Here is a 54,920-nt window from a genome sequence, read left to right on the forward strand (position 1 = left end):
ATTGCACAGGGTTGTGGGTTGGCATGGATAGGGAAAGACAGCGTCAGAGTTTAAAGATCGCTGTCAAACACGCTGTGGCGTTTGCGGGCGGCAGGCGCTGGGTTCGCATCGCCAGCCGCCTTGGCGGTTTTAGCTTTTTTGACCGAATGGGCCTGCTTGGCCGATGGGGCGGTGGGGGCTGCCTTGGGTTTTTTCTTCGGCGTCGCCTTGGCCCGTGGGTTAAATGCCAGCGCGGCATCGATCCAGTGCTGCCAGGCTTGCCGCGTCGCATAGGCCGCGGGCCCCACCAGAAAATAACCGACCATCAAGCCCTTGGATGACAGCGGCCGCACTCCCGGCAGTTCTGCCACCTGGGTATGGGTTTCTGGCGCCAGGCGCACCAGCAGCTCGTCGTTCTCCACGCCCAGGCACATCTTGCCGTCGACCATGAACACATGGCAGCCGAACATGGTTTTCTCTTCGACCGATACGCCCACGGCTTGCTCGGCCAGCGCCAGGCGCACGGCGTCGATGAGGCGCAGGGTTTCGGGGTCCAAAGGGCGGCGTGGCATGGTGGGATGGTGTTTGGGCAGGAGGGGAGGGGCAGTGCCTGCTTAGCGGATGGCCTCAGGCGCATCCCCATCGAGCATGCGCCGGGCGATGATGACCCGCATGATCTCGTTGGTGCCTTCCAGAATCTGGTGCACCCGGGTGTCGCGCACCAGGCGCTCGAGCGGGTACTCACGAATATAGCCGTAGCCGCCGTGCAGTTGCAGCGCATCGTTGCAGACATTGAAGCCCGCGTCCGTTGCAAAGCGCTTGGCCATCGCGCAGTAGGTGGAGGCGTCGCGCGCGCCGGCATCGAGCTTGCTGGCGGCCAGGCGCACCATCTGGCGCGCGGCGACCAGCTCGGTGGCCATGTCGGCCAGCTTGAACTGCAGCGCCTGAAAGCTCGCAATTGCCTTGCCGAACTGCTTGCGCTCCTGCATATAGCGTTGCGCCTGGGTCAGGGCGCCCTGGGCCGCGCCCACGGAGCAGGTGGCGATATTGATGCGACCGCCGTCGAGCCCCTTCATCGCAATCTTGAAGCCTTCGCCCTCGCGGCCCAGCAGGTGGTGGGCGGGAATGCGCACATTGTCAAAGCTGATCGTGCGCGTGGGCTGGCTGTTCCAGCCCATTTTTTCTTCCTTCTTGCCGTAGCTGATGCCTTCCAGGTGCGCGGGCACCGCAAAGGCGCTGATACCCGAGGCACCCGATTGCGCATCGCCCGTGCGGGCCATCAGCACCAGCATGTCGGTGGCGCCGGCCCCGCTGATAAAGGCCTTGCTGCCATTGATGACGTAGTCATGGCCGACCAGATCGGCCCGGGTCTTGAGCGAGGCGGCATCCGACCCGGCGCCGGGCTCGGTCAGGCAGTAGCTGGCGAGCTTTTGGCCGCTGGCGAGCAGGGGCCCCCACTCGTCGCGAACCGCGTCGCTCGCCCAGGTGCCCAGCATCCAGGTGGCCATGTTGTGGATCGTGATGAAGGCGGTGGTGGACGGATCCACCGCGGCAAGCTCTTCGAACATCAAGGTGGCATCGAGCCGGGGCAGCGCCAGGCCGCCGGCGTTTTCGGGCGCATACAGGCCGCAAAAGCCCAGCTCACCTGCCTTGGCAATCGCCTCACGGGGAAAGACGGCTTCGGCATCCCAGTGCGCGGCATGCGGGGCGAGCTCCGCCTGGGCAAAGGCGCGCGCGGTGTCGGCAAAGGCGCGTTGGTCTTCTGATAGCTCGAAATCCATGGGCTGGTCTCCTGTCTCTTATCGTGCTGCGCCGGGCATGGGAAGCCCGGGCAGCAGCGTTTTGTTGTGAACGCGGTTGGCTATGGTTTTTGCAGCGGCTCGGGCGGCGGGCCTTCGTGCAGCCAGACCATTAACTCCTTCTTGCGCTTGCCGATTTCGGCCACCAGGCATTCGTGGTAGCGGCGTGGCCAGTCGAGCTGGGCCTCGTGCGCGGCCTGCTGCTTTTTGCAGGTGGCAGCGCGCTGGCGTATCCACTCGTTCTGGTCGCGGCGCAAGGCAGGGCGCTCGTGCGCCGACAGTATGCGCATCACATCGGCATACAGGATGTTGTTGTCGGTATCGGCTTGCTGAAAGGCCTGCACCGCGCAGGCATTGGTTTGCTCGGTGCTGCCGCCGCTCACGCAGGCCGCACCGGCCTGGGCCAGCACGGTCTGCGGGGCGAGGGCCGCCGAGGCTGCAAAAAACAGAGCCAGCAGCGCTGGGCGGGATGCGGGGGGAATAGGCATACCTGCAATCATCGCCGCAAAACAGCAGCGGCCCAGCAAAGGGCCGCAGCTGTGCTGGGCTTACTTCAGGCTGATGGTGGTGTTCACCCCATGGGCAATGGTGCTGTCGTCAAACCAGCGGGCGGTCACGGTCTTGGTCTGCGTGTAGAACATGACGACCTGCTTGCCGTAGGGGCCCAGGTCGCCGAGCTTGGAGGCGCGGCTGCCGGTGAACGAGAACAGCGGCACGGGCACAGGGATCGGCACATTGATGCCGATCTGGCCGACATCGATCTCTTCCTGGAACTTGCGCGCAGCGGCGCCACTTTGCGTGAAGATGGCGGTGCCGTTGCCATTGGGGTTGGCATTGATGAAGGCAATGGCTTCGTCGATATCGGCGGCCTCGGCAATGCAGAGCACGGGGCCAAAGATTTCCTGGTCATAGATGGCCATGCCGGGCTTGACGCCAGAGAAGACCGTTGGGCCGACAAAGTTGCCCTTTTCAAAGCCGGCGACGGCAGGCTTGCGGCCATCGAGCTCCAGCTTGGCGCCATCGGCAATGCCGCGCTCGATCAGGCTCTCCACCCGCGACAGCGCCTGGCAGGAGACGACCGGGCCCACATCGGTGCCCGCTTCGGTACCTGCAGACACCTTCAGGGTCTTGGCCTTTTCGACCAGCTCGGGGATCCACTTCTGCGCCTCGCCCACCAGCACCACCACCGACAAGGCCATGCAGCGCTGGCCAGCGGCGCCAAATGCGGCACCCGCCAGGGCGTTGAGCGACTGCTCCTTGTTGCAGTCAGGCAGCACGATGGCGTGGTTCTTCGCGCCCATCATGCATTGCACGCGCTTGCCGTTGAGCGATGCGCGGTTGTAGACATGGGTGCCGACCTTGGTCGAGCCAACAAAGCTGATCGCCTTGATATCGGGGTGGTCGCAGATGGCGTTGACCGCGTCTTCGCCGCCGTGGATGACGTTGAGCACGCCCGGGGGCACGCCGGCTTCCAGGGCCAGCTCGCACAGGCGCATGGTCACCATCGGGTCTTGCTCGGAGGGCTTGAGCACAAAGGTGTTGCCCGTGGCAATCGCCATCGGGAACATCCACAGTGGGATCATCGCCGGGAAGTTGAAGGGGGTGATGCCCGCGCACACGCCCAGAGGCTGGTTCAGGGTATAGGTGTCGACGCCATTGGCCACATTGTTGGCCAATTCCCCCAGCTGCAGCGAGCCGATGTTGGCGGCATGCTCGACCACCTCCAGGCCCCGGAAGACATCGCCTTCGGCATCGGGCAAGGTCTTGCCTTGCTCGGCCGTCAGGATGGCGGCGAGCTCCTTCATGTTCTCGCGGATCAGCTGCTGGAGCTTGAGGAAGATGCGGGCGCGCACGCCAATGGGCGTCTTCTTCCAGGTCTTGAACGCTTCCTTGGCATTGGCCACCGCGGCGTTGATTTCTTCGGGCGTGGCAAAAGGCACGCGGGCCAGCACCTGCTGGGTGGCGGGGTTGACCACATCACGCCATTGCGTGGTCTTGGATTCGACCAGCTGGCCGTTGATCAGCAGCTTGACGGTCGGCGCCAAGGTGCTGGTGGATTGCGGTGCGTTCATGGTTTGTCTCCTGGGAATCTGGGATAGAGAGAGGCGGCAGGCTGCCCGCAGGCGGCGCACCGTTATGCACATGGTAGATGTGCGCATTCGCCCAAACAAGAGGTTGGCTGCACAGGGCTGTGCGGCGCTGCACAGTCTGCGGCTTGCAGGTGGCTTGGTGCATACTGCTTCGATCGCATGCAGCAGGGAGATTTCCATGGGTTGGTTGAACAAAATCGGTCAGCTGTTGGGCGCCAAGGCGCCTGTGCAGGGCGAACGCGCCGCCTCTGCGCTTGCGCCGGACCCCGCACCCGAGCCCACGATGGACGATTGGCAGGCCTTGTGCATGGCCCTCGGCCAAGCGCTGGCCTTGGACGATAGGGATGAACTGTGGGGCGAGGTGCGGCAGGCGATCGAGCAGCCCGCGCAGTACCTCGATCGCTTTGCCGATGAATTGGTCAACCGAGGCATGGACGAGCCCGCGCATGTGACGCCCTGGCTGGCGCTGGTCGAGGGCCTGCAACGCCGCAGCCAGAACGTCGAACTGGACTGGAAGCTGAACATGGATGACACCATCTGGGCGCTGCAGCAGCTCCGGACCGTGCAGCAGCGGGGGCTGGACCTGCAGGCGCTGGCGGGCAGCCGAGCGCTGAACCACGAGGCCTTGCAGGAGGCGGGCGACTACCTGCGTCGCCAGGGTTTGGCGCTGGTCAGTATCGACATCGATAGCGACAGCTATCCGCTGTCGGTGCTGGAGGCCAGCGCGGTTGCGCCTTTGCAGGCCTTGGCCGCGCAGGTGGGCGGTAAATTGCTGCCTTTGCACAATTAGTTGCGCAGCAGAATAACCTTTTGCCCCTGGCTGGGCTGACGCTGTTTTATCCTTGCGCACCTTCGCGGTGCGTCCGGGCCTAGGCTCGCAGGCCGCACCACCTTTCTCGCTAACGCACTGCGCTTTTTTCTCATGAGCAAACAGGCCCCAGCGGAGCAATCGGGGGCTTCGCCCGGCACCGATGACCTCCAACGCAACCTCAGCAACCGCCATATCCAGTTGATCGCCATCGGTGGCGCCATCGGCACCGGGCTTTTCATGGGCTCGGGCAAGACCATCAGCCTGGCGGGGCCCTCCATCGTGCTGGTCTACGCCATCATCGGCATCATGCTGTTCTTTGTGATGCGGGCCATGGGTGAGCTGCTGCTGTCCAACCTGCACTACAAGTCCTTCATCGATTTCTCGGACGACCTGCTGGGCCCTTGGGCCGGCTTCTTCACCGGTTGGACCTACTGGTTCTGCTGGATCATCACCGGTATTGCCGATGTGATTGCCATTTCGGCCTATGCGCAGTTCTGGTGGCCTGATTTGCCGCAGTGGGCACCGGCCATTGCCTGCGTGGCCGTGCTGCTGTCGCTCAACCTGCTGACCGTCAAGCTCTTTGGCGAGGTCGAGTTCTGGTTTGCGATGATCAAGATCGTGGCCATCGTCGCGCTGGTGGGCACGGGCCTGTACATGGTCAGCACCGGCTTTAGCTCGCCGGCCGGGCGCCAGGCGAACATTGCCAACCTCTGGAACGATGGCGGGCTCTTCCCCCATGGCGCCATGGGTTTTTTTGCCGGCTTTCAGATTGCGGTGTTTGCCTTTGTCGGTATCGAGCTGGTCGGCACCACGGCCGCCGAGGCCAAGGATCCGCACCGCACCCTGCCGCGCGCTATCAACTCGATCCCTGTGCGCATCATCATCTTCTACGTCTGCGCGCTGATCGCCATCATGGCAGTCACCCCCTGGCGCGATGTGGTGCCCAGCAAGAGCCCGTTTGTCGAGCTGTTTGTGCTCGCCGGCCTGCCGGCTGCGGCCAGCGTGATCAATTTTGTCGTGCTGACCTCGGCCGCCTCGTCGGCCAACAGCGGCGTGTTCTCCACCAGCCGGATGCTTTACGGCCTGGCGCTCAAGGGCGATGCCCCGCGCTCCTTTGGCCAGCTCTCGGTCAGCAGCGTGCCCTCGCGCGGCCTGCTGTTCTCCTGCGTCTGCCTGCTGGGCGGTGCCTTTTTGATGTGGGTGGTACCCAACCTGGTGGAAGCCTTCACGCTGGTGACCACCGTCTCGGCCATCCTCTTCATGTTTGTCTGGTCGCTGATTCTGCTGTCCTACATCAGCTACCGCAAGCAGCGCCCCGCGCTGCACCAAGCCTCCCACTACCGCATGCCCGGTGGCGTGTTCATGTGCTGGGTCTGCCTTGCGTTTTTTGCCGCCGTGCTGGTGCTGCTCAGCCTGGAGCTGGACACGCGCCAGGCGCTGATCGCGACGCCGGCCTGGTTTGTGCTGCTGGGCCTGGCCTACGCCTGGCAGCGCAAGCGCGCCAAAGCCGCCTGATCGGAGCCAGGCACGGTCCCCATCTGCTGCCCCTGTTGCAAATTTGCACAATAATGCTGTGCAACATCGACAAGGGGCTGGCATGGATTGGGATCATTTGCGCTTTTTCTGGGCCTTGGTGCAGGCCGGCACCCTGGTGGGTGCGGCCAAGGCGCTGGGCGTGGAGCACACCACAGTCTCGCGCCGCATCCAGGCGTTGGAAAAGCAGCTGGGTGCGACCTTGTTCACCCGCGAGGGCAGTGGCTACAAGCTGACCGATGCCGGCCGCCAGCTGCAGCCGCGCGCCGAAGCCATGGACCAGATTGCGCGCGGCATCGCTCCCATTGCCGCGAGCCAAAGCGCCGAGACGCCCAGCGGCGTGGTGCGCATTGGCGTGACCGAAGGCTTTGGCACCCAGGTGCTGGCCAAGCACCTGGCCTTGCTGGCCCAGCGCTACCCCTTGCTGACGATCGACCTGCTGGCCGTGCCGCGCATGCTGCAGCTCTCGCGCCGCGAAGCCGATATCGTCATCTCGCTCGAGCGTCCAGTGCGCGATACCGTCGTCACCAGCCGCCTGACCGAGTACCGGCTGTACCTCTATGGCCAGCGTGAATACCTGGCGCGCCACCCGCTGATCACCTCGACCGAGGGCCTGGCCAGCCACCGCTTTGTGCACTATGTCGATGACCAGCTGTTCACCAAGGAGCTGCAGTTCCTCGACAGCCTGAGCGCGCCTCAGCGCTTTAGCTTTCGCAGCACCAGCATCCTGGCGCAGTACACCGCCGTGCGCACGGGCGCGGGCTTGGGCGTGCTGCCGGGCTTTCTGGCCGACAAGGATCCCTTGCTGCAGCGCGTGCTGCCCGAGCAGGCGCAGTTCACCCGCACCTTCTGGATGTCGATGCCGCCCGAGCTGCGCTCGGTGCCGGGTATCCAGGTGGTGTGGCGCTTTTTGCAGGCCACGGTGCAGGAGCAGCAGGACCTGCTGCTGTGCTGATCGCTGGCGCATAAAAAAAACCGGCTGCCAAGGCAGCCGGTTCGTCGCGGACCAAGGCGAGGTTTACATGTTGTTGGGCAGCACGGTGACGATCTGGGGGAAGAACCAGAGAATCACCAGGGCCAGCACCATCAGCGCAAAGTAGGGTGCGCAGACGCGTGCCAGGTAGGTGATCTGCTTGCCTGTCATGCCTTGCAGCACAAAGAGGTTGAAGCCCACCGGCGGCGTGATCTGCGCGGTCTCCACGGTGATCACCAGGAAGATGCCGAACCACAGCGGATCGATGCCCGCGGCCTGGATGATCGGCAGCACCACACCCATGGTCAGCACGATGGTGGAGATGCCATCGAGGAAGCAGCCGATCAGGATGTAGAAGATGCCCAGCACGATGATCAGCATCGCAGGCGACAGGTTGAGGCTGCCGACATACTCGGCCAGCTGGCGTGGCAGGCCGATATAGCCCATCGACAAGGTCATGAAGGCGGCACCGGCCAGGATCAGCGCGATCATGCAATACAGGCGCGTGGCACCAAACAGCGAGTCCTTGAAGTTCTTCCAGGTGAGCGCCCCTTGCGCCGCAGACAGTACGAGCGAGCCCACCACGCCAATGGCAGCCGCTTCGGTCGCCGTGGCAATACCGGTGTAGATGCTGGCAATGACCGAGGCGATCAGCAGCACCACAGGAATCAGGTGGCGCGACTCGTGGAGCTTTTGCTTGAAGCTCATCGTGCTGTCGGCCTTGGGAATCTTGTTCGGGTTGAGCAGCGCCCAGAACACGATCCAGCCGCTGAACATCAAAGCCAGCATGATGCCGGGCAACACGCCGGCCATGAAGAGCTTGGAGATCGACATCTCGGCAGCGACGCCGTAGACGATCAGGATGATCGAGGGCGGAATCAGCAGACCCAGCGTGGCAGGGCCGCCCAGCGAGCCGATGACCATGTTCTCGGGGTAGCCGCGCTTCATCAGCTCGGGCACATTCATCTTGCCCACCGTGGCGCAGGTCGCGGCCGACGAGCCCGACACCGCCGCAAAAATCGTGCAACCGATCACATTGGTGTGCAGCAGGCGGCCAGGCAGCAGGTTGACCCAGGGAGCCAGGCCCCGGAACATGCTCTCCGATAAATTCGTGCGGTAGAGAATCTCACCCATCCAGACAAACAGCGGCAGCGCCGTTAGGGTCCAACTGCTGGCCGAGCCCCAGATGGTGATCGCCATCGCATCCCCGGCGGCGCGGGCGGTAAAGAACTCCATGCCGAACCAGGCGACCCCGGCCAGGGTCAGGCCCACCCAGACGCCGCCGCCCAGCAGGATCAGCAGCACCACGATCAGCGCAATGCTGGCGGTAATTTCATTCATGGTGGGCGTCCTCCTTGGCCACAGGTTTGCGTTTGCCCATCAGCTCCAGCACCAGCTCGTCGCAAAAGGCGATAAAAAACACCAGGGTGCCCAGTGCCATGAAAATTTGGGGAATCCACAGCGGCGTCGCATCGATGCCCACGGAGATATCGTCGATCTCCCAGGATTGCCAGACCAGGCGTGCGGCGTAGAACGCCAAAAAGCCCGAGAGGATGGTCGCGATGCCCAGGGCAATCACTTCCATGGTTTTCAGGGCGCCACCTTTGAGCGCGCCCAGCAGCAGGGTCACGCGGATGTGCTCACCTTTTTTGAGGGTGCTGGCCAGGGCCATGAAGCCCGCTCCCGCCATGGCGTAACCGGCGTAGGAATCGGTGCCGGGTGCACTGAAGCCGATCAGGCGGCTGACCACGGTGAGCAGCACCATCACGAGGATGCCGATCATCGACAGCCCCGCCAGCCAGGCAGAGGCGTCATACAGTCCATTGAGTAGCTTGCGCATGCTTGTCATTCAAAGCAGTAAGGGTTGCTGACTGTGCAGCCCGCCAGGACCAGGCCGGTGGGCTGCAAAGACAAGGAGCCGTGGCTTACTTGGAGGCCTGGTAGGCGTCCAAAATGGCCTTGCCTTCGGCGCCGGCCTTGTCGGTCCATTCCTTGATCACGGTCTCACCGACCTTGGCCAGGTCTGCCTTGAGCTGGGCCGATGGCTGCTCGATGCTCATGCCGCCTTGCTTCAAGGTCGCCAGCGACTTGGCATCGACTTCCTTCGATTCCTTCCAGCCGCGCTCTTCAGCGGCAGCGGCAGCCTTGAGCACCGCGTCTTGCTCTGCCTTGCCCAGCGCGTTGAAGGCCTTCTTGCTCACGGTCACGGCGTTCTTGGGAATCCAGGCCTGCACGTTGTAGTAGTACTTGAGGTTTTCAAACAGCTTGTTGTCGGCGCCGGTGGCCGACGAGGTGATCAGGCCATCGACCACGCCAGTGGCCAGCGCCTGGGACAGCTCGGCCTCTTGCACGGTGGCCGGTTGCGCGCCAATCAGCTCGCCAATGCGGGCGGTGGTGGGCGAGTACACGCGCCACTTCATGCCCTTGAGGTCCGCTGCCGAGCTGATGGGCTTTTTGGTGTAGATGCCCTGCGGTGGCCAGGCCACCGAATACAGCAGCACCTGGCCTTGCTTGTCCAGCAGCTTTTGCAGCGCCGGCTTTTGGGCCTGATAAAGCTTGAACGCTTCGTCGTAGTTGTTCACCAGGAAGGGCAGGCCGTCAACACCGAAGATCTGCGATTCGTTCTGGAAGCTCACCAGAAAGAATTCACCCATCTGGGCATTACCGGTTTGCACGGCGCGCTTGATTTCGGGCATTTTGAATAGCGATGCACCAAAATGGGGCGTGATCTTGAGTTTGCCGCTGGTCGCTGCGTCCACGTCCTTGACGAACTGCTCGTTGTTTTTGGAGTGGAAGTTAAATGGCGCATACGCGGTGGCGAAATCCCATTTGGTTTGGGCAGCGGCTGCGGTGGCAAATCCGATGCTGGCAACCAGGGTGGCGGTGGCACAAAAAACTCGACGCTTCATGACGGCTCCTTCTAGAGACAAATAGGGCGCAGCGGATGCTGCCCGGGATGAATACGATCAACAGCCACAGCAGAGCCTGCAGCAACTGCTATGCTGGTGAATTGTTTGCCAAAATTAACAGTTATTGCAAAGTCGCGCTATACGGGGTTTCAACAATAATTAAATTTTGTAGGTTTCAAATTTTCTTTTGTGGGATGTGTTATTAAAAATTGTTCAACGATTTTTGATTTTGAGCGAACACGCCCATGCATTTTGCTGTCATTGTTTCCTAGGGTTTATACTAGGTTTGTCTGAAACTGGGGCCGATGCGCAGTTCCGGCAGCAGGGTATGCAACTGGTATCCAGAGCGGCAAAAGCCTGGCCGATACAGGCGAAAAAAACCACCGTCGCGGCTTGCGCGCGGTGGTGGCTGGAGGGTATCAGTTAGGGCGCTCGCTGGGTCATCAGCCTTTGCTGGCGCTGTCCGTTGCGGGCTTGTCCGCAGCGCGATCGCTAGTGCTTGCCACCGCTGCAGCGCTGGTGCTGCCTGGCTTGGGCGCTTGCCAGCCGACGAATTGGGGGTAGATGGCGGCCACGCCCGCGCCATTGAAATCCCAGCCCTTGCACTGCCCCAGATGGCGCGGTGGCTGGTCCGATTGGGGGCGGGCAAAGGCCTGGTTCACGCTCTGGAAAGCGGCGGTCGCCATGTTGAACAACAGCTCGCGCATATGGGTGCAGCCCTCGATATGGCCGAGGTTGGCCTCGATGGCCTTGCGCCAACCCCGGGCCATGCAGCAGCCGACCATTTTCTGCATGGCAGGCAGGGCCAGCGGGCACTCGCCCAGTGGGTGCGCATCCATCGCGACTTCGATGGCAACCACTGTAAGTGTTGTATCAATGGTACAGCGAATCCACATATGGTGAATGGGCTCTCCGGCTTTGCGTTTGCGCTCGCCGGACAGCACCAGGTCATAGGCTTTCGTATCCACCAGCTCGCCTTCGACATCCCACAGGCCATCTTCGCGCGCAAAGCTGCGGTAGCGCACATCACGCAAATGTTTGGGGACTCGGTTGGGGGCGGGAGACAAAGGCATGGAAAGAGGGTGTCGCGGTGGGATTGTTGTTGTGGATGACCCAGCTTGGTGCAGACCAGCGCTTGGTGGACGGCGCTGCGATGCCCACCGTGCTGATCACTATGGGGCTGTTGCTGCGGGCTGTCTGTGCAGCAGGTGACAGGCCGGCTGTGTGCTGCGCGCAGCCCCCCATTGTAAAAACAATCACGCCGCCGCTGCAGAGCAGGGGCGGCGCTGGGGGGGAGGGCGGGTGGATCGCCCCCAGGTCCGTATCAGCCGTGGCGGATGGCGACGGTCTTCAGCGTGGTGAATCCATACAGCGCCTCAAAGCCCTTCTCGCGGCCATGGCCGCTGGCCTTGGTGCCGCCAAAGGGCAGCTCCACGCCGCCGCCGGCGCCGTAGTTGTTGATGAAGACCTGGCCGCTGCGCAGGCGCTTGGCCACGCGGAACTGGCGGCCGCCATCGCGCGTCCAGACGCCGGCCACCAGGCCGAACTGGGTGGCGTTCGCCATCTTGATGGCTTCTTCTTCGCTGTCGAAGGCCATGGCGCTCAGCACAGGCCCAAAGATCTCTTCCTGGGCCAGGCGGTGGTCCACCGGCACATCGCGCAGCAAGGTGGGGGCCTGGTAGTAGCCGCCTTCGGGCGCCTCGTCGATGATCTGGCCTTGGGCGACGACGGAGATGCCGTCGTTGTGCGCATCGCTCAGAAAGTCCCAGACGCGTTGCTGCTGGGTCTGGCGGATCAGCGGGCCCAGGTCCAGGTCCAGGCTGGCGGGGCCAACGCGCAGCGCTTCGAAGGCGCTGCCCAGGCGAGCGAGCAGGGTTTCGTAGATGCTGCGCTCGACCAGCAGGCGCGAGCCGGCCGAGCAGGTCTGGCCGGAGTTCTGGATGATGGCGTTGATGATGGTGGGGATGGCGGCATCCAGATCGGCATCGGCGAACACGATCTGCGGGCTCTTGCCGCCCAGCTCCAAGGTGCAGGGGCAGTGGCGCTCCGCAGCCGCTTGCTCGATCAAGGTGCCGATGCGGGGACTGCCGGTAAAGCTGATGTGGTCCACATCGGGGTTGCGCGCCAGCGCATCGCCCACCTCATGGCCAAAGCCGGTGACGATGTTGATCGCCCCGGCAGGAAAGCCCACGTCAGCGGCCAGCTGCGCCACGCGGATGAGGCTCAGGCACGCATCTTCCGAGGGCTTGACCACGCAGACATTGCCCGCTGCCAGCGCCGCGCCCACGCAGCGGCCAAAAATCTGCATCGGGTAGTTCCAGGGCACGATGTGGCCGGTCACGCCATGGGGCTCGCGCCAGGTCAGCACGCTGAAATCGTTGGGGTAGGGAATGGTCTCGCCATGCAGCTTGTCGGCCGCGCCCGCATAGAATTCGAAATAGCGGCCCAGGGCCAGCGCATCGGCCTTGGCCTGCTTGGTCGGCTTGCCGCAGTCGCGCTGCTCGATGGCGGCGAGTTCGTCGGCGTGCTCGAGCACCTTGGCCGACAGGCGCATCATCAGGCGGCTGCGCTCGGCCGGGCTGGTCTTGCGCCACACGTTGTCGTAGCACAGGCGCGCGGCTTGCACCGCGTGGTCCACGTCCTCCGCATTGCCGCGCTGGATTTCATCAAAAGGTTGGCCGTCCGAGGGGTCAATGACAGGGATGGTCTTGCCCGACAGCGAGGGCACAGAGGCGTTGGCGATGTAATGCAATTGCATGGCGTGGTTCCGTTATGGGTGCAATAGGCGGCAGAGTCTGCCAGGCGGCAGGCTCGAAACGGCCCCCACGATAGCGCAGGAATGGCGCTGCGCCTACCGGGATGAGCCCGCGGTTGTCACGGGTTTGACCGCCCCATTTGCCCAGGCGCTAGGCATTTTTTGGCCAATGGCTGGCCAATGCACCTAAAATCACGGGGTTTTGCCGCTGGCGGGCCGCTCGCGTGCTGTCGGCCCTCCATTCAATTGACCTCATAGGAATCGCATGTCCTTCGAAAAACTGACCCCTGGCTCCAAGGCCCCTGATGTCTTCAATGTTGTGATCGAAATCTCGGCCAACTCCGCTCCTGTGAAGTACGAAGTGGACAAGGATTCGGGCTGCGTGTTCGTGGACCGCTTCCTGGGTACCGCCATGCACTACCCGGTGAACTACGGCTATGTGCCCCAGACCCTGTCGGGTGACGGCGACCCCGTGGACGTGCTGGTGATGACGCCTTTCCCCCTGCCTACCGGCGTGGTCGTGCCTTGCCGCGCGATCGGCATCCTGCACATGGAAGACGAGTCCGGCGTGGACGGCAAGGTGCTGGCCGTGCCCACCCAAAAGCTGCTGCCTGCCTACGACAAGATCAACCACCTGAGCGACATCCATGACCTGGTGCTCCAGCAGATCTCGCACTTCTTCGAACACTACAAGGACCTGGAAAAGGGCAAGTGGGTGAAGGTGCTGGGCTGGAAGGGTGTGGACGAAGCCCACAAGGAAATCGTGGACGGCATCGCCAACTACAACAAGTAAGCAGACGCCGCCTGCTGGGGCCCTGCGGCCCTGGCCGGGCAACGCTGACGAAAGCCGGTTTTTAACCGGCTTTTTGTTTTGGGGCGACGCGCCAGGCGCTAAGCTGGCGGGCATATAAAAGCGAAGGAGCGAGCAAGTGGCCGATATTGTCGATTGCGTGGTGATTGGTGCGGGTGTGGTGGGGCTGGCTGTCGCCCGCGAGCTGGCCTTGGCCGGGCGTGAGGTGCTGGTGCTGGAGGCGCAGGATGCCATTGGCACGGGCACCAGCTCGCGTAACAGCGAGGTGATCCACGCGGGCATCTACTATGCCCAGGGCTCGCGCAAGGCGCGCTGGTGCGTGGAGGGCAAGGCCTTGCTGTATGCCTACTGCCAGGAGCGCGGTATTGACCACCAGCGCTGCGGCAAGCTGATCGTGGCCACGTCGGAAGCGCAACGCGCCAAGCTGCAGGACATTGCCCGCCATGCCGCTGCCAACGGGGTGGATGACCTGGTGCCGCTCAGCCGCGACGAGGCCAGGGCCATGGAGCCCGCGCTGGAATGCGTGGCCGCGCTGCATTCGCCCAGCACCGGCATTGTCGACAGCCACGGGCTGATGCTGAGCCTGCAAGGCGATCTGGAAAACGCCGGTGGCATGGTGGTGTTCAACAGCCCGCTGGCCACTGCCCGTTGCGAGGAGGGCGGCATCGTTCTGCGCACCGAAGACGGCACCGAGCTGCAGGCCAGGACCGTGGTCAATGCCGCAGGTCTGTGGGCGCCTGACTTGGCGCGCAAGTTTGCAGGCGCTGATCTGTCGCAGCTGCCAGTCGCCCACTACGCCAAAGGCAATTACTTCACGTTGGGTGGCCGCGCGCCATTCAAGCAGCTGATCTACCCCGTCCCTGAGGTGGGCGGCCTGGGTGTGCACCTGACCCTGGACCTGGGCGGCCAGGCCAAGTTTGGCCCGGATGTGCAATGGGTGGACAGCGCCGATGACCTGGTGGTCGACCCGGCACGGGGTGAGGCCTTTTATGCTGCCGTGCGCCGCTACTGGCCTGGGCTGCAAGATCGCGCGTTGGCCGCAGGTTACGCCGGTATCCGGCCCAAGATCAGTGGCCCGGGCGCGCCCGATGCCGATTTTGTGCTGCAGGGCCCTGAGGTGCATGGCGCGCCGGGCCTGTTCCACTTGCTGGGCATCGAATCGCCCGGGCTGACCAGCTGCCTGGCCATTGCCAAGGCGGTCAATGAGGCGGTGGCCCAGGAAGCGGCTTGACCGCCGTCAAGGGGCAGACGCGCAGGACCTTCGATGCGCACATAAATGCGACAAAAGCCACAGTTTGACGGCGATAGTCGGAATCTTCTGACAGGCAGGGGTGCATATCGGAACCCGGGGCCGCAGCTTTCTCCGTTAACATGTAACGGAGCGAATGCCATGCAGCAGCCAGCCTTGGCTGCTCAGGGCGGATGCGGAACTTTCCTGTAGCCTGACCAAGAAAAGGATGATGAACATGCGTAAATCCAATTTGCTGAGCGATACCGTTGAGAATGCCCAGGCTGATCTGGAAAAACTGGTGAGCGATCTGCGCGGCGTGCTGTCGAGCAAGGACCTGGACGGCGTGCCCGACATCAAGCAACTGCGCCAACGCCTGGAAGACAGCGCCGGTGATGCCCGTGAGGGCGCCGTGCGCGCGGCCCAAGAAGCCGCCCGCCAGGCCAAGGAAGCTGCGCTGGCTGCTGACCGCTATGCCCATGACGAGCCATGGCGTGTTGCCGGTGCAGCGCTGGCCGTCGGCGCGTTGATCGGTTTTATCTTCTCGCGCCGCTAAGCTGAGCCCGAAGCCAGCGTGGGCCCCATGGCCGCGCTGGCAAGGCCCGCCGGGCCGACACCAAGAACAAGGGGCACGCAGGTGCCCCATATGCACGAGGAGAGTCCATGAACTGGTTGTCTGTGCTGGGCGTCGATGACATGCTGGCGCGTTTTCGCGCCTTGCTGTCGGAAAGCGCCATAGCGGCTGAAGACCGAATGGATCTGCTGGCCATTGAATGGCAGGAGCAGAAAAAGAACCTGATCTGGCTGGTCCTGATGGGTTTGGTGGTCGCGGGTCTGACCATTGTGGCCCTGACGGTGCTCTCGGGCGCCATCATCATTTCGTTCTGGGATACGCCCAACCGCATGCTGGCCACTTGGCTGGTCGCCGGTGTCTGGCTGGTGCTGTGGCTGGGTGTGCTGGCCTTTTTGTACCTGACCACGAAGAAGGCCGCCAACCCCTTCCAACTGACCAAGACCGTGCTGCGCCAGGACTGGCAAGCGGTCAAGGGCCGTCTCAAGTAATGCAGGGGACCCAAGCGATGATCAACCCAAGCAAAGACGCGGAGCTGCAACTGCTGCAGGCCACAGACCCTGAGGCCCGGGAAGTGCTGCTGCGCATCCAGAACCAGCGCGAGCGCCTGGATGGCCGCCGCCTGGCGCGTGAACAAGCCTTGGCGCTGCGCCGCGATGCCACCGGCGGCCAGCACCACCCCATGGCCTATGGCACGCTGGCCGAGCGCCTGATCAGCTTTGGCCGCGAGCATCCGCTGGTCTGCGCTGGCCTGGTCGGCGCTGGCCTGCTGCTGGGGCCGCGCAAGCTCATTCGCATGGCCACCATTGCGATGCCGATTGTGATGAAGCTGCGCCGCAACCACTGAGTGGCGTCTTGCGCGGTGCCTCCGCGCTGCGATCGCGCTGCTCGGTATCTACCAACCCCCTGAGACCGCCATGCCGCGATGCATGGCGGTTTTTTTGTGCCACATCGGCCTACGCATATTCCCGAAGATAGGGACTGCCCGCTTGCTGCCGGCGATCGCGTGGCGAAAAATGGCTTTCAAGCGCCGCTGATGTGGGTAGAATGCGCGGCGCGCTGTGTATATACGCATTGCGTGTTGCGCTTGTTTTGTGTGTGTGTTCTGCTGCTGCAAGCGCTGTTGCTTGTCGGCCAGCTGCACTTTGCTGCTCTTAATGCAGTAGCGGCCACAAGCGAGTGCAGCACGTTGGCACAAGACACGGTACAGAACTTGCTTCTCTCGCCCGCCCACTTGGATGGCAAGTGGATCTCACCCCTAAGGAGTTTCTTGATGACTACACGGCGTCGTATTGTTCAAACCTGCCTGGCTGCACTGCCCCTCGCGCTGGCTGGCCTGTCGGCTGCACCGGCCTGGGCGCAGACCAAGGTGAAGGTCGCGGCGGTCTACACCGTGCCGTACGAGCAGCAATGGGTCAGCCGCATCCATGAGGCACTGAAGGCCGCCGAGGCGCGGGGTGAGATCGAGTACAAGTCCAGCGAAAACGTGGCCAATGCCGACTACGAGCGCGTGATGCGCGAGTACGCCACCGGCGGCGCGCAGCTGATGTTTGGTGAGGTGTTTGGCGTGGAAGCGGCCGCGCGCAAGGTTGCCAAGGACTTTCCCAAGACCGCCTTTGTGATGGGCTCGTCGGGCAAGATCCAGGCGCCCAACTTCAGCGTGTTCGACAACTACATCCAGGAGCCTGCCTACCTGTCGGGCATGGTCGCTGGCGGCATGAGCAAGACCAACAAGATCGGCATGGTCGGCGGCTTCCCCATCCCCGAAGTCAACCGCCTGATGCACGCCTTCATGGCGGGCGCCAAGGAAACCAATCCCAAGGTGGAGTTCACCGTCAGCTTCATCAACAGCTGGTTTGATCCACCCAAGGCCAAGGAAGCGACCTTTGCGATGATCGACAAGGGCGCCGATGTGCTCTACGCCGAGCGTTTTGGCGTGAGCGATGCAGCCAAGGAAAAGGGCAAGCTGGCCATTGGCAATGTGATCAACACCCAGGCGCAGTACCCCGACACCGTGGTGGCCTCGGCCCTGTGGCACATGGAGCCGAGCGTCGAGCGCGCGATCAAGGCGGTCAGGGACGGCAGCTACAAGGCCGAGGACTACGGCCCGTACTCGATGATGAAGTACAAGGGCTCCTCGCTGGCACCGTTTGGCACCTTCGAGAAAAAGCTGCCGGCGGACCTGATCGCCAAGGTGCAGGCCAAGCAGGCCGATATCCTGTCGGGTAAGTTCGTCGTGAAGGTCGACGACTCGCAGCCCAAGTCCACGGCCAAGTAAGCCGGGCCTGGATTGCCTAGGCGCAGCGCTATAGCAGCTCGGCGCCACCAACTTCCAGCTCCGGCGCATGCCGGGGCTGTTTTTGTGCCAGCTGCCAGGCCCCGTCGCCTGCCCAGCGAACCCAGCGGCCTGTTGCCCATGTCTCCTCCAAGTTCCTCTCCTGTTGTGCTCCAGCTGCACGGCATCACCAAACGCTTTGGCCCGCTGGTAGCCAATGACGCCATTTCGCTGACCCTGCATCGGGGCGAGATCGTGGCCTTGCTGGGCGAGAACGGCGCGGGCAAATCCACCTTGATGTCGATCCTGTTTGGCCACTATGTGGCCGATGAGGGGCGCATTGAGGTGATGGGCCAGCCGCTGCCGCCGGGCCAGCCGCGCGCCTCGCTGGCTGCGGGCATCGGCATGGTGCACCAGCACTTTGCGCTGGCCGACAACCTGAGTGTGCTGGACAACATCATGGTGGGCAGCGAATCGCTGCTGCGCCTCAAGTCAGCCAAGCGCCAGGCCCGCGCCAAACTGGTCGAGGTCGCACGCCAGTTTGGCCTGGTGGTGGACCCCGATGCACGGGTGGGCAACCTGTCGGTGGGCGAGCGCCAACGGGTGGAAATCCTCAAGGCGCTGTACCGGGGCGCCAGGATCTTGATTCTGGACGAGCCCACGGCCGTGCTGACCCCGCAGGAGAGCGAGGCGCTGTTTGCGACCTTGTCCCAGATGGTGGCCCAAGGCCTGTCGATCATCTTTATCAGCCACAAGCTGGGCGAAGTGCTGCGCGTGGCCGACCGCGTGGCCGTGCTGCGCCACGGCAAGTTGGTGGCCGAGGCGCCGACCGCAGGCACCACGCAGGCGCAGCTGGCGCAGTGGATGGTGGGCGAGGCGGTGAGCCTGCCCGAGCGCCAACCTGCCGCCAAGGTGGGCGACGAAGTCTGCAGCCTGCGCAATGTGCACACCACGGCCTCGGCCAAATCCACCGCGCGCGATCGCCTGGTCGATGTGTCGCTGGTGCTCAAGGCCGGGGAGATGGTGGCGATTGCCGGTGTTTCGGGTAACGGCCAGGTGGCCTTGGCCGATATGCTCTGCGGCATGCGCCGACCGGGCCAGGGCACGGTGCAGTACCTGGGCGCGCCGATGCCGGCATCGGCCGTGGCCCTGGTCGCCCAGGGCGTGGCGCGCATCCCGGAAGACCGCCATGGCACCGGCGTGGTCGGTGACTTGCCGGTGTGGGAAAACGCCGTGTCCGAGCGGCTGCGCAGCCCCTGGTTTTCGCGCTGGGGCTGGGTGCGCCGTGCACAGGCGCGCAGCCAGGCCCAGCATGTGTCGAAGCAGTTCGATGTGCGCGGCGGCGGTCTCGATGCACCGGCCCGTTCGCTGTCGGGCGGCAATATGCAAAAGCTGATTCTGGGCCGGGCGCTGTTGGCACCCCAGGGCGCCGAGGGCATGGCGCCGCGCCTGATCGTGGCGCACCAGCCCACCTGGGGCCTCGATATTGGCGCGGTGCGCTTTGTGCACCAGCAACTGCTGGCCGCGCGCGATGCCGGCGCCGCGGTGCTGCTGATCTCGGACGACCTGGACGAGGTGCTGGCCCTCGGAGACCGCATCGGCGTGATGCACGAGGGGCATCTGTCACCCGTGCTGCCTTTTGCGGACTGGAGCCGCGAGACCATCGGTCTGGCCATGGCCGGATCTCCTATGACAGCGCCTGCGCGCCAGGGCTGAGAGACTGCAATGCGTATAGAAAAAAGAGCAACCCCCTCGACGCTGGCCATGGTGGCTGCGCCCCTGGGTGCGGTGGTGTTTACCTTGGCCATCAGCGGCTTGCTGGTGCTGTGGGCGGGCGCGCCCGTCGGTGCGACCTATGTGGCGCTGTTCAAAGGGGCCTTTGGCTCGCTGTTTGCGCTGTCTGAGACCTTGACGCGCGCCGTGCCGCTGATCCTGACCGGTCTGGCTGCAGCGGTGGCTTTCCGGGCGCGGCTGTTCAATATCGGTGCCGAAGGCCAGCTCTATGCCGGCGCAGTGGCTGCCGTGGCCGTAGGCGGCATGCATGGCGGCACGGGCTTTGAGCTGCCCATTTATCTGCTGTTTCCGCTGATGCTGCTGGCTGCCGCACTGGCTGGCGCGGCCTTGCTGCTGGGCCCGGCCTTGATGAAGACCAAGCTGGGTGTTGACGAGGTGGTGACCACCTTGCTGCTGAACTTTGTCATGCTGCTGGCCGTGTCCTACCTGCTCGATGGCCCGATGAAAGACCCGATGGCGATGGGCTGGCCGCAGAGCGTCGCGCTGCAGGGCGACCTGGAGCTGGGCAAGCTGATTGTGCAGACCCGTTTGCATAACGGCTTGCTGATGGCGGTGGGCCTGGCGGTCGCGCTGTGGCTGCTGCTGCAGCGGGCGGTGCCGGGTTTTGACATCCGCGCAGCCGGCGCCAACCCCCGCGCGGCAGCCTTTGCCGGCGTGCCGGTGACCCGCACGGTCGTACTGGTCGCGCTGCTGTCGGGCGGGCTCGCGGGCCTGGCTGGCGCCATCGAGGTGGCGGGCCGCACCAGCTACCTGACACTGGACATGTCACCCGGCTATGGCTACAGCGGCATCGTTATTGCGATGCTGGCCGGCCTGCACCCGCTGGGTGTGGTGGCCTCGGCCGTATTTGTCGCCGGCATGCTCGTGGGCGCCGACAGCATGAGCCGCGCCGTCGGCGTGCCCAATGCGATTGCCGATGTGATCGTGGCCGCCTCGCTCTTGTCGGTACTGGTGGCCAGCCTGATGACCCAATACCGCCTGCGCAGAAAGTGAGCGCTGTGATGTTGAAACCCCTAAAACAAACGCCAGTGCGAGGTGCATCATGAGCGATGTGATGGATATTTTGGCCAATGCGTCTTTTTGGGTGGCCGTGCTGCGCACCGCTACGCCGCTGCTGCTGGGCACGCTGGGGGTGCTGCTGTGCGAGCGCGCTGGCGTGCTGAACCTGGGCATCGAGGGCATCATGGTGGCCGGTGCCTTTACTGGTTGGCTGACCGTGTATGCCGGCCACGGCCTGTGGACGGGCGTGCTGGTCGCGGCACTCACCGGCGCGGTGCTGGGCAGCCTGCATGCCTGGCTGACGGTGGGCCTGGCGCTGTCGCAGCATGTCTCGGGCCTGGGCATCACGATGCTGGCGACGGCCTTGTCGTACTACGGCTACCGCGTGAGCTTTCCCAAGGTGAACACGCCGCCCACGATCACGCCGTTTGAGGCGATGGACTGGCTGCCGATTCCGATTCTGGGCGACCAGACGGCCTTGACCTTGCTGGCGCTGCTGCTGGTGCCGCTCTTGGCCTGGGTGCTGTTTCGCACGCCTTTGGGTTTGGCGGTGCGCATGGTGGGCGAGAACCCGCAGGCCGCAGAAGGCCAGGGCGTGGCCGTGATGGCGGTGCGCAGCGGTGCGATCATTGCAGGCTCGGCGCTGATGGGCGTGGCGGGTGCGTTTTTGACGCTGTCGGCCTTCAACGCGTTTTTCTTCAACATGGTCAACGGCCGGGGCTGGATCTGCGTGGCGCTGGTGGTGTTTGCCTCCTGGCGGCCAGGCAAGGCTTTGCTCGGCGCGCTGCTGTTTGCGTTCTTCGACGCACTGCAGCTGCGGCTGCAGCAGTCGGGCGATGGCCTCGTGCCCTACCAGTTCTATCTGATGCTGCCATACCTGCTGTCGATCCTGGCGCTGGTGCTGGTGGCCCGCAAAGCCGCCTACCCACAGGCTTTGATGAAACCCTACCGCAAAGGTGAGCGCTGAGCCGCGCTTTGCGCTCCACGATGCAGACCCTGGTCTGCCTACAAGGATAAAAAATGCTTGATTTATTGATTCACAATGCCAGCTTGCCCGATGGCCGCAAGAACATGTCGGTGGCTGTGCAGGACGGCAAGATTGCCGAGGTGAGCGAGGGCCTGCAGGCGCCCGCTGCCGAGGTGGTGGACGCCCAGGGCCTGCTGCTGAGCCCACCCTTTGTGGACCCGCATTTCCACATGGATGCGACCCTGAGCTACGGCATGCCGCGTGTCAACGAAAGCGGCACCTTGCTCGAAGGCATTGCGCTGTGGGGCGAGCTCAAACCCCAGCTGACGCATGAGGCGCTGGTCGAGCGTGCCTTGGCCTACTGCGACTGGGCGGTGGCGCGCGGCCTCCTGGCCATCCGCAGCCATGTGGACACCAGCGATCCGAGCCTGCTGCCTGTCGAAGCGATGCTCGATGTGCAAAAGCGCGTGGCGCCCTATATCGACCTGCAGCTGGTGGCCTTTCCGCAAGACGGCGTGCTGCGCACACCGGGCGGGCTGGACAACCTCAAGTGCGCGCTGGACCTGGGCGTCGATGTCGTCGGCGGCATTCCGCACTTTGAGCGCACCATGGCCGATGGCGCCGAGAGCGTGCGCATTCTCTGCGAGCTGGCCGCCGAGCGCGGCAAGCGGGTGGACATGCACTGCGACGAGTCGGATGACCCGATGTCACGCCATGTGGAGACCCTGGCCTACCACACCCAGCGCCTGGGCCTGCAGGGCCGCGTGACCGGCTCGCACCTCACCTCCATGCACAGCATGGACAACTACTACGTCAGCAAGCTGATGGCACTGATGGCCGAGGCGCAGCTGGGCGTTGTCAGCAACCCCTTGATCAATATCACGATCCAGGGCCGCCATGACAGCTACCCCAAGCGCCGGGGCATGACGCGCGTGCCCGAGCTGATGGCCGCGGGCCTCACGGTGGCATTTGGCCATGACTGCGTGATGGACCCCTGGTATAGCCTGGGTTCGGGCGACGCGCTAGAGGTGGCCAGCATGGGCCTGCATGTGGCGCAGATGACCAGCCGCGCGGGCATGCAGCAATGCTTTGATGCCATCACCCTGAACCCCGCACGCTTGCTGGGCCTCCAAGGCTATGGCATCGAGCAAGGTGCAAATGCCGACTTTGTGCTGCTGCATGCCAAGGACCCGGTCGAGGCGCTGCGCCTGAAGGCCACGCGCCTGGGCGTATGGCGCCGTGGCCAGCGCATTGCCAGCACGCCGGCACCGGTGGCCACGTTGAATGTGCCAGGGCGCCCAGCCAGCACTACGCTGCTGAGCGCGCGCTAATCGGCAGCTTTCAGCGCTGTTGCAAGCGCTTGCGGATGGGCTCGAACTCGGGGGTCGCGCTGCGCTTGACCGGATCGGGCAGGCCTTTTTCCATCGCCTCCCAGTAGCGCCAGTCCACCTTGGCCTGGCCCAGTTCGTAGTCCATCGCATCCCAGGCATCTTCCCGAAAGCTGTAAAAGGCCCAGTGGTAGCGCTTGTCCTCGGCATAGGACAGAACATCGTCCAGGTACTGGCTGCAGCTGTCGAGCATGCGCACACAGCCAAACTCGCCCATGACGATCTGTTCGGGCGCAATCGCCAAGGAGCGTGCCCAGCCGTTGACGGCATCTAGGTACTGGGCCACGCGCTGCTGGTTCCACAGCTGGGTCTTGCCGGCAAAGGGCACATCGCCCGGGTAGCGGTAGGGCTGCTTGCGCTTCAAGTTGGGGCCGCTGGTCGCCTGGTAGGGCTCGTACATGTGAAAGCTGTAGAGCACCCTTTTGTCCTGCAGCGCCTCGGGCCAATAGACGAAGGCGTCCGCCGCGCCATACCAACCGGCATCGACCATGACGGGTGTGTACGGGTCGACCGCGCGGATCTGGGCAATCAGGTACTTGTAGAAGGCGGGTAGGTCACGCGATCCGCCCTGGGCATTGGCATACCAGGCCTGCATGTCTGGTGCACTGGCATGCTCGGCCAGGCCGCCTTGTTTTTCGGGCGCGGGCTCGTTGATCAGGTTATAGGCCGCTATGCCGGGCGTGTCCTTCAAGGCGCGCGCCAGGTCCTGCCAAAACTGGCCGGCGGCCTTCCAGTGCGCCTTGTCCTGCCAGATGCGGTCATCAAACTTACCCTGATTGTTTTGCGACCAGCGTGACAGCGGCAGGGACAGCGGCGCAATCACCACTTTGAGCCCCGCCGCATGGGCCTTGGCCACCGACGCCTTGAGCGTGGCAAGGTCCGATGCCACCAGCTGCTGGTAGTCATCCGCATTGCCCATCAAAAAATCGCGCTGCTCGGGCTTCCATTTGTCGTAGGACAGCCGCACCCAGCTGGCGCCATAGCCGCGCAAGTCCTGGTAATAGCGGGTATCCGGCGGCAAGCGGTTAAAGCTGTTGCCCCCGCGTTGTGTGGTGGTCCAGAAGGCGGCCCGGTCGGCCGCTCGCACCGATGCGGACAGCGCCAGTGCAAGGCAGAGGGCAGAAATCTTGAACATGGAAGCAGGGCGGAGGGCAAGCCGGTAGCAAAGGGGTGTGCAGATGCTATCACTGCGATTGGGGTGATTGATTTCTATTTGCAACCAGTCGGGGCGCTTTCGAGGCTGCTTTTTGGGGGCTGTGTCGTGTATCCATGCCATTGGCCCGGTAGCACACCATGAAGCACCCTGTCGCTTGGTGTCGCAGCAAGGCAGGTCCCAACCAAGGCTGCGGGCGCCAAGTCCTGCCCATGCGGGCTGGGTAGATGCCGTGCAGGCCAGGGTTTCGAAACCACATGTCTGCAGGGCCGAGGGACCCTGGCTGTATCGCCCGTTAGTGGACCGTACACCCATAAAAAAATGGCAGCTGAGGCTGCCATTTTTCAGGCCGGGGAGTTGTCCCTGGCCTGCACTTGTACGAGTGCCGTATCAGTCTGCAGTGGGCGGCACGTAGCCGACGGCTGCATCAGCGCCTTCGCCAAAGAAATGGTTTTCCATTTGGCGAGCCAGGTACTGGCGAGCGCGCTGGTCGGCCAGGTTCAGGCGGTTTTCGTTGACCAGCATGGTCTGGTGCTTGAGCCAGCCAGCCCAGGCTTCCTTGCTGACGTTTTCCCACAGGCGCTTGCCCAGCTCACCAGGGTAGGGGGGAAAGTCGAGGCCCTCGGCTTCTTTGTGCAGTTTGACGCAGTTGACCATACGTGCCATGGGAGATGCTTCCTTCGTTGGGTTGACGCTGTTGCACTGGCAGGGTGCTTGCCCGATGCTGCCGCAGTCTGCGGGCGGTTGCCCAGCATGGCCTGCTTTGCCCACACTGCCAACCAGAGTTGGGGCATTGGCGAGCTTCCTGCCTTGCCAGTCCCGAAACCGGGCCTGGCAGATGCGTTTTCGCGTCTTGTTAATAATTTTCAGTCATAAAAAACTGAATTAATAGTAGTTTGAGTTTTTATGGCCGCGTTTCAGAATGTGTTCAAGCCTAACAAGCCCTACGACTTTTGCCATTCTGAAAGTGTTCCATGCAACAACGCCGCCACTTTATCAAGTTTCCGATAGCCGCAGCCGCAGTCGCGTCTCTGATGGCGCTGGCGCCCGCTGTTTTTAGCGGCGCAGCCCATGCCCAGGCACCAGCACCGGTGACCTTGCTCAACGTGTCCTACGACCCGACCCGTGAGCTGTACAACCAGTTCAACCAGGCCTTTGCCAAGCACTGGAAGGACACGACCGGCCAGACCGTGACGATCAAGCAGTCGCATGGCGGCTCGGGCAAGCAGGCGCGGGCCATCATCGATGGCATCGAGGCCGATGTGGCCACCTTGGCCTTGGCCGGTGACATTGATGCACTGAACAAATACGGCCAGCTGGTGCCGGCCGATTGGCAAAAGCGCCTGCCGCTCAACAGCGCGCCTTACACCTCGACCATTGTGTTCCTGGTCAAAAAGGGCAATCCCAAGGGCATCAAGGACTGGGGCGATCTGATCAAGCCCGATGTCAAGGTGATCACGCCCAACCCCAAGACCAGCGGCGGCGCGCGCTGGAACTACCTGGCCGCCTGGGAGTTTGGCAAACGCAACTATGGCGGTGAGGCCGGTGCCAAGGACTACATCACCAAGCTGTTCAAGAATGTGCCGATTCTCGACACCGGCGCGCGTGGCTCGACCGTGACCTTTGTGCAGCGCGGCCAGGGCGATGTGCTGCTGGCCTGGGAAAACGAGGCCTACCTGGCATTGAAGGAGTTTGGCCCCGAGAAGTTCGAGATCGTCACCCCCTCGCTGTCGATCCTGGCCGAGCCCACGGTGACCGTCGTCGACAAGGTGGTGGACAAGCGCGGCACGCGCAAGATTGCCGATGCCTACCTGCAGTACCTGTACTCGGACGAAGGCCAGGACATTGCCGGCCGCAACTTCTACCGCCCCACCGCCGAAGCGGCCAAGGCCAAATACGCCAGCCAGTTCGCGACGCTCAAGCTCTTCACCATCGATGAGGCCTTTGGCGGCTGGACCAAGGCCGACGCTGCGCACTTTGCCGATGGCGGCAGCTTTGACCAGATCTACACCAAGAAATAAGCAAGGACGCTGAACCAGCCGCCGGGGACCCCTGGCGGCTGGGTCCAAAAAGGTGAATGTTATGAATTTTCAGCAACTGCGGGCCGTGCGCGAAGCCGCCCGCAATGGCTACAACCTGACCGAGGTGGCGCATGTGCTCTACACCTCGCAGCCAGGCGTGAGCCGCCAGATCCGCGAGTTGGAAGACGAGCTGGGTGTGGACATCTTTATCCGCGCCGGCAAGCGCCTGACCGGGCTGACCCCACCGGGTGAGGCCATTTTGCCGATCGTGGACCGCCTGCTGCTAGAGTCCGAAAACCTGCGCCGCGCTGGTGCCGATTTTCATGCCAGCCGCAGCGGCCAACTGAGCATTGCCGCCACCCACTCGCAGGCGCGCTACGCGCTGCCGCTGGTGGTGCGCGATTTTCGTGAGCAGTTTCCCGATGTGGCCCTGCACCTGCACCAGGGCTCGCCCCGGCAGGTCGCTGAGATGCTGCTGAGTGGCGCGGCCGATATCGGCGTGGCCACCGAAGCGCTCACCGGCTATGCGAGCTTGGCGACCCTGCCGGGTTACCGCTGGACCCACTCGGTGGTCGTGCCCCCGAGCCACCCCTTGCTGGCCCAGCAAGAGGCTGGAAGGCCGCTGACCTTGCAATCGCTGGTGCGCTTTCCGATCATCACCTATGAGCAGGGTTACACCGGCCGCTCGCACATTGATGAGTCGTTTGCCGCCGCCGAGGTCACGCCCAATGTGGTGCTGACCGCCATGGATGCTGACGTGATCAAGACCTATGTCGAGCTGGGCATGGGCATCGGCATCGTCGCCTCCATCGCCTTTGATGAGGAGCGCGACCGCAACCTGCGCGCCATCGACGCGGGCCATTTGTTCAAGGTCAACACCACCCGCATTGCACTGCGCAAGGGCGTGTGGCTGCGCGCCTATGCGCTGCAGTTCATCGAGAGCTTTGTGCCGACCTTGAAGCGCGAGGTGGTGCTGCAGGCCGTGTCGGCGACGGCACCGGATGACGCATCGGCGCAGGCCGCCACGCAAAAAGCTGCCTGAGCGATCTCTGGGGTATAAAAACTATCATTTCGATAATCGCACGCTATGATGCACGTTTTCAACGTGCAGATGAGGAGATAGCGGATGCGCAAAACGATGATGGTGACGGGCCTGGTGGCTGCTTTGGCCCTGGCCGGCTGCAAGACCATGGATACGGGCAACCTGGGCGGACTGATGGAGTCCGGCTCGACGGCGATGAAGGCCATGACATTGACCGACGGCGATGTCGTGGCCTTGTCCAATGAATCCTGCGCCGCGCTGGACCAGCAAAACAAGCTCGCGCCTGCGAACAACAAGTACAGCCAGCGCCTGGCCAAGGTCGTCGCCAACATGCCCCAGGAAGTGGAAGGCAAGAAGGCCGACTACAAGGTCTACCTGACCAGTGATGTGAACGCCTGGGCGATGGCCAATGGCTGCATCCGCGTCTACAGCGGCCTGATGGACCTGATGAACGACGACGAGCTGCGCGGCGTGATCGGCCATGAAATCGGCCACGTGGCGCTGGGCCACAGCAAGCGCCGCATGCAGACGGCCTATGCCACCTCGGCCGCACGCCAGATTGCCGCCAATAGCGGCAATGCCACCTTGGCATCGCTGTCGAGCTCGCAAGCGGGCGAGCTGGGTGAAAAGTTCATCCATGCGCAGTTCTCGCAGGCCAACGAGTCTGCCGCCGACAACTACTCCTTTGACCTGCTCACCAAGCAAAAGATGGAGCGCAAGGGCCTCGTCACCGCTTTCCAGAAGCTCGCCAAGCTGAGCGGCGGTGGCGGCAACTCGCTGATGGATTCGCACCCACCGTCGGACGCCCGCGCCAAGGCGATGCAGGCACGGCTGGACAGTGGCAAGTAAGCAGTCGATAGACAAGAAGGGACTGGCGCGGGGCATGCCGCCGCGCCAGTCCTTTTTTTGCGCTCGGCTCCTTTGTCGGCGCCGACCTTCTGTGCTTGGGTGACGCCGCCGCAGTGCAGGGGCTGCTATGCTGGCTGCCTCATTCAAAGAGGTGTTATGCAGTTACTGTTGTTGAGCAACTCCCGCGCGCCCGATGGCGGCTACCTGACTTTTTGCCGCGAGGCGCTGGCAGCCCAGCTGCAAGGCGTGCAAAAGGCGCTGTTTGTGCCCTTTGCCGGCGTCTCGCTCAGCTGGGACGACTACACAGCGCAGGTGCAAGCGGCCATCGCCCACACCGGCGTGCAGCTGGTGGGCGCGCACCAGGCGGATGCGCTGGAGCCGTTTTTGGCCGGGGATATCCAGGCCATCATCGTCGGCGGCGGCAATACCTTCCAGCTGCTGGCCCAATGCCGCAAGCGAGGCTGGCTGGTGCGCATCGGCGACGCGGCACGTTCGGGCCGCATGTCCTACACCGGCTGGAGTGCCGGCGCCAATCTGGCGGGCCTGACGATCAACACCACCAATGACATGCCCATCGTCGACCCGCAGGGCTTTGGCGCGTTGGGCCTGGTGCCGTTTTGCATCAACCCCCACTACCACAACAGCCTGCCGCCTGGCCACCAGGGCGAGACGCGCGACCAGCGCCTGGCGGAGTTCCTGGTCGCCAACCCGGACAAGCAGGTGGTCGCTCTGCCCGAGGGCAGCTGGCTGCACGTGCGCGGTGGCCAGGCCCAGGTCGCAGGGCAGTTTGCGGCCAAGCGCTTTGCAGCGGGCAAGCCGGTGGAAGACTTGCCCGTGGGGACTGCGCTGGCGCTTTAAGGCTTGGTTAGACGCGTTCGAAGATGGCGGCAATGCCCTGGCCGCCGCCAATGCACATGGTGACGAGTGCATAGCGGCCGCCGGTGCGGTGCAGCTCATGGATCGCCTTGACGGTGATGATCGCGCCGGTGGCTCCAATCGGGTGGCCCAGCGAGATGCCCGAACCATTGGGGTTGACCTTGGCCTGGTCGGCGCCCAGGCCCTTGGTCACTGCGCAGGCTTGTGCGGCAAAGGCTTCGTTGGCTTCGATGACATCCATCTGGTCCAGCTTGAGGCCGGTCTTGGCCAGCACGGCCTTGGACGCGGGCACGGGGCCAATGCCCATGATCTTGGGATCGACCCCTGCATGGGCATAGCCCACCAAACGGGCCAGCGGCTTGGCGCCGCGCGCCTTGGCGGCGGCGGCTTCCATCAGCACCACGGCGGCTGCGGCGTCATTGATACCCGAGGCGTTGGCGGCGGTGACCGTGCCGTCTTCCTTGATGAAGACGGGCTTCATCTTCTGGAAGTCCTCGATCTTGGCGCCGGCGCGGAAGTGCTCGTCCTTGTCAAAGCTGATATCGCCCTTCTTGCTTTTGAGCACCACGGGCACGATCTGGCCGGCAAAGCGGTTCTCGGCCCAGGCCTGCTCGACACGCTGGTGGCTGCTCAGTGCCAATTGGTCCTGGTCATCGCGGCTGATGCCAAATTCCTTGGCCACGTTCTCGGCGGTCACACCCATGTGGATGTTGTGGAACGGGTCATGCAGCGCGCCGGTCATCATGTCGATCATCTTGAAATCGCCCATGCGTGCGCCCCAGCGGCTGGTGGTGCTGGCGTAGGGCGCGCGGCTCATGTTCTCGGCTCCGGCGCCAATGGCCACGTCATAGTCACCGAGCAAAATGCCCTGGCTGGCCGTCACAATCGCCTGCAGGCCCGAGCCGCAGAGGCGGTTGACATTCATCGCCGGTGTCTCCTGCGGGCAGCCACCCTGGATGGCCGCCACGCGGCTCAGGTACATGTCCTTGGGTTCCGTGTTGACCACGTGGCCGAAGACCACATGGCCCACATCCTTGCCTTCAATGCCGGCGCGGGCCAGCGACTCCTTGACCACCAGTGCACCCAGCTCGGTCGGTGGAACATCCTTGAGGCTGCCGCCAAAGGTGCCGATGGCAGTGCGCACGGCGCTGCAGACAAGTACTTCACGGGACATGGAAAGGTCTCCTGTTTAGGTTGGAATGGGCACGCAAATGTTGCCTTGCAGCATTATTGCCAGCCAGGCGGCCCATGTGCAAACCGCAGGCGGCCAGCGCGCACCTTGGTGACAGTCCATGGCGGGCATGGACCCTGCGCTGCGCGCCGTGGTTCAAGGCTCGCGCACGTCGGCAATCACATGCTGGCCAAAGTCGGCGCGGTCCAGCCAGCCCAGCACCTTGGCACCGGCTTCTGCCGGGCTGCTGAGTTTGCCGCCCTCATGCAGGCCCTTGAAGTTGTCCACATCGGGGAAGGCGCCCGCATCGGCATTGCGCAGCTGCACCTGCATGTCAGTATCGATCACGCCGGGCGCGAGTGAGACGATCTTGGCGCCATGGGGCTTGTGGGCTTCTTCCAGCGCCACGCAGCGGGCATAGGCATCCATGCCGGCCTTGGCCGTACAGTAGGCGGCCTGCGATGCCATGGGGCGGCGGCCCAGGCCGGACGAGACATTGAGCACTTTCTTGGGGACGGTCCAGCTGTCGGTCGCACCCAGAAACACCCCCGTCAGCGCCATCGGCGCCTCCAGCCCCACGCGCAGCGCATTGCGCAGGTCGGGCGTGGCCAGGTCGGACAGCGGCGCGATCTGCGGAATCACGCCGGCGTTGTTGATCAAGGTGATGCTGGCCCAGTCGCTGGCCTGGAGGCTGCGCAGCCAGTCGCCCAGGCGCTGGGCGGCGGCATCGGTATCGCCCAGGTCCTGCTCCCACTGGATGAGCTGATCCGGCGATGGAGCGGCAGCGGCCAGCGCGCTGGAGCTGCGGCGCGCAATGCTCAGCACGGTGTGGCCCTTGGCCAGAAGTTGCTGGCCCATGGCCAGGCCCATACCGCGCGAGCCGCCGGTCAGGATGGTGAGGTGTTTGGTGGTCATAACTGCTTATCGTAACGGCAGATGGCGCTGAGCGCGACGGCGTTTTTCCCGGTGGCCTGCACAAGTGCGGCGGCTTGGTTAGGATGGGCAGCTTTGGAATCACAAAGAAAAAGGAAGCACAGCATGGACCAATCCAAAGTAGCCATCGTGATCGCCGGTGGATCCGGCATGGGCGCAGCGGCGGCACGCCAGTTGCACCAGGCCGGTTATGCGCTGGGCATCTTGTCGTCCTCGGGCAAGGGCGAGGCGCTGGCCCAGGAGCTGGGCGGTGTGGGCGTGACGGGCTCCAACCAGTCTGTGGCCGATATGCAAAAGCTGGTGGATGCGGTGATGGCGCGCTATGACCGCATCGATGTGCTGGTTAATGGCGCCGGCCACGGCCCCAAGGGTGACCTGCTGTCGATCAGTGACGAGGACTGGATCAAGGGTCTGGAGGTCTACTTTCTGAACGTGGTGCGCGCCACGCGCCTGGTTGCGCCCATCATGCAAAAGCAGGGCGGTGGGGCCATCATCAATATCTCATCGGCCTGGGCGTTTGAGCCGGCAGCGCTGTTCCCCACCTCGGCCATGGCACGCTCCGGCCTGGCCGCCTTCACCAAGATCTTCTGTGACGAGTACGGCAAGCACAACATCCGCATGAACAATGTGCTGCCCGGCTGGATTGACAGCCTGCCCAAGAAGGACGAGCGCCAGGCAGCGGTGCCACTGCAGCGCTACGGCAAGGCCGACGAGATTGGCGCGACGGTGGCCTTTTTGGCCTCCGAGGGTGCGGCCTACATCACCGGCCAGAACATCCGCGTGGATGGCGGCTTGATGCGCCACGTCTAAGAAGACCCGGCCGTTCCAGGACGGCCTTTAAAAATCGGCCGCCAGCCGGCAGTCCAGCCATTGGCCGGTTACCGGATGGGCAAAACCCAGCTGCTGCGCCTGCAGCAGCAGGCGTGGTGCCATCGCCTGCACTGCGGCGCTGGCATACAGGCCGTCGCCCAGCATCGCATGGCCAATCGCCTGCATGTGCAGGCGCAGCTGGTGGGTGCGGCCGGTCAGCGGCTCCAGCCACAGACGCGTGCTGCCAGCGGGGATGGCGGGCAGGGCGGCCGCTTCCTCAGCAACCATCGCCCGCCACCAGGTCTGGCTGGGCTTGCCCATCTCCCCATCCACCCGCTGCAAAGGGCGGCGCTCCCAGTCGGCGATCAGCGGCAGATCGACCAGGCTCCAAATATGCCCGTCCTGCGGCATCGCGGCATGCAGCGCATGCTCGGGTGTCAGAGGCTGTGCAACTGGATTGCCGCAGACCACGGCGGTATAGCGCTTGCGCACGGTACGGGCCGCAAAGGCGTCGCCCAGCGCACGCTGCACGGACAGGCTGCGCGCCATCACGACGAGGCCCGAGGTGGGCTGGTCCAGCCGGTGCACTACCAGCGCATCGGGCCATTGCAGCCGGGCCCGGGCGCTGAGGCAATCTTGCTTGTCCTCTCCCCGGCCTGGCACACACAACAGGCCCGATGGCTTGTTCAGCACCAGCAGGTGTTCGTCGATGTAGTCGGGGATCAGCATGGGGCGGTGTGAGACGAAAGCAGCGCCTGATTCTAAGTGCTGCAGCCTAGGTGACAGCGCGCGCTGCGCACTGCGCGCGCCTGCCTGTACTGTATGCCTCGTCATATGCTGCAGGCATTTGCTCATGCAACCCGCTGGCAGTGCGGGTTGCTACGATGCCCTTTGCTGCGCGCACGCGCTATAAAAACAGATGCATGCCGGTGGGGGCAACGCGCCGCCACTGGCCATACCACAAGGAGACCCAATGCTAGGCCTGATGCAAAAGCAGCAACTGCTGACCTCCAACCTGCTGGAGTTTGCTGAGCGTTACCACCGCGATACCGAAATCGTCTCGCGCCGCGTGGAAGGTGATATCCACCGCTACACCTATGTCGACTTTGCGCAGCGCGCCCGCCAGCTGGCGCAGGCCCTGGATGGCATGGGGCTGGCCGCGGGCACGCGCGTGGCGAGTCTGGCCTGGAATGGCTACCGCCATATGGAGCTGTACTACGGCGTGGGCGGATCGGGCCGGGTCATCCATACCTTGAACCCCCGGCTGCACCCCGACCAGGTGGTCTGGATCGTCAACCATGCCGAGGACGAGGTGCTGTGCTTTGACAGCTGCTTCCTGCCCATCGTGCAGGCCATCCACGCGCGCTGCCCGACGGTACGCCAATGGGTGGCGCTGTGTGATGCTGACCAACTGCCTGCCGATGCCGGCATCCCCGGCCTGGTGGCCTACGAGGCCTGGATTGCGGCTGCCGACGGCGCCTACCAGTGGCCCGAGTTTGACGAAAACACCGCCTGCGGCATGTGCTACACCAGCGGCACCACGGGCAATCCCAAGGCCGTGCTGTACTCGCACCGCAGCACCGTCTTGCATGCCTATGGCGCTTCGCTGCCCGATGTGATGGACATCTCCTCGCGCGATGTGGTGCTGCCGGTCGTGCCGATGTTCCATGTCAACGCCTGGGGCCTGCCGTTTTCCGGGCCGCTCAATGGCGCCAAGCTGGTGTTTCCCGGCCCGGCGCTCGATGGCCCCTCGGTCTACGCGCTGATGGAGGCCGAGAAGGTAACCTTTGCCGCTGGCGTGCCCACGGTCTGGCAGATGCTGCTGAGCCATGTGCAAAGCCAGGGCCTGCGCTTTGGCAGCCTGCAGCGCACCATCATTGGCGGCTCGGCCTGCCCGCCGGCGATGATCAAGACCTTCCAGGAGGACTATGGCGTCACCGTGCTGCATGCCTGGGGTATGACCGAACTCAGCCCGCTGGGCACCGTCTGCACCTTGAAGCACAAGCACCTGGACCTGCCGGCCGACACCCAGGCGCAGCTGCTGGCCAAACAGGGCCGGGTCATCTTTGGCGTGGACATGAAGATCGTCGGTGACGACGGCCAGGACCAGCCCTGGGATGGCAAGACCTATGGCGACCTGCTGGTGCGCGGCCCCTGGGTGGTGGCGGACTACTACCGCAGCGAGGGCGCCTCGCCGCTGGTCACTGATGCGCAGGGGCGCGACTGGTTTCCCACCGGCGATGTGGCCACCATCGATGCCGATGGCTTTATGCAGATCACCGACCGCAGCAAGGATGTGATCAAGTCCGGGGGCGAATGGATCAGCTCCATCGATATCGAGAACATTGCGATGGCCCACCCGGCCGTCGCGATGGCTGCCTGCGTGGGCATGCCCCATCCCAAGTGGGACGAACGGCCGGTGGTTTTTGTAGCGCTCAAGAAGGACGCTGCCGCGAGCGAGGAGGACTTGCTCGCCTTCTACCAGGGCAAGATGGCCAAGTGGCAGATCCCCGATGCCGTGATCTTTGTGGAGGCCATTCCGCTGGGTGCCACTGGCAAGATGCTCAAGACCCGGCTGCGTGAGCAGTTCAAGAACTACGTGCTGCCAGCCTGATGGCTGCATTTTGAATGACTCGCTGAACGACTTTTCAGCCCTACCAGGAGGCCTTTGCATGACGCGCAAGATTGGGCAATTATTGGATCTGACCGGCAAGACGGCGCTGGTGACGGGCGGCTCGCGCGGCCTGGGCCTGCAGCTGGCCCATGCGCTGGGCGAGGCTGGCGCCAAGGTGGTGGTGACCAGCCGCAAGGCCAGCGAACTGGAAGCGGCGGTGGCCGAGCTGGGAGGCGCAGGCATTGATGCGCGCTGGATTGCTGCCGACTGCGCGGTCGACAGCGAGATCGAGCGCCTGGCCATCGAGGTGCTGGGGCGCGTGGGCGATGTGGACATTCTGGTCAACAACGCCGGTGCCAGCTGGGGGGCGCCGGCCGAAGACCACCCGGCCGCCGCTTGGGACAAGGTGATGAACCTGAATGTGCGCGGCTATTTTCTGCTGTCGCAGCAGCTGGCCAAGCGCTGCATGATTGCGCGCCGGCAGGGCGCCATCATCAACCTGGCATCGATTGCCGGGCTGGGCGGCAACCCGGTGGGCATGAAGACCATCGCCTACAACACCAGCAAGGGCGCGGTCATCAACTTCACCCGCGCGCTCGCTGCCGAATGGGGGCACTACGGCATCCGCGTCAATGCCATCGCACCGGGTTTTTTCCGCACCAAGATGGCCAATGGCCTGATTGACCAGATCGGCGAGGATGCGATGACGGCCGGCGTGCCGCTGGGCCGCTTGGGCGGGGATGATGATTTGAAAGGTGCTGCGGTGCTGCTGGCCAGCGATGCGGGCAAACACATCACCGGCCAATGCCTGGCCGTTGATGGCGGCGTCAGCATTGTCACTGCGGGTTGATGCGGGGAGCCTGAACCGGTCAGGCTGGCCGGGTACTTCGATGGGCCTCCCGCAAAGGGCAGCCCCCCTGCATCAGCTGCGGTCCGTCTGCGCCAGGTAGAACCACTCGCGGTTCACGGCGGCATCGGGCTGGGGGAAGATCACGCAGCCATCGAAGGGCGCCAGAATCTGGCTGCCATCGGCGCGGGTGGCGAGCAGGTCACCCTGGCGGAACGGGTCAAAGTTCTGCCACTCCTTTTGCATGCGGTCATCGGCGCTTTGGCGCATGAACACCTGGCGCATATGGTGGGTGGTGTACTGGGCGACGGGCTCGACGGTCACATCGGCCATCTCCAGCAGGGCCAGTACGCCAGCGATACAGCGGTCGGCCACCTCGATGGCCTGGGGCTCTTCGTGCGAGCCCGACTCCACGGTGATCGCGTAGCCCCCGCGGCTGCGCATGAACTCATTGGTGCCGATGCCGTGCTCGGGGCGAAGGGCGCCGCCGCTGGCCTTCACTGCCTGTTCATACACCTCCAGCCAGCCTTGCACGATGATGGGCAGGCCCACGGCCTTGGCAAAGGCCTCTTCCTCTTGCTGGCGGGCAAAGGGCTCGAGCGTGCCGGTGTTGTTGAGCGGGCCGGTCATCGCAAAGGCCCGGCCTTCGCCGCTGTAGGAGTGCAGATCGAGCAGCGCATCATGGCTCTCGAGCAGCGGGGCCAGTGCATTGACCATATGGTCTTCAAAGTTCTGCGGCTGGGCCTGGGGCACAAAGTTGCGGTTGAGGTTGCGGTCGCCTTCGCGCTCGTTCTTGATAAAGGCCTTGGGGTTGGCCACGGGCACCATCGTCAGGCGCCCGCGCTTGAGCCGCACCTGGCCCGATTCAAAGCGCTCGATCCAGCGGTGGATCGCATGCGTGCCACTTTGCTCATTGCCATGCACGGCGCCAAAGATCAGCAGCGACGGGCCCGGCACGGCGGACGCCCAGCCGTAGCTGCGCAGCGCAGCAGGTTGCTCGGCAGAAGGGCTGTGGTCCTGTTGCGGGATATGGAAGCGAGAGACGGTCATTGCAGTTTTCCGGTGTGATGGCCTGCCAGCCCGGGCCGCTGCGTCACAAGCCTTGCATCCCGCCAGGGACTGTCGCACCAGAGCAGGGCGCAAGGTTTATACCCACAACCGTGGGGCAGGGGGCGGCATGTGCCATTGGCCCCAGCGTCTGGGTGCCAGCAGCCATCCTACCGCATCGGGCGCTGCAGGCGGCCGATTCTGCTATCAATTTTGATACGCAAAGCAACGGTTACCTGGCCCCTGGGGTGCGCCGCACTCTGCAAAAAGCAAAAAAGACTGCCCAAGCAGCCTTTTTCAGCAAAGCGGGGATCTAGGCCCAGCACGCTTATGCAGCGCGCGTGAACACCAGGTCCCAGACACCATGGCCCAAACGCAGACCGCGGTTTTCGAACTTGGTCAGCGGGCGGTACTCGGGCTGCGGCGCGTAGCCGTCGGCCGTGTTATTCAGGTCGGGGTTGGCCGAGAGCACCTCGAGCATCTGCTCGGCATAGGGCTGCCAGTCGGTGGCGCAGTGGATATAGCCACCGGGCTTCAAATGGGCGACGAGCTGGGCCACAAAGGGCGCCTGGATCAGGCGGCGCTTGTTGTGCTTTTTCTTGTGCCAGGGATCGGGGAAGAACACATGGATGCCATCGAGCGAGCCCGGCTGCAGCATGTTCTCCAGCACTTCCACGGCGTCGTGCTGGAAGATGCGGATATTGGTGATGTCCTGCTCGCCGATGCGCTTGAGCAGCGCGCCCACGCCCGGCTCATGCACTTCGCAGCACAGAAAGTTGTCGTCCGGGCGAACGCGGGCGATGTGCGCCGTGGCCTCGCCCATGCCAAAGCCGATTTCCAAAATCACTTTGCCCTGGCGGCCAAAGGCGGCCTCGGCGTTGAATGCCTCGCCGGTGTAGGGCAGCACATAGCGCGTGCCCAGCGTTTCAAAGGCCTTGGCCTGGCCGGTGGTGGTGCGGCCGGCGCGGCGCACGTAGGAGCGGATGGTCTTGGGATGGGCCACATCCGCAGGCGCATGGCCGGGGGCACTGCTGGCATCGCGTGCGTTGGTGATGATGGGCTCGGGCACGGGGCCAGCAGCAGGCGTCGAAGAAGATTGCATGGTCATGGAGGTGCCGCTCAGCACAGGCGGCAAGGTGGCGCTTGCCCGGCAAGGGGCGCTGGGCCGCGTCAAAAAAGGGGCTATTGTAGATTTTTCCAGTCTGCAATGACGAAACGCTGGGCAATCGCCGTGTGCGCCCACTGCCATCTGGCTGCAAAGTCGCTGCCTATAATGCCTTTTTCAAAGTGACGTCTGTCGTGATTGCAGGTCTGTGTGCGACAGGAAACACGGGGTAGGGGCTCGGGAGCGCAGCATGCGCCTGGCCGCTTTCTGCCCCATGGGTTCCGGTATGGGCCTGCCTTTGCGCCAGCATCTGGAGCAGCATGGACATTCTTTCGTCGTTGGAGCCGATTGTGCGCGACCTCATTGCGCCGGCGGCCACGCATACCGATAGCCAGGCGGTCTACCCGCGCCAGGCGCTGCAGGCCTTGGGCAGCCAGGGCCTGCTGGGCCTGATCAGCGCGCCCGAAGTAGGCGGCATGGGCGCGGGCCTGCCTGAAGCGGTACAAGTGGTCGAGCGCATTGCCCAGGACTGCCCCTGCACGGCCATGGTGCTGACCATGCACTACTGCGGCGTGGCACTGATCGAGCCTTTTGCGGCACAAGACACCCGGCGCGCCATTGCGCAGGGCCGCCATATCACCACCCTGGCGGTGTCCGAGACCGGCTCGCGCAGCCATATCTGGGCACCCACCGGTACCGCCGCTGCGCAGGGCCAGGACGCGGTGCTGCTCAATGCCCACAAAAGCATGATCACCTCGGCGGGCGAGGCCGACTCCTATGTCTGGATCTCGCGGGCTAGCACGGGCGAGGGCAATACGCTGTGGCTGGTCGACAGCCGCCTGCCCGGGCTGCAGATCCCATCGCGCTTTGATGGCATGGGACTGCGCGGCAATGCCTCGTCTCCGATCATTGCGCGGGATGTAGCCGTGCCGCTGGCCTGCCGCTTGGGAGACGACGGCCAGGGCGAGGACGTCAAGGCCCGCTACCTGATGCCGTATTTCCCCACCTTGATCGCCACCACGTCGGTGGGCCTGATGCAAGGCGTGCTGCGCCGCGCTGTGCAGCATGTGGCCAACACCCGCTTTGCCGAAAATGGCAGCGGCCTGGCCGACCTGCCGACCATCCGGGCTTACCTCGCCAAGGCCCAGCTCAAGGCCGACCAGGCCCGCTTGCTGCGCGATGACGCCGTGCAGGCGGTGCTGGCGGGGCGCCCCGATGCCAAAACCCGGCTCTTGCAATGCAAGGCCGCTGCGGCCGAGGCGGCGCTGGAGGTGAGCGATACGGCGATGCGCGTCTGCGGCGGCGCAGCCTTCCGCAAGGACCTGGGCATCGAGCGGCTGTTCCGCGATGCCCGCGCCGCCTCCGTGATGGCCCCCACCACCGATGTGATCTATGACCTGCTGGGCAAGGCGCTGTGCGACGCCGCAGGCTGAGCCCCCGTGACCCAACCAACCGGAGAGACATCTATCCATGACCGTTTCCTACACCACCCTCAAGATGGGCGCCGTGGCCTACGCGCCCAAGGTCATCACCATATGGGAGGGCTTCAAGGCCCATTTCATCGAGCAGGGCCTGTACTTTGACTATGTGCTGTATTCCAACTATGAGTCGCTCACAGAGGCGCTGATGGATGGCACGGTGCAACTGGCCTGGAACTCGCCGCTCGCCTTTGTGCGCGCCGAGCTGATGGCGCGGGCCGCTGGCCAGCAGGTGCGATCGATCGCGATGCGTGACACCGACATGGATGTGCAGTCGCTGCTGGTGGTACGCGCAGACAGCCCCGCCCAGGCCCTGGCGGACCTGCGCGGCCAGACGCTGGGCTTTGGCGCCATTGATTCGCCCCAGGCCACCTTGATCCCGCTGGACCACCTGCGCCAGCACGGCCTGCTGGCGGGCCAGGATTTTCAGCCGCGCCGCTTTGATGTGCTGGGCGGCAAGCATGGCGACCATATTGGTGGCGAGCGCCTGGCGGCCAAGGCCATGGTGGCCGGTGAGATTGCGGCGTCCTGGATGGTTGCCAAGAACTACCTGGCCTTTGCCGCCGAAGGGACCCTGCCTGCAGGCACCACGCGCGTGCTCGACACCTCGCAGCCTTTTGACCACTGCAATATGACCGCCGGGCCCAGTATCAGCGCTGCCGATGCGGCGCGCTTTACCGAGATCTTGCTGGCCATGTCCTGGGATGACCCGCTGATTCGCCCCTTGCTGGAGTTGGAAGGCCTCAAGGTCTGGCACCCCGGCCGCGCTTCGGGCTATGAACCCTTGTCCCGTGCGGTGCGCGATGAGCGCTTTTATGATGAGGCGGGCCGCATCCTGGCGGCGGACTACCGGTACTGAGGCCCATGGAAAAACCGCCAGCCCCCTCCAGCAGTACGGGTCCTGCAATACCAGGCCAGGCCGACCTTGCCAGCATGCCACTGGTGGATTTGGGCCGGCTGGGCTTTGATGCCGGTGCGCACCTGCTGGTCAAGCACGGCCTGGCGGCCGCGGCCGTGGGCGAGTCGATCCGGGTCAGCGGCCAGGCGCCGGGCTGGCAAGCGCAGTTGGCGGCCTGGTGCCAGGCCCAGGGCCATGCGCTGCAAACGCCGACCGGTTGGCTGCGGCAGCCGGCCTTGCTGGTGCGGCGGGGCAGCGCGCAGGCGGGCCGCTGGCGCCATGCCGCCGTGGCCGGCCACAGCGATGCCAGCCAACCCGGCGCGGTGGCCGCACAGGCCGACCCGGCCTGGGGCCTGGCGGCGCGCGGTGCCGCGGTCGAGGCGGGCGCGCCGGCCTTTGCCTTTCGCCTGCAGGACAAGGCCGAGTTCTGGTCCGACCAGGCCGGGGACCTTTACGCGCAGGCGGTGGCTGCGCAATGGAATGCCGACACCGACATCGACTGGGACCAGGCACCTGAGCCACCTGCGGTGATCGAGGACGCCATCGTGCAGGTGATGACCTATATGGTCGAGAACGAGAATGCGGCGCTGATTGTGCCGGCGCGCTTTCTGGGTGAGCTGCACCCGCACTACCGCGAGCTGCAGGCGGCGCTGGCGATCCAGGTGGCCGATGAGGCGCGCCATATCGATGTGTTTACCCGCCGCATTCGCCGCCACGGGCGGGAGCCGGCACTATCCACCGCAGGCGGCCAGGCCTCGCTGCACAGCCTGCTTGCGGAAAAGGATTTTTCGGTCGCGGGCTTTTTGCTCTCGGTGCTGGGCGAGGGCAGCTTTGTCAACCTGCTGCAGTTCTTGCAGACCTATGCGCCCGATCCATTGACGCGCCAGATCTGCCGCCTGGCCGCCCGCGATGAGGCGCGCCATGTGGCGCTGGGCATGTCGCACCTGCTGCACCGTTTGAAGCAGGAGCCCGATTATCGCCACCGGCTGGCCCAGGCGGTGGAGGCGCGCCATGACGCGCTGGCTGGGACATCAGGCCTGAACGAAGAGGTGTTTGATGCGTTGATCCTCGTGGGCGCGGGCGCCTTGTCGGCCGATGCGCTGGCGCTGGGCAGCCAGCGCGTGCAGCAGCTGATGCAGGACATGGCCGATGGCCGCTACACCAAGCTGGTGCGGCTGGGCTTTGAGCGTGGCCATGCGCAGGAGCTGGCCTCCTTGCACACGCGCAACTTCATGTAGCGGCCAGGTGGCGGCGTGCCCATTGCGCCGTCCAGTCGGCCAGAGCATCGGGGATGGAGCTAGCCTCGCCCGCCTCCAGCCCCAGGTGCTGGGCGGACTGGCGCAGCACGGCGATGCGCTGCTCGGCACTGTCGACCACGACGGCTGGCGCGCCGTATTGCTTGGAGAGCTTTTCGCCATCGGCCTGCAGCACCAAGGGCGTGTGCATATAGCGGGGCGCTGGCAGGCCCAGCGCGCGCTGCAGCAGCAGCTGGCGCGGGGTGTTGTCGGCCAGGTCGGCGCCGCGCACCACATCGCTGATGCCTTGCGCGGCGTCATCGACCACCACAGCCAGTTGGTAGGCCCAGAGGCCATCGGCGCGCTGGACCAGAAAATCACCCACGCTGGCGGCCACGTCCTGCTGCAGGGGGCCCAGCCAGCGGTCTTGCCACAGCAGCTGCTGGTCGCTGTGCAGCACCGGGTGATCGGCTGTCGGCAACTGGCCGTCTTCGGCCGCCAGCGCGCTGGCATGCTGCTGGTAGTGCAGGGTATGGAAGCGCCAGCTGCGACCGGTCTTGCCATGCAGGCCATCGCGGCAGGTGCCCGGGTAGGGGCGCTCGCCATGGCGCTCGTGCACATGGCCTTGCGCGGCGAGCGCGGCGTCCATATCGCGGCGCGTGCAGGCGCAGGGGTAGGCCCAGCCAGCGGCCTGCAGCTGCGCCAGGGCCTGGGCATAGAGGCCATGGCGAGCTGACTGCCACTGCGGGGGCGCATCGGGGATCAGCTGCAGCGCATGGAGCTGGCGCAGGATTTCCTGGTCCATGCCTGGCGGGCAGCGCGGTGGGTCGATATCTTCGATACGCAGCAACCAGGTGCCGCCATGGGCGCGGGCATCGAGCCAGGATGCCAGGGCCGCCACCAGCGAGCCCGCATGCAGCGGGCCGGTGGGCGAGGGGGCAAAACGGCCGGTATAAACGCGAGAGCTCATGGGAGAGCAAGTGTAATGCCGCAGGCAAGCGGGCAAAAGCACGGCTGCCCGGCGCTCAATGGGCTCAAGAAGTTGAAAAGGAAAAGCGCCCGGCAGGCCTGCCGGGCGCGCCGCGCTTATTCGCCGAGCACGGCCAGCGCGAGTTCCAGGCCGGAGACAAAGGCATCTTCCACGCGGTAGCCCAGGCACCAGTCACCGCACAGGCCGATGGCACTCTTGGCATTCCACAGGTGGCTGCGGGCCTGGCCCTTGGCATCCTTGGGCAGCGGGTTGATGGTCTTGGCGTAGCCCCACTGCACCACGCGGATGTCGCTGGGGGTGGCGCGGATGCGGGTCAGCTCGGAGAAGGCCTGCAGCATCTTGGCGGCGACGCGCTGGGGCTCGTCGTTCTCATGCTTGCGCGCCCAGTCGGGGCTGGCCTGCACGGTCCAGCGCTCGACCTTGCCGCGACCGGGCTTGGACGACTCGCGCGAGAGCCAGGTGATACGGGGGTGTTCGGTGCGGGCGGCATTCCACTGCGGGCCCATATTGGTGATGCTCGGGTCCACTGCGTGGGCAAAGGTCAGCAGCAAGGTCCAGCTCGGGGCGATATAGACATCGGACAGCTGCCAATCAGCGGGCACGTCGGTTTCGCTGTCGGCCAGCAGCTCCTGGGCTTCGGGCGAGGGGATGGCCAGCACCACGCCATCGAGGCCCGCATAGACATGCACGCCGCCGTCCACATCTTCGGTGCGCAGTTGCCACTGGCTGGGGTTGAGGGCATCGCGCTCAAAGGCCAGCGCGTATTCGTTGAGGCGCACATCGAGCGGCGCGGCCCAGGAGGCGAGCAGGCTGTCCATCGTGGGCACGCCCACCAGATGGGCTTCCATGCCGCGCTGCGTGGTCACAGCGACCTTGCCGGTGGCATCCAAGGTGCGGATGGCGTTGACGCTCCAGTGGCGGGTGACGCTGGGTGTGCTGTCCAGCGCCAACTGAAAGCGCGGGTCGCGCACCGTGAAGAACTGGGCGCCCACATCAAAGCTGCCATGCGCGCTGTGGCGGCTGGCCATGCGGCCGCCCACCTGGGGTTGTGCTTCGATCACGGTGACCTGGTGGCCCGCTTGCTGCAAGGTGCGCGCGCAGACCACGCCAGCCATGCCGGCGCCAATCACCGCATAGTGCTTGCGGCTGGCCAGAACAATGTTGGAAGAGGAGGCTGATCGTTTGGGTTTGGGGGGAATGCGAGAAGACATGAAAGACTTTCTGTACTGTTTCGGCAAACGATAAGGCGTCATGGATGGCTGCGGGTGCAGCGGCATCTGAAGAGCCACTCTACACGGTGTGCAGGCCCATTTTGCTCAGGATTTATCCCACATAGTGATTGCTCAGTAAAGAAGTGCGTGTGGCCTCGGACTGCAGCTGGTCCAGCCACCACTGCAAGGCCTTGCCCGGGTTGGTGCCGCGCCAGGCGTAGCGCAGCTTGATCTTGCGGGGCGGCCGCATCAATTCGCGCTCCACCAACTGGCCGCTGCGCAGATAGGGCATGGTCATGTTGTCGGGCAAAAAGCCGCCACCAATCCCGCGCAGCTGCGCCTGGAGCTTGGCCTGCATGGTGTCCACCGTGAGCACATCCTGACCGTTGATCACGCCAATGGTCTGGCCTTGGCCGCTGCGCGAGGAATCGGCCACGGCGATGATGCGGTGCTGGCGCAGCACCTCGTCGCTGATGGGTTGCATCTCGTCGGCCAGGCGGTGGTGGGGCGCGACGACATAGCGGAAGGTGATCTCGCCCAGGTCCAGCTGCTGCAGGCCTGCGACGTGGGAGGCATCGACGGCAATGCCAATGGCCAGGTCGGCGCGGCCCGAGCTGAGCGCTTCCAGCGTGCCGGCCAGGATGGAGTCGGTGATCTTGAGCCGCGTGGGCGGTGCAATGGTGTAGAAGGCCTCGACCAGCTCCAGCAAGGTGGTGCGCGAGACCACGCCATCGACGGCAATGCGCAGCTCAGGCTCCCAGCCGGTCGCCACGCGGCGCACCCGGTTGGCCACCGCATCGACTTCGGCCAGCAGGCGTGCGCCTTCGCGCAGCAGCTCCTGACCCGCTTCGGTGGGCCTCGCCTGGCGCGCACTGCGGTCAAACAGCAGCACATCCAGCGCATCTTCGACCTGGCGGATGCGGTAGGTCAGGGCGCTGGGCACCAGACCCAGCTGGCGCGCCGCAGCGGCAAAGCTGCCGGTGTCGGCCACCAGCTGCAGCAGGGCCAGGGTATCGGGGGTGAGGACATCGCGATCACGCAACAAGGCCATTTTGACGGTTCTTTCCTACATGCGGCATCGGGCAGATCGGTAAATCTTCGCTGCTGAGACCGGTTGGGTTCAGGCCTGAGAAGGTATTTGCGATCTCTACGCGGCGCGAGAAGATCGTTGATACGCTCTTGTATAAGACCATCAGATTTTTTGAATGATGCCATCAAAACCGCTGCCCCGCAGGCAGAAGCTGCGGTTTTACAGTCATGGACATGGTGTTGAACAGCGCAATGTGCGCCGTTTGCCAGACAGGAGATCAAAAATGTTGATGGTTCGTAAATCTGCTGATCGTGGCCATGCCGACCATGGCTGGCTGCGCTCCAACCACAGTTTCTCGTTTGCCGGCTACTACGACCCCCGCTTCATGGGCTGGGGCAATCTGCGTGTGATCAATGAGGACCGCGTGGCCCCGGGCAAGGGCTTTGGTACCCATGGCCACCGCGACATGGAAATCATCAGCTACGTGCTGGAGGGCAATTTGGCGCACAAGGACAGCATGGGCCATATCGAAGGCCTGCCACCGGGCGATGTGCAGCGCATGAGCGCGGGCACCGGCGTGCAGCACAGCGAGTTCAACCATGCCAGCGGTCAGGAGACGCATTTTCTGCAGATCTGGATTGAGCCCGATCGCAAAGGCGTTGCGCCCAGCTATGCGCAAAAGACGTTTTCGGACGCGGACAAGCGCGGCCAGCTGCGCCTGGTGGTGTCGCCCGATGGGGCGCAAGGCTCACTGACGATGAATGCCGATGCGCGCATGTATGCCGGTTTGTTCGATGGCGATGAGGAGGCGAGCCTGCGCCTGTCGCCCGGACGCAAGTCCTATGTCTATGTGGTGCGGGGCGAGGTGTCGGTCAACGACCAGGCGCTGCACACCGGTGATGCGGCCTATCTGGACCAGGAGACATCGCTGCGATTGGCGCAAGCGCGCGATGCCGAAGTGCTGGTGTTTGACCTGGCGGCTTGATGTTCACGGGGCGCCGCCCTTGAGGACAGCGCCCCGTGTGGGGTAGGTGTGAGTAGTGGTGGTGTTATTTCAAGGAGAAAAATATGAACGCATTGCAAAATCCTTTGGCTCTGTTGGGCCGCATTCTGATTGCCTGGTTCTTTGTCATTCCGGGCTGGGGCAAGTTGACCGGCTTTGCCGGGGCCGTGGGTTACGCCCAGTCGGCGGGCATGCCGATGCCCGAGGTGGGGGTGGCCGTGGGCCTGGCCATTGAGATCCTGGGCGGCCTGGCCCTTCTGCTGGGCCTGGGCACGCGCTATGCCGCCGCCATTTTGGCCATCTTTACCTTGGCCGCGACGGTGATTTTCCATGCCTACTGGTCGGTTCCCGCCGAGGCCGTGATGGTCACCAAGCTGCTGTTCAACAAGAACATCGCCATCGTGGGCGGGCTGCTGGCCTTCGCTGCCTTTGGGGCCGGTGCCTGGAGCCTGGACGCCAAGCGCCGCGCTGCCTGAGAGGTGGCGAGACGGGGCCTGAGCGCTTGGCCGCTCAGGACTCGGTCTTGAGCGCCGTCTGGCGCAGGCCATCATCGACGGCGCGGCGCTCGTCAAACACAAAGCAGCTGCCCTGGTAGCCGCTGCCATCGGTTTCTTCAAAGTACTTGAGGATCCCGCCTTCGAGCTGGTAGACATGCGTTAGGCCTTCTTCCTGCATCAGGATGGCGGCCTTTTCGCAGCGGATGCCGCCGGTGCAGTAGCTCACCACGGTCTTGCCTTCCAAGTCCTGGCGGTGCGCGCGCAACTGCGCGGGGAACTCGGTGAACTTGCGCAGGCGCCAGTCGATCGCGCCGACAAAAGCGCCTTCATCGACCTCATAGTCATTGCGCGTGTCCAGCGTCACCACCGGGCGGCCCTGGTCATCATGGCCTTGCTGCAGCCAGCGCTGCAGATCGCGGGGGCTGACCGAAGGCGCCCGGCCGTTGGCAGGGCGTATCGCCGGGTGGTCCATGCGGATGATCTCGGGCTTGACCTTGACCAGCATCTTGCGAAACGGCACCGTCTGCGACCAGCTTTCCTTGGGCTGCACATCGGCAAAACGCGGGTCCCCGCGCAGCGCATCCACCCAGGCATGCACGGCCTCAGCGGGCCCGGCCAGAAAGAAATTGATGCCTTCCTCGGCCAGCAGCACGGTACCCTTGAGCGCCAGATCGGCCGCGCGCTGGGCCAGCAGCTCGCGCTGCGCCTCACAGTCGGTCAGGCTGACAAACTTGTAGCAGGAGATGTTGAGAATCGAAGGCACGGTGGTTATCTGGCAAAGCGTCGGGTGGGAGAGAGCGGCCTGCGGCGCAGCGCAGCGCATCGCGGGCGGCTATTGTAGCCAGGGCCGCGCTGGTCCCCGGACACCCGCAGTGCCGGACCGAGGTCGCTAGATGGAATACTCGATGCCGTCATCGCTGTGCGCGCGGCGCATCGCCTGCAGAAACTCGGCATCGGTGCGGTACATGCGCAGATGCGGGTTGTCCTGCAAGAGGCCGGCGCGTTTGAGGCGGGCTTCCACGGGCAGCTTCATGCCAACGATGTGCAGCATGCCGCCGCGCTTGGCAGCCATGCGCTCGAGCCGCACAAAGGCTTCGACGCCGGTGATGTCGATCTGGTTCATCGGCTGGGCCAACAGGGCGAGCTGCCGGTAGTGCGTGTGCTGGGTCCAGACATTGGCGGCGCGCTCCTCCAGCGCGGCAGCCGATGCAAAGTCCAGCTCCGAATCCATGCGCAGGGCCAGCAGATCCGGGGCCAAGGGGGGCAGTTGCCACAGATGGCGGTCGCGCAGGCTGCCATCGGGGTGCAGGCCTACTTCAACAATGCGCGGGTGCAGGCGGTTGTAGAGAAAGTAGCAGGAGCTGAGCAAGATGCCCGACAGCACGCCCCAGTAGATGCGTGGCGCCGTCAGCAAGGTGACGCCAAAGGTGGCCACTGCAATGCTGCCTTCGATGCGGGAGATCTTGAACAGGTAGACCAGGACGCGGGGCTTGACGAGGTTGGCGACAGCCGTCATCACGATGGCAGCGAGCGCGGCCTGCGGTACATGGTAGAGCGCCGGGATGAACCACAGCACGACGGCCACGACCAGCAAGATGGAAAAGACATTGGCGTAGCCCGTCTTGGCGCCGGCCAGCAGATTGACGGCCGAGCGCGAGAACGAGGCACTGGTGGCAAAGCTGCCAAACAGGCCGGCACTCATCTTGGACAGGCCTTGCGCGACCAGCTCCTGGCTGCTGTCCCAGCGCGTGCCCGCCTGTTGGTGCTCGACCTGGGCGCTGGAGGCGGTCTCCAGCGCACTGACGAGCGAGATCACCAGCACCGGCATGACGAGCAGGCCAAACTGCGACCAGTCCAGCATGCCCGGCCAGACCAGCTGCGGCAGGCCCGTGGGCAAGTGGCCGACCACGGCGCCGCCCTTGTCGGCAAAATCGGTGGCCCAACTGATAAGCCCGGTGCAGCCGATGACAAAAACAGCAGACGGAAAGGCGGGGCGCCACTTTTTGCCCACCACCAGGATGGCGATGCTCGCCAGGCCCAGCAGGATGGAGCGCCAGTCGAAGAGGCCCAGCGAGGGGTTGTCCCAGACCGTGGCCCAGTCGCTGCGCATGCCCAGCAAACTGGGCAACTGCGAGGCCAGAATGAGCAGCGCAGCGGCCTGCGTGAAGCCGGCCAGTACGGGTGAGGTCACCAGGTTCAGCAGCCAGCCGGCGCGCACCAGGCCCAGGCTCAGCTGCACCAGGCCGGCCATGATGGCCATCCACGCTGCCAGAATGACCCACTGGGCCGAGCCGGGCTCGGCCATGCCGGTGAGCGAGGCGCCAATGAGCAAGGCGCTCAGCGCCGTGGGCCCGACGCCCAGCCGAGGCGAGGGGCTAAAGAGGATGGCCACGGCTGCGGGAATGATCGAGGCATAGATGCCGGTGATCAGCGGCATGCCGGCCAGATGCGCATAAGCCACGCCCTGGGGCACCAGCATCAGCCCCACCGTCATCCCCGCCATGAATTCACCGCGCAAGAGTTGTTGGGTGGGCTTGGGCCAGCGCAGGAAGGGGAAAATGCGGTAAATCAGGGAGGGCTGCATGGCAGCATTGTCGCCGCATCGACGCGCACTTGCAGCCAGGCGCTTGCGCAACGGTGACTGCAGCCGCAGCGCCCAGCCCCGCCCGTGAAGAACTGCCAAGGCCGCGTGTCTTTCCGGTATAGCTTGCTGCCGCTTGTCGCAAAGCCTTGGCAGGCGGCCTGGCTGCCGTCACAATGGATGGCACGGCCAGTGCCATGCTGGCCGGGTCTTGCCCTTTCCTGTGCCTGCCTTTGTGTCTGCTTTTGCGCCCGCTTCCCATGCACTTGATCCGTCGCTCCTCCACTGCCAAATCGATTGCTGTCTGGGCCTTGGTGCTCGCGGCCCTGGGCGCCGGCTCTGTCTTCCTCTGGCAAGGCGGGGCCTTGCAGCAGGCCTGGCGCTGGAGCCAGGGGCTGGGGCAGACACTCGATGCCTCGGGCCAGCGGGCCAGCGAGGCGGTGGAGCGCGCAGCGCAGGCCAACCGCCGGCGCGCCGACGATGATGCGATCACCTCGCAGGTGAGCGATGCGCTGGCCGCCTCGCAAAGCGATGAGCTCGCTGCGCTGCAGGTGGAGACCTCGCACGCGATGGTCACCTTGCGCGGCACGGTGTCATCCAGGCCCTTGTTGGACCGGGCGGTGGCGCTGGCCAACGGTGCCATTGGCGTACAGGGCGTGTTCAGCCTGATCCAGGTGCGCCCGCAGGCGCTGGGTTGAGTGGCACGCTGGGTCCGCAGCCCCTCTCTGGCCCATGGCCTTAGTCCCCGTGTGGCCCGCCGCCAACGCGCTTGGCCGCATAATGCCGCCCAACACCGAAGGTGCCGGTTTTGCGCGCAGAACCGGGCACCGCTCCTCTTATTGGGCGGCCCCGTGCCTGCCTTTCTCTACCTTTGTTTGCCGCCATGCACCAGCACGACCACTCCCATGACCACGACCAGGGTCACTGCGACCACGCGCATTGCCAGCACCACCATGCCCACGGCCCCAAGCATATTTATGTGTATTCACCCTCGGGCGCTGTGCGCGATAAAAAGGCATTCCAACGTGCAGTGAAGCGCCTGGAGGCCATGGGCCACCAGGTCGAGGTGGACCAGGATGCGCTCGCATCCAGCACCCGCTTTGCCGGTGACGACGACACGCGCCTGGCGGCCATCGCCCGGGCCTGCGAGAGCGGCGCCGATGTGGCGATGATCAGCCGGGGCGGCTATGGGCTCTCGCGCCTGTTGCACCGCCTGGACTATGAACAGATCGCCAAGGCCGTGGCTTCGGGTACGCGCTTTGTCGGCCTGAGCGATTTCACGGCGTTCCAGCTGGCGCTGTATGCCAAGACCCGTGCCATGACCTGGGCCGGCCCGGCGCTGGTGGGAGATTTTGGCGCAAAAGATGGTATCGACGACATCATGCAGGACTGCTTTGAAGACCTGCTGAGCGGCGCGGGCGAGGGCGCCGGCTGGCGGCTGACGGCTGAAAAAACCGGCACGGTGACCGGCGCCTCGGCCTCGGCCGATGTCTACATCCCCAAGGCCACGCTGTGGGGTGGCAACCTGGCGATGATCGCGTCGCTGGTAGGCACGCCTTACCTGCCCAAGGTCAAAGGCGGCGTGCTGTTCATCGAGGATGTGGGCGAGACGCCCTACAAGATCGAGCGCCTGCTGACGACCCTGCTGCACGCCGGCGTGCTGGCCCAGCAAAAGGCCGTGGTGTTTGGCCAGTTCAGCGACTACCAGCTGAACGCGCATGACAAGGGATTCAAGCTGGCCAGCGTCGTGCAGTGGCTGCGCACGCAGATCGAGGCCCCTGTCTTTACCAACCTGCCTTTTGGCCATGTGCCCACCAAGGTGCTGCTACCGGTGGGCGCCCAGGTATCGCTGAGCGTTGAAGGCCGTGACGCACTGATTTATTGGGGCCACCAATAACGCAAAGCGTGGGCTGGGCCTGGGTTCACAGCCTGCCCAGCCATCTACCATGCGCGTTGGACTGGGGCTTGTGACAAGCCAGGGTAGACCCCTGGCTGTTGGAATCTAAACAATTCGTAAGTTCGACGACGGGGCCAGACTGGCCGCGGGCGCCGGTTTGCAGTGTAATATGCATGGTCGCTATTGATACATAGGCTGGCGTTGCTCCTGGGGAGGAGGCAGCCCCTGCCGTAACAAGAAAATCCATGACAACTGTCGCCACCGTGGTATTCATCGATATCTCGGGCAGTACCGCATTGTTCGAAACCTTGGGCAATGAGCGTGCTGCGCGAGCAGTCGCGGGCATGACGGACGCTTTCAAGCAAGTCGTCGTGCAAGCGGGGGGGCGGGTGATCAAGACCCTGGGTGATGGTGTGCTGGCCATCTTCAACAGCAGTGCCTTGGCCGTGAGCGCCATGACCATGCTGATGCGCCGCCACTACGGGCAGTGGGACTCCCTGCCTGCATCGCAAAAATTCCATGTACGTGTGGGCATGAGCACCGGTGAAGTGGTGCTGATGGAGGGCGACTGCTATGGCGACTCGGTCAACATGGCCGCGCGCCTGTGTGAAAAGGCCGGTCACCGCGAGGTCTGGGCCGCCGCCTCGACGATGGAGTCCGGCGCCCGCGCCGATACTGTGTTTGTGCCGATGGGCTGGATGGATGTGCGCGGCAAGGCCGAGCAGCAAATGCTCTACCAGGTGCAGTGGATCGAGCCCGAAGCCCAGGAGGTCGTGACCGCGTACGACTCTGTCCTGCCGATGAAGCCCGAGGCCGTGGTGCAGATGCGGCTGCGGCTGGCATCGGGTGGGGTGGAGCGTTTTTTCAGCACCCAGGAGATGCCGATTTTTGTCGGCCGCTCATCGGATTCGGAATGGGTGGTGCTGGACCGGCGCGTCTCCCGCCAGCATGGCCGCATCGACTGGCGCAGCGGCAATGTGATCTACACCGATCTGAGCCGCTATGGCACCTGGGTGAGCTTTGGTGCCAACCCCGCCACTGCCGTGCGCCGCGAATCGGTGCAATTGCATGGCGTGGGTGTGATGTACTTTGGCGTGTCGCCCGAAGACCCCACGGCGCCCAGCACGGCGTTTTCGGTCACACCGGTCTAGGCACGCATGGCAGGCTCGGCATGTATGCGCCGAGCCCCTTCAATTTATGGCGTTTGCAGCGCTGCCAGTGCCGTGTTGATGCTGGCCGCATCGGTCGGGCGCACCACGCGGGCCACTTCCTGGCCATCGCGCAGCACCACCAAGGTGGGCCAGAGCTTGATGCGGTAGCTGCGGCCCAAGGGGCGGCCGGGGCCATCTTCCACTTTCAGATGCTTAATATCGGCGCGCGGGCCCAGCACCTGCTCGATCAGGCCTTGCGCGCCCAGGCAATGCGGGCACCAGGGCGTGCCAAATTCCAGGACGGTCAAGCCGGGCTGGGTGTCGATGTCGGAGCGCTGGGGCTCCTGGCTGAGGTGCTGTGCCGAGTAGGTCAAAAGGCGGCTCCAAATGTGCGGTGGTCGTGTGGACCGTTATAGCACCGGCCCGGCGTTGATTCGTCAGCACCAGTCACTTGTGCGGCGCTGGCATGTCCTGCAGCCGGGCCAATTCTTCAGGCGTATTGGCGTTGTAGAACGCCTGGGCATCGCCAAAAAGCACCAGGCAGTTTCCGTGTTGCGCCGCCCACTGCCGCAGCTTGCGCCCGCCGCCGGCGACAAATTGCCGAACACTGGCTGCCAGGCTGGCATGGATCAGGCAAAACGTGGGTTGCAGTACCGGGCGGTCGCTGCCAGTCTCTTCAGATGGTGTACAGGCCATCGCGATGGGGCAGCCCTGGGCGGCCGCAGCTTGCGCCAGTCGCTGCGCCAGGTCCAGCGGAAAATGCGGCGTGTCGCAGGCCACCGTCACCAGCCACGGCGTCTGGCAAGCTGCCAGGCCGGCGGCGAAGCCTGCCAATGGGCCCGGGAAAGCTTCGGTGTCTGGCAGGCTGAGGTCTGGCACCACTGGGTAGCCCAGCGCGCGGTAGGCCTCCAAGTGCCTGTTGGCATTGATCAGCAGTGGCCCCACCTGGGGCTGCAGCCGCTGGGCGCAGTGCCTGGCCAGCGCCTGGCCACCGAGCAGCTGCAGGCCTTTGTCAGCACCCCCCATGCGCGTGCCCTGGCCGCCTGCCAACACCAGGCCGGTGATGTGTTCGGGCGGGATGGTTGGTGCGCAAGAGGACATGGTGCAACGGAGCAGGGGGTTGAGGCCATCGGGCAGATGCGCCCATCACAGGAGGGCCGGGCCGAATCAGCCGCCGATATAACTCATCTCCACCCGCTGGCGTTGCAGGGCGATCTCGGGATGCAGGCTGCGCTGCTCGCTGTAGTTGTCGCTGCGCTGGCCCCAGACCTGGGCAAGGGCCTGGCGAATATCGCTATCGCTGGCGCCGTTGCGCAGCATGGCACGCAAGTCCCAGCCCTCGCTGGCAAACAGGCACAAGAACAGCTTGCCCTCGGTCGAGAGGCGCGCGCGGTTGCAGTCCTGGCAAAAGGCGTGGGTGACACTGCTGATCAGGCCAATTTCGCCGAGGCTGGGGTCATGCTGGCCGTTGGCGCCGACATAGCCCCAGCGCACGGCAGTCTCGCCAGGCGCAGTCGCTGACAGCGGGGTGAGTGCAAAGGCGGACTGCAGGCGCTCCAGCACGGCGTCCGAGGGCAGTACCTCTTCGAGCCGCCAGCCGTTGGTGGCGCCCACATCCATGAATTCGATAAAGCGCAGGGTCACGCCGCTGCCGCGAAAGTGGCGCGCCATCGCGACGACCTCGTGGTCATTGACGCCGCGCTTGACGACCATGTTGACCTTGATGTTGCCAAAGCCCACCGCCTGCGCGGTCTCAATGCCTTGCAGCACCGTGGCGACCGGGAAGTCCATGTCGTTCATCTGGCGGAACAGCGGGTCGCTCAGGCTGTCGAGGCTGACAGTCAAGCGCTTGAGCCCGGCGTCTTTGAGGGCGCGCGCCTTGCGTGCCAGAAGGGAGCCATTGGTCGTCAAGGTCAGGTCCATTGGCGTGCCGTTGAGCGTCTCGAGCTGGGCCAGTTGGGCGATCAGGGTTTCCAGGTTCTTGCGCAGCAGCGGCTCGCCACCGGTGATGCGCAGCTTGCCGACGCCCAGCTGCGCAAACAGGCGCGCTGTGCGGGTGATTTCCTCAAAGCTGAGCAAATCGCGGTGCGGCAGGTACTGGTGGTCCTTGTCGAACACGTCCTTGGGCATGCAGTAGCTGCAGCGGAAGTTGCAGCGGTCCGTCACGCTGATGCGCAGATCCCGCAGTGGCCGATGGCGCCGGTCATGTACAGCGCCGATGTGGGGCTGCGCAGTGCCGGCCGGTGCGGGCATGGCCAGGCCTGCATCGTGCAGACGCAGGTCCACCAGGGAAATGACAGGACGATCCATTACTCCATAGTACTAGAGAGCGCCCGACGATGCGGCCTTGCGGGTATGCGCTGCATCAGCCCTTCGTGAAAAGTACCAATCCTTGTCCACCAGGGGCTGGACTTGGTGTATGGTTCGCCCCCTTGTTCTCTTTTGCGTTGCTTTTGCCATGACCTTGCCCAGCCACTCCTCTTCTTCGCCCGCCCCTATAGATGTGGCGGTCATTGGCGGCGGCCCGGCGGGCCTGATGGCGGCGCACCGCCTGGCGCAGGCCGGTTTGCAGGTGACGGTCTATGACGCGATGCCTTCGGTAGGGCGCAAGTTTTTGCTCGCCGGGCGCGGCGGCCTCAACCTGACCCACTCCGAGCCCATGGCGCCGTTCGTCGGGCGTTACGGACGTCAGCAGGCTGTCGTCGCCTCCTGGCTGCAGTATTTTGGTGCGGCGGAAGTGCAGGCCTGGGCCCAGGATCTGGGCATCGAGACCTTTGTTGGCACCTCGGGCCGGGTGTTTCCCAAGGACATGAAGGCCGCGCCCTTGCTGCGCGCCTGGCTGGTGGCCATGCGGGCCGCTGGCGTGCGTTTTGCTATGCGCCACCGCTGGCTGGGCTGGGACGCGGCAGGCGCATTGCGCTTTGCTGCCCCCGATGGCGAGACTGCCGTGCAAGCGCGCGCCACGGTGTTGGCGCTGGGCGGCGGCAGCTGGGCGCGGCTTGGCTCGGACGGCGCCTGGGTGCCGCTGCTTGAGCAGGCAGGGGTGCAAACTGCCCCGCTTGCACCGGCCAACTGCGGCTTTGATGTGCGCATGCTGCCGGCCGCCAATGGCGAGAAGGCACCCGGCTGGTCGCCGTTTTTTGCCAGCAAGTTTGCCGGCCAGCCTTTCAAATCGGTGGCCATTCGCTTTGAGGACGGCAGCGAGGCGGGTCTTGCACGCCGTGGCGAGTTTGTCGCCACCGACGCTGGCGTTGAAGGCAGCCTGGTCTATGCCGTGTCTGCGCTGCTGCGCGACGCGATCCAGGCCCAGGGCAGCGCCACCTTCTTGGTTGATCTGCTGCCTGACCACAGCGCCGAGCGCGTGCTGGCCGAAGTGCGCCACCCGCGCGGCTCGCGCAGCCTGGCCAGCCACCTCAAGAGCCGGCTGGGCTTGGAGGGCATCAAGGCTGCCTTGCTGTTTGAAGTGCTGGGCAAGGCGGGGATGCAGGATGCCGAGCTGCTGGCCCGCACCATCAAGGCAGCGCCGATCACCGTGGCCGCTACGCGCCCCATCGATGAGGCGATCAGCACTGCCGGTGGCGTGGCCTTTACCGCGCTG

54 protein-coding genes (2 of these 54 running past the window's edge) are annotated in these 54,920 nt (G+C 64.5%); 29 read left to right on the forward strand and 25 right to left on the reverse strand.

The annotated features are described in order from the left end of the window. The 5 genes from mmsB to ACPEE1_RS11780 all read right to left on the reverse strand — a co-directional run. Positions 1-9: the start of a 3-hydroxyisobutyrate dehydrogenase gene (mmsB, locus tag ACPEE1_RS11760; protein WP_260720271.1), read on the reverse strand. It extends 921 nt beyond the left edge of the window; only the first 9 of its 930 coding nucleotides appear in the window; its start codon is at positions 7-9; its stop codon lies beyond the left edge, outside the window. Between the two features lie 41 nt (positions 10-50). After that, the gene (locus tag ACPEE1_RS11765) at positions 51-551 is read right to left on the reverse strand and encodes a TfoX/Sxy family protein (RefSeq protein WP_423932758.1); all 501 of its coding nucleotides are present in this window, start codon (positions 549-551) and stop codon (positions 51-53) included. Between the two features lie 42 nt (positions 552-593). Beyond that, positions 594-1,760, reverse strand: coding sequence for an acyl-CoA dehydrogenase family protein (locus tag ACPEE1_RS11770; RefSeq protein ID WP_423932761.1), 1,167 nt, complete (start codon positions 1,758-1,760; stop codon positions 594-596). An 80-nt stretch (positions 1,761-1,840) separates the two neighbouring features. Further along, positions 1,841-2,266, reverse strand: a complete 426-nt coding sequence (locus ACPEE1_RS11775; RefSeq protein ID WP_116927706.1) for a lysozyme inhibitor LprI family protein — start codon at positions 2,264-2,266, stop codon at positions 1,841-1,843. A gap of 60 nt (positions 2,267-2,326) precedes the next feature. Next, on the reverse strand, positions 2,327-3,850 hold the full coding sequence (locus ACPEE1_RS11780; RefSeq protein WP_133856063.1) for a CoA-acylating methylmalonate-semialdehyde dehydrogenase: 1,524 nt from the start codon (positions 3,848-3,850) through the stop codon (positions 2,327-2,329). A gap of 196 nt (positions 3,851-4,046) precedes the next feature. Between ACPEE1_RS11780 and ACPEE1_RS11785 the strand changes: the two genes are divergently transcribed. From ACPEE1_RS11785 to ACPEE1_RS11795, 3 genes are all read left to right on the forward strand, one after another. Next, the gene (locus ACPEE1_RS11785; protein ID WP_182341586.1) at positions 4,047-4,658 is read left to right on the forward strand and encodes a DUF6630 family protein; all 612 of its coding nucleotides are present in this window, start codon (positions 4,047-4,049) and stop codon (positions 4,656-4,658) included. Positions 4,659-4,790: 132 nt separating this feature from the next. Further along, positions 4,791-6,194, forward strand: coding sequence for a D-serine/D-alanine/glycine transporter (gene cycA, locus ACPEE1_RS11790; protein WP_423932766.1), 1,404 nt, complete (start codon positions 4,791-4,793; stop codon positions 6,192-6,194). An 82-nt stretch (positions 6,195-6,276) separates the two neighbouring features. Beyond that, entirely contained in the window at positions 6,277-7,167 is an 891-nt protein-coding gene (locus ACPEE1_RS11795; protein ID WP_021025105.1) for a LysR family transcriptional regulator, read from the forward strand. 63 nt (positions 7,168-7,230) lie between these two features. Here ACPEE1_RS11795 and ACPEE1_RS11800 read toward each other — a convergent pair whose 3' ends face one another. The 5 genes from ACPEE1_RS11800 to ACPEE1_RS11820 form a co-directional block, all read right to left on the reverse strand. Then, entirely contained in the window at positions 7,231-8,526 is a 1,296-nt protein-coding gene (locus ACPEE1_RS11800; protein WP_116927682.1) for a TRAP transporter large permease, read from the reverse strand. After that, on the reverse strand, positions 8,519-9,025 hold the full coding sequence (locus ACPEE1_RS11805; protein WP_182341580.1) for a TRAP transporter small permease: 507 nt from the start codon (positions 9,023-9,025) through the stop codon (positions 8,519-8,521). Before ACPEE1_RS11805 ends, ACPEE1_RS11800 begins: the two co-directional genes overlap by 8 nt. Positions 9,026-9,110: 85 nt before the next feature. Further along, positions 9,111-10,094 (reverse strand): TRAP transporter substrate-binding protein, encoded by a 984-nt coding sequence (locus ACPEE1_RS11810; RefSeq protein ID WP_116927684.1) that lies wholly within the window; start codon positions 10,092-10,094, stop codon positions 9,111-9,113. 443 nt (positions 10,095-10,537) lie between these two features. After that, positions 10,538-11,167 (reverse strand): DUF2889 domain-containing protein, encoded by a 630-nt coding sequence (locus tag ACPEE1_RS11815; RefSeq protein ID WP_423932770.1) that lies wholly within the window; start codon positions 11,165-11,167, stop codon positions 10,538-10,540. 251 nt (positions 11,168-11,418) lie between these two features. Continuing rightward, the gene (locus tag ACPEE1_RS11820; protein ID WP_116927686.1) at positions 11,419-12,852 is read right to left on the reverse strand and encodes an aldehyde dehydrogenase family protein; all 1,434 of its coding nucleotides are present in this window, start codon (positions 12,850-12,852) and stop codon (positions 11,419-11,421) included. Between the two features lie 262 nt (positions 12,853-13,114). Between ACPEE1_RS11820 and ppa the strand changes: the two genes are divergently transcribed. The 10 genes from ppa (at position 13,115) to ACPEE1_RS11870 (ending at position 22,825) form a co-directional block, all read left to right on the forward strand. Continuing rightward, a complete protein-coding gene (gene ppa / locus ACPEE1_RS11825; RefSeq protein WP_116927687.1) occupies positions 13,115-13,642 on the forward strand; it encodes an inorganic diphosphatase in 528 nt (175 codons plus the stop codon). A gap of 136 nt (positions 13,643-13,778) precedes the next feature. After that, positions 13,779-14,891: an NAD(P)/FAD-dependent oxidoreductase gene (locus ACPEE1_RS11830; RefSeq protein WP_423932774.1), complete on the forward strand. Its 1,113-nt coding sequence runs from the start codon at positions 13,779-13,781 to the stop codon at positions 14,889-14,891. A gap of 235 nt (positions 14,892-15,126) precedes the next feature. Further along, positions 15,127-15,444, forward strand: a complete 318-nt coding sequence (locus ACPEE1_RS11835) for a DUF883 family protein (RefSeq protein ID WP_043338381.1) — start codon at positions 15,127-15,129, stop codon at positions 15,442-15,444. 107 nt (positions 15,445-15,551) lie between these two features. Further along, entirely contained in the window at positions 15,552-15,950 is a 399-nt protein-coding gene (locus tag ACPEE1_RS11840) for a phage holin family protein (RefSeq protein WP_021025096.1), read from the forward strand. Positions 15,951-15,967: 17 nt separating this feature from the next. After that, positions 15,968-16,306 carry a hypothetical protein gene (locus ACPEE1_RS11845; RefSeq protein WP_133248230.1) on the forward strand — a complete coding sequence of 113 codons (339 nt, stop codon included), beginning with the start codon at positions 15,968-15,970 and terminating at the stop codon, positions 16,304-16,306. A 426-nt stretch (positions 16,307-16,732) separates the two neighbouring features. Further along, positions 16,733-17,737 (forward strand): BMP family protein, encoded by a 1,005-nt coding sequence (locus ACPEE1_RS11850; RefSeq protein ID WP_116927690.1) that lies wholly within the window; start codon positions 16,733-16,735, stop codon positions 17,735-17,737. 138 nt (positions 17,738-17,875) lie between these two features. Next, positions 17,876-19,450, forward strand: coding sequence for an ABC transporter ATP-binding protein (locus tag ACPEE1_RS11855; RefSeq protein WP_182341573.1), 1,575 nt, complete (start codon positions 17,876-17,878; stop codon positions 19,448-19,450). Between the two features lie 9 nt (positions 19,451-19,459). Further along, the gene (locus ACPEE1_RS11860; protein WP_260719610.1) at positions 19,460-20,521 is read left to right on the forward strand and encodes an ABC transporter permease; all 1,062 of its coding nucleotides are present in this window, start codon (positions 19,460-19,462) and stop codon (positions 20,519-20,521) included. 49 nt (positions 20,522-20,570) lie between these two features. Beyond that, positions 20,571-21,494, forward strand: coding sequence for an ABC transporter permease (locus ACPEE1_RS11865; RefSeq protein WP_021025091.1), 924 nt, complete (start codon positions 20,571-20,573; stop codon positions 21,492-21,494). Positions 21,495-21,547: 53 nt separating this feature from the next. Then, on the forward strand, positions 21,548-22,825 hold the full coding sequence (locus ACPEE1_RS11870; RefSeq protein ID WP_423932782.1) for an amidohydrolase family protein: 1,278 nt from the start codon (positions 21,548-21,550) through the stop codon (positions 22,823-22,825). Between the two features lie 10 nt (positions 22,826-22,835). Here the strand turns inward: ACPEE1_RS11870 and ACPEE1_RS11875 are convergent, their stop codons facing one another. Both ACPEE1_RS11875 and ACPEE1_RS11880 read right to left on the reverse strand, forming a co-directional pair. Continuing rightward, entirely contained in the window at positions 22,836-24,017 is a 1,182-nt protein-coding gene (locus ACPEE1_RS11875; RefSeq protein WP_423932785.1) for a glycoside hydrolase family 5 protein, read from the reverse strand. 408 nt (positions 24,018-24,425) lie between these two features. Beyond that, the gene (locus tag ACPEE1_RS11880) at positions 24,426-24,701 is read right to left on the reverse strand and encodes an oxidative damage protection protein (protein ID WP_027010457.1); all 276 of its coding nucleotides are present in this window, start codon (positions 24,699-24,701) and stop codon (positions 24,426-24,428) included. Between the two features lie 308 nt (positions 24,702-25,009). On the opposite strand from ACPEE1_RS11880, the gene ACPEE1_RS11885 reads away from it, so the two are divergent. The 4 genes from ACPEE1_RS11885 to pepE all read left to right on the forward strand — a co-directional run bounded on the left by ACPEE1_RS11885 (position 25,010) and on the right by pepE (position 28,805). Next, complete coding sequence (locus ACPEE1_RS11885) at positions 25,010-26,056, forward strand: sulfate ABC transporter substrate-binding protein (protein WP_116927695.1); 1,047 nt, start codon at positions 25,010-25,012, stop codon at positions 26,054-26,056. A gap of 61 nt (positions 26,057-26,117) precedes the next feature. Further along, a complete protein-coding gene (locus ACPEE1_RS11890; RefSeq protein WP_260719607.1) occupies positions 26,118-27,098 on the forward strand; it encodes a CysB family HTH-type transcriptional regulator in 981 nt (326 codons plus the stop codon). 84 nt (positions 27,099-27,182) lie between these two features. Further along, entirely contained in the window at positions 27,183-27,947 is a 765-nt protein-coding gene (locus tag ACPEE1_RS11895) for a M48 family metallopeptidase (protein ID WP_232539349.1), read from the forward strand. 156 nt (positions 27,948-28,103) lie between these two features. Further along, positions 28,104-28,805, forward strand: coding sequence for a dipeptidase PepE (pepE, locus tag ACPEE1_RS11900; protein ID WP_423932790.1), 702 nt, complete (start codon positions 28,104-28,106; stop codon positions 28,803-28,805). A 7-nt stretch (positions 28,806-28,812) separates the two neighbouring features. On the opposite strand, the gene bktB is transcribed toward pepE, so the two are convergent. Then, positions 28,813-29,997, reverse strand: a complete 1,185-nt coding sequence (bktB, locus tag ACPEE1_RS11905) for a beta-ketothiolase BktB (RefSeq protein ID WP_423932793.1) — start codon at positions 29,995-29,997, stop codon at positions 28,813-28,815. Positions 29,998-30,150: 153 nt separating this feature from the next. Then, positions 30,151-30,909, reverse strand: coding sequence for an SDR family NAD(P)-dependent oxidoreductase (locus tag ACPEE1_RS11910; RefSeq protein WP_423932795.1), 759 nt, complete (start codon positions 30,907-30,909; stop codon positions 30,151-30,153). Positions 30,910-31,032: 123 nt separating this feature from the next. Between ACPEE1_RS11910 and ACPEE1_RS11915 the strand changes: the two genes are divergently transcribed. Continuing rightward, the gene (locus tag ACPEE1_RS11915) at positions 31,033-31,737 is read left to right on the forward strand and encodes an SDR family oxidoreductase (protein WP_423932798.1); all 705 of its coding nucleotides are present in this window, start codon (positions 31,033-31,035) and stop codon (positions 31,735-31,737) included. 27 nt (positions 31,738-31,764) lie between these two features. On the opposite strand, the gene ACPEE1_RS11920 is transcribed toward ACPEE1_RS11915, so the two are convergent. Continuing rightward, a complete protein-coding gene (locus ACPEE1_RS11920; RefSeq protein WP_423932801.1) occupies positions 31,765-32,466 on the reverse strand; it encodes an RluA family pseudouridine synthase in 702 nt (233 codons plus the stop codon). A gap of 244 nt (positions 32,467-32,710) precedes the next feature. Here ACPEE1_RS11920 and ACPEE1_RS11925 point away from each other — a divergent pair, with 244 nt between their 5' ends. Continuing rightward, positions 32,711-34,351 carry a 3-(methylthio)propionyl-CoA ligase gene (locus ACPEE1_RS11925; protein ID WP_423932804.1) on the forward strand — a complete coding sequence of 547 codons (1,641 nt, stop codon included), beginning with the start codon at positions 32,711-32,713 and terminating at the stop codon, positions 34,349-34,351. A gap of 58 nt (positions 34,352-34,409) precedes the next feature. Next, positions 34,410-35,201: an SDR family oxidoreductase gene (locus ACPEE1_RS11930; protein WP_116927703.1), complete on the forward strand. Its 792-nt coding sequence runs from the start codon at positions 34,410-34,412 to the stop codon at positions 35,199-35,201. A gap of 72 nt (positions 35,202-35,273) precedes the next feature. Here ACPEE1_RS11930 and ACPEE1_RS11935 read toward each other — a convergent pair whose 3' ends face one another. After that, on the reverse strand, positions 35,274-36,248 hold the full coding sequence (locus ACPEE1_RS11935) for a succinylglutamate desuccinylase/aspartoacylase family protein (protein WP_423932808.1): 975 nt from the start codon (positions 36,246-36,248) through the stop codon (positions 35,274-35,276). A 325-nt stretch (positions 36,249-36,573) separates the two neighbouring features. Further along, positions 36,574-37,347: a tRNA (guanosine(46)-N7)-methyltransferase TrmB gene (gene trmB, locus ACPEE1_RS11940; RefSeq protein WP_243419449.1), complete on the reverse strand. Its 774-nt coding sequence runs from the start codon at positions 37,345-37,347 to the stop codon at positions 36,574-36,576. A gap of 323 nt (positions 37,348-37,670) precedes the next feature. On the opposite strand from trmB, the gene ACPEE1_RS11945 reads away from it, so the two are divergent. The 3 genes from ACPEE1_RS11945 to ACPEE1_RS11955 all read left to right on the forward strand — a co-directional run bounded on the left by ACPEE1_RS11945 (position 37,671) and on the right by ACPEE1_RS11955 (position 40,964). Then, positions 37,671-38,783 (forward strand): acyl-CoA dehydrogenase family protein, encoded by a 1,113-nt coding sequence (locus ACPEE1_RS11945; protein WP_423932810.1) that lies wholly within the window; start codon positions 37,671-37,673, stop codon positions 38,781-38,783. 37 nt (positions 38,784-38,820) lie between these two features. Beyond that, positions 38,821-39,687 carry a phosphate/phosphite/phosphonate ABC transporter substrate-binding protein gene (locus tag ACPEE1_RS11950; protein WP_423932812.1) on the forward strand — a complete coding sequence of 289 codons (867 nt, stop codon included), beginning with the start codon at positions 38,821-38,823 and terminating at the stop codon, positions 39,685-39,687. Between the two features lie 74 nt (positions 39,688-39,761). Further along, entirely contained in the window at positions 39,762-40,964 is a 1,203-nt protein-coding gene (locus ACPEE1_RS11955) for a ferritin-like domain-containing protein (RefSeq protein ID WP_423932815.1), read from the forward strand. On the opposite strand, the gene gluQRS is transcribed toward ACPEE1_RS11955, so the two are convergent. The 3 genes from gluQRS to ACPEE1_RS11970 all read right to left on the reverse strand — a co-directional run bounded on the left by gluQRS (position 40,957) and on the right by ACPEE1_RS11970 (position 44,208). Then, positions 40,957-41,931: a tRNA glutamyl-Q(34) synthetase GluQRS gene (gene gluQRS, locus ACPEE1_RS11960; RefSeq protein ID WP_423932818.1), complete on the reverse strand. Its 975-nt coding sequence runs from the start codon at positions 41,929-41,931 to the stop codon at positions 40,957-40,959. The two genes, ACPEE1_RS11955 and gluQRS, sit on opposite strands and share 8 nt — an antisense overlap. A gap of 116 nt (positions 41,932-42,047) precedes the next feature. Continuing rightward, entirely contained in the window at positions 42,048-43,163 is a 1,116-nt protein-coding gene (locus ACPEE1_RS11965; protein ID WP_116925746.1) for an NAD(P)/FAD-dependent oxidoreductase, read from the reverse strand. 112 nt (positions 43,164-43,275) lie between these two features. After that, on the reverse strand, positions 43,276-44,208 hold the full coding sequence (locus tag ACPEE1_RS11970) for a LysR family transcriptional regulator (protein WP_116925781.1): 933 nt from the start codon (positions 44,206-44,208) through the stop codon (positions 43,276-43,278). 268 nt (positions 44,209-44,476) lie between these two features. Between ACPEE1_RS11970 and ACPEE1_RS11975 the strand changes: the two genes are divergently transcribed. Next, the gene (locus ACPEE1_RS11975) at positions 44,477-45,178 is read left to right on the forward strand and encodes a pirin family protein (RefSeq protein WP_116925745.1); all 702 of its coding nucleotides are present in this window, start codon (positions 44,477-44,479) and stop codon (positions 45,176-45,178) included. An 83-nt stretch (positions 45,179-45,261) separates the two neighbouring features. After that, positions 45,262-45,672 carry a DoxX family protein gene (locus tag ACPEE1_RS11980; RefSeq protein WP_116925744.1) on the forward strand — a complete coding sequence of 137 codons (411 nt, stop codon included), beginning with the start codon at positions 45,262-45,264 and terminating at the stop codon, positions 45,670-45,672. Between the two features lie 34 nt (positions 45,673-45,706). On the opposite strand, the gene ACPEE1_RS11985 is transcribed toward ACPEE1_RS11980, so the two are convergent. Beyond that, the gene (locus ACPEE1_RS11985) at positions 45,707-46,456 is read right to left on the reverse strand and encodes a sulfurtransferase (RefSeq protein ID WP_423932822.1); all 750 of its coding nucleotides are present in this window, start codon (positions 46,454-46,456) and stop codon (positions 45,707-45,709) included. 126 nt (positions 46,457-46,582) lie between these two features. Next, entirely contained in the window at positions 46,583-48,277 is a 1,695-nt protein-coding gene (locus ACPEE1_RS11990; RefSeq protein WP_182341519.1) for a SulP family inorganic anion transporter, read from the reverse strand. Positions 48,278-48,534: 257 nt separating this feature from the next. Between ACPEE1_RS11990 and ACPEE1_RS11995 the strand changes: the two genes are divergently transcribed. From ACPEE1_RS11995 to ACPEE1_RS12005, 3 genes are all read left to right on the forward strand, one after another. Continuing rightward, a complete protein-coding gene (locus ACPEE1_RS11995; protein WP_423932825.1) occupies positions 48,535-48,972 on the forward strand; it encodes a BON domain-containing protein in 438 nt (145 codons plus the stop codon). A gap of 185 nt (positions 48,973-49,157) precedes the next feature. After that, complete coding sequence (locus ACPEE1_RS12000; protein ID WP_423932828.1) at positions 49,158-50,171, forward strand: LD-carboxypeptidase; 1,014 nt, start codon at positions 49,158-49,160, stop codon at positions 50,169-50,171. Positions 50,172-50,416: 245 nt separating this feature from the next. Then, a complete protein-coding gene (locus ACPEE1_RS12005; protein ID WP_021026052.1) occupies positions 50,417-51,322 on the forward strand; it encodes an adenylate/guanylate cyclase domain-containing protein in 906 nt (301 codons plus the stop codon). A 44-nt stretch (positions 51,323-51,366) separates the two neighbouring features. Here ACPEE1_RS12005 and ACPEE1_RS12010 read toward each other — a convergent pair whose 3' ends face one another. From ACPEE1_RS12010 to moaA, 3 genes are all read right to left on the reverse strand, one after another. After that, the gene (locus tag ACPEE1_RS12010) at positions 51,367-51,696 is read right to left on the reverse strand and encodes a thioredoxin family protein (protein WP_116925741.1); all 330 of its coding nucleotides are present in this window, start codon (positions 51,694-51,696) and stop codon (positions 51,367-51,369) included. Positions 51,697-51,769: 73 nt separating this feature from the next. Further along, positions 51,770-52,423, reverse strand: coding sequence for a molybdenum cofactor guanylyltransferase MobA (mobA, locus tag ACPEE1_RS12015; protein WP_116925740.1), 654 nt, complete (start codon positions 52,421-52,423; stop codon positions 51,770-51,772). Between the two features lie 66 nt (positions 52,424-52,489). Continuing rightward, entirely contained in the window at positions 52,490-53,632 is a 1,143-nt protein-coding gene (moaA, locus tag ACPEE1_RS12020) for a GTP 3',8-cyclase MoaA (RefSeq protein ID WP_423932832.1), read from the reverse strand. 148 nt (positions 53,633-53,780) lie between these two features. On the opposite strand from moaA, the gene ACPEE1_RS12025 reads away from it, so the two are divergent. After that, on the forward strand, positions 53,781-54,920 hold the 5' portion of the coding sequence (locus ACPEE1_RS12025; protein WP_423932835.1) for a TIGR03862 family flavoprotein. It continues 153 nt past the right edge of the window; only the first 1,140 of its 1,293 coding nucleotides appear in the window; the start codon lies at positions 53,781-53,783; the stop codon falls past the right edge of the window.

It is taken from the genome of Comamonas sp. 23, assembly GCF_049601575.1.
GTDB lineage: Bacteria > Pseudomonadota > Gammaproteobacteria > Burkholderiales > Burkholderiaceae_C > Comamonas > Comamonas squillarum.

Bases quoted from the DNA above. Each gene is read 5' to 3' on its own strand.
- ACPEE1_RS11835 (WP_043338381.1), top strand. From the start codon at position 15,127: ATGCGTAAATCCAATTTGCTGAGCGATACCGTTGAGAATGCCCAGGCT.
- gluQRS (WP_423932818.1), bottom strand. From the start codon at position 41,931: ATGAGCTCTCGCGTTTATACCGGCCGTTTTGCCCCCTCGCCCACCGGC.
- ACPEE1_RS11860 (WP_260719610.1), top strand. From the start codon at position 19,460: ATGCGTATAGAAAAAAGAGCAACCCCCTCGACGCTGGCCATGGTGGCT.
- ACPEE1_RS11975 (WP_116925745.1), top strand. From the start codon at position 44,477: ATGTTGATGGTTCGTAAATCTGCTGATCGTGGCCATGCCGACCATGGC.
- ACPEE1_RS11930 (WP_116927703.1), top strand. From the start codon at position 34,410: ATGACGCGCAAGATTGGGCAATTATTGGATCTGACCGGCAAGACGGCG.
- ACPEE1_RS11935 (WP_423932808.1), bottom strand. From the start codon at position 36,248: ATGACCGTCTCTCGCTTCCATATCCCGCAACAGGACCACAGCCCTTCT.
- ACPEE1_RS11815 (WP_423932770.1), bottom strand. From the start codon at position 11,167: ATGCCTTTGTCTCCCGCCCCCAACCGAGTCCCCAAACATTTGCGTGAT.
- ppa (WP_116927687.1), top strand. From the start codon at position 13,115: ATGTCCTTCGAAAAACTGACCCCTGGCTCCAAGGCCCCTGATGTCTTC.
- ACPEE1_RS11995 (WP_423932825.1), top strand. From the start codon at position 48,535: ATGCACTTGATCCGTCGCTCCTCCACTGCCAAATCGATTGCTGTCTGG.
- ACPEE1_RS11800 (WP_116927682.1), bottom strand. From the start codon at position 8,526: ATGAATGAAATTACCGCCAGCATTGCGCTGATCGTGGTGCTGCTGATC.
- ACPEE1_RS11910 (WP_423932795.1), bottom strand. From the start codon at position 30,909: ATGACCACCAAACACCTCACCATCCTGACCGGCGGCTCGCGCGGTATG.
- ACPEE1_RS11880 (WP_027010457.1), bottom strand. From the start codon at position 24,701: ATGGCACGTATGGTCAACTGCGTCAAACTGCACAAAGAAGCCGAGGGC.
- ACPEE1_RS11925 (WP_423932804.1), top strand. From the start codon at position 32,711: ATGCTAGGCCTGATGCAAAAGCAGCAACTGCTGACCTCCAACCTGCTG.
- ACPEE1_RS11885 (WP_116927695.1), top strand. From the start codon at position 25,010: ATGCAACAACGCCGCCACTTTATCAAGTTTCCGATAGCCGCAGCCGCA.
- ACPEE1_RS11895 (WP_232539349.1), top strand. From the start codon at position 27,183: ATGCGCAAAACGATGATGGTGACGGGCCTGGTGGCTGCTTTGGCCCTG.
- ACPEE1_RS11840 (WP_021025096.1), top strand. From the start codon at position 15,552: ATGAACTGGTTGTCTGTGCTGGGCGTCGATGACATGCTGGCGCGTTTT.
- ACPEE1_RS11945 (WP_423932810.1), top strand. From the start codon at position 37,671: ATGGACATTCTTTCGTCGTTGGAGCCGATTGTGCGCGACCTCATTGCG.
- ACPEE1_RS11845 (WP_133248230.1), top strand. From the start codon at position 15,968: ATGATCAACCCAAGCAAAGACGCGGAGCTGCAACTGCTGCAGGCCACA.
- ACPEE1_RS11855 (WP_182341573.1), top strand. From the start codon at position 17,876: ATGTCTCCTCCAAGTTCCTCTCCTGTTGTGCTCCAGCTGCACGGCATC.
- cycA (WP_423932766.1), top strand. From the start codon at position 4,791: ATGAGCAAACAGGCCCCAGCGGAGCAATCGGGGGCTTCGCCCGGCACC.
- ACPEE1_RS11920 (WP_423932801.1), bottom strand. From the start codon at position 32,466: ATGCTGATCCCCGACTACATCGACGAACACCTGCTGGTGCTGAACAAG.
- ACPEE1_RS11875 (WP_423932785.1), bottom strand. From the start codon at position 24,017: ATGTTCAAGATTTCTGCCCTCTGCCTTGCACTGGCGCTGTCCGCATCG.
- ACPEE1_RS11955 (WP_423932815.1), top strand. From the start codon at position 39,762: ATGCCACTGGTGGATTTGGGCCGGCTGGGCTTTGATGCCGGTGCGCAC.
- ACPEE1_RS11850 (WP_116927690.1), top strand. From the start codon at position 16,733: ATGACTACACGGCGTCGTATTGTTCAAACCTGCCTGGCTGCACTGCCC.
- ACPEE1_RS11890 (WP_260719607.1), top strand. From the start codon at position 26,118: ATGAATTTTCAGCAACTGCGGGCCGTGCGCGAAGCCGCCCGCAATGGC.
- bktB (WP_423932793.1), bottom strand. From the start codon at position 29,997: ATGTCCCGTGAAGTACTTGTCTGCAGCGCCGTGCGCACTGCCATCGGC.
- ACPEE1_RS11805 (WP_182341580.1), bottom strand. From the start codon at position 9,025: ATGCGCAAGCTACTCAATGGACTGTATGACGCCTCTGCCTGGCTGGCG.
- ACPEE1_RS11810 (WP_116927684.1), bottom strand. From the start codon at position 10,094: ATGAAGCGTCGAGTTTTTTGTGCCACCGCCACCCTGGTTGCCAGCATC.
- ACPEE1_RS11865 (WP_021025091.1), top strand. From the start codon at position 20,571: ATGAGCGATGTGATGGATATTTTGGCCAATGCGTCTTTTTGGGTGGCC.
- mobA (WP_116925740.1), bottom strand. From the start codon at position 52,423: ATGTCCTCTTGCGCACCAACCATCCCGCCCGAACACATCACCGGCCTG.
- ACPEE1_RS12005 (WP_021026052.1), top strand. From the start codon at position 50,417: ATGACAACTGTCGCCACCGTGGTATTCATCGATATCTCGGGCAGTACC.
- ACPEE1_RS11820 (WP_116927686.1), bottom strand. From the start codon at position 12,852: ATGCAATTGCATTACATCGCCAACGCCTCTGTGCCCTCGCTGTCGGGC.
- ACPEE1_RS11870 (WP_423932782.1), top strand. From the start codon at position 21,548: ATGCTTGATTTATTGATTCACAATGCCAGCTTGCCCGATGGCCGCAAG.
- ACPEE1_RS11990 (WP_182341519.1), bottom strand. From the start codon at position 48,277: ATGCAGCCCTCCCTGATTTACCGCATTTTCCCCTTCCTGCGCTGGCCC.
- ACPEE1_RS11770 (WP_423932761.1), bottom strand. From the start codon at position 1,760: ATGGATTTCGAGCTATCAGAAGACCAACGCGCCTTTGCCGACACCGCG.
- ACPEE1_RS11765 (WP_423932758.1), bottom strand. From the start codon at position 551: ATGCCACGCCGCCCTTTGGACCCCGAAACCCTGCGCCTCATCGACGCC.
- ACPEE1_RS11915 (WP_423932798.1), top strand. From the start codon at position 31,033: ATGGACCAATCCAAAGTAGCCATCGTGATCGCCGGTGGATCCGGCATG.
- pepE (WP_423932790.1), top strand. From the start codon at position 28,104: ATGCAGTTACTGTTGTTGAGCAACTCCCGCGCGCCCGATGGCGGCTAC.
- moaA (WP_423932832.1), bottom strand. From the start codon at position 53,632: ATGGATCGTCCTGTCATTTCCCTGGTGGACCTGCGTCTGCACGATGCA.
- ACPEE1_RS11775 (WP_116927706.1), bottom strand. From the start codon at position 2,266: ATGCCTATTCCCCCCGCATCCCGCCCAGCGCTGCTGGCTCTGTTTTTT.
- ACPEE1_RS11795 (WP_021025105.1), top strand. From the start codon at position 6,277: ATGGATTGGGATCATTTGCGCTTTTTCTGGGCCTTGGTGCAGGCCGGC.
- trmB (WP_243419449.1), bottom strand. From the start codon at position 37,347: ATGCAATCTTCTTCGACGCCTGCTGCTGGCCCCGTGCCCGAGCCCATC.
- ACPEE1_RS11965 (WP_116925746.1), bottom strand. From the start codon at position 43,163: ATGTCTTCTCGCATTCCCCCCAAACCCAAACGATCAGCCTCCTCTTCC.
- ACPEE1_RS11980 (WP_116925744.1), top strand. From the start codon at position 45,262: ATGAACGCATTGCAAAATCCTTTGGCTCTGTTGGGCCGCATTCTGATT.
- ACPEE1_RS11780 (WP_133856063.1), bottom strand. From the start codon at position 3,850: ATGAACGCACCGCAATCCACCAGCACCTTGGCGCCGACCGTCAAGCTG.
- ACPEE1_RS12000 (WP_423932828.1), top strand. From the start codon at position 49,158: ATGCACCAGCACGACCACTCCCATGACCACGACCAGGGTCACTGCGAC.
- ACPEE1_RS11950 (WP_423932812.1), top strand. From the start codon at position 38,821: ATGACCGTTTCCTACACCACCCTCAAGATGGGCGCCGTGGCCTACGCG.
- ACPEE1_RS11785 (WP_182341586.1), top strand. From the start codon at position 4,047: ATGGGTTGGTTGAACAAAATCGGTCAGCTGTTGGGCGCCAAGGCGCCT.